The 57,671-nt window shown below is 34.9% G+C and carries 59 protein-coding genes, 3 tRNA genes, 1 other RNA gene and 2 pseudogenes (2 of these 65 running past the window's edge); 22 read left to right on the top strand and 43 right to left on the bottom strand.

Going from position 1 to position 57,671, the window contains the following annotated elements; all coding sequences use genetic code 11:
* Together ABWU50_RS06185 and ABWU50_RS06190 are read right to left on the bottom strand one after the other, a co-directional pair.
* A protein-coding gene (locus ABWU50_RS06185) for a cytochrome b (protein ID WP_353275799.1) crosses the window boundary here: on the bottom strand, positions 1-61 show its 5' portion. The gene continues 1,163 nt to the left of window position 1, outside the view; only the first 61 of its 1,224 coding nucleotides appear in the window; it begins with the start codon at positions 59-61; the stop codon falls past the left edge of the window.
* Between the two features lie 88 nt (positions 62-149).
* Positions 150-320: a DnaJ domain-containing protein gene (locus ABWU50_RS06190; protein ID WP_353275800.1), complete on the bottom strand. Its 171-nt coding sequence runs from the start codon at positions 318-320 to the stop codon at positions 150-152.
* Positions 321-388: 68 nt separating this feature from the next.
* On the opposite strand from ABWU50_RS06190, the gene ABWU50_RS06195 reads away from it, so the two are divergent.
* Positions 389-1,918: an N-acetylmuramoyl-L-alanine amidase gene (locus ABWU50_RS06195; protein WP_264731222.1), complete on the top strand. Its 1,530-nt coding sequence runs from the start codon at positions 389-391 to the stop codon at positions 1,916-1,918.
* A gap of 19 nt (positions 1,919-1,937) precedes the next feature.
* Here the strand turns inward: ABWU50_RS06195 and ABWU50_RS06200 are convergent, their stop codons facing one another.
* Positions 1,938-2,189 (bottom strand): J domain-containing protein, encoded by a 252-nt coding sequence (locus ABWU50_RS06200; RefSeq protein WP_259245427.1) that lies wholly within the window; start codon positions 2,187-2,189, stop codon positions 1,938-1,940.
* 169 nt (positions 2,190-2,358) lie between these two features.
* On the opposite strand from ABWU50_RS06200, the gene ABWU50_RS06205 reads away from it, so the two are divergent.
* Positions 2,359-2,931, top strand: a complete 573-nt coding sequence (locus tag ABWU50_RS06205; protein WP_253309984.1) for a NifU family protein — start codon at positions 2,359-2,361, stop codon at positions 2,929-2,931.
* Positions 2,928-4,154 (top strand): histidine--tRNA ligase, encoded by a 1,227-nt coding sequence (gene hisS, locus ABWU50_RS06210; RefSeq protein WP_353275801.1) that lies wholly within the window; start codon positions 2,928-2,930, stop codon positions 4,152-4,154. The genes ABWU50_RS06205 and hisS overlap by 4 nt, the downstream gene beginning before the upstream one ends.
* Before the next feature lie 20 nt (positions 4,155-4,174).
* On the opposite strand, the gene surE is transcribed toward hisS, so the two are convergent.
* The 8 genes from surE to rseP form a co-directional block, all read right to left on the bottom strand.
* Positions 4,175-4,927, bottom strand: a complete 753-nt coding sequence (surE, locus tag ABWU50_RS06215) for a 5'/3'-nucleotidase SurE (RefSeq protein WP_353275802.1) — start codon at positions 4,925-4,927, stop codon at positions 4,175-4,177.
* A gap of 204 nt (positions 4,928-5,131) precedes the next feature.
* Positions 5,132-6,475: a signal recognition particle protein gene (ffh, locus tag ABWU50_RS06220; protein ID WP_353275803.1), complete on the bottom strand. Its 1,344-nt coding sequence runs from the start codon at positions 6,473-6,475 to the stop codon at positions 5,132-5,134.
* The gene (locus ABWU50_RS06225) at positions 6,460-8,019 is read right to left on the bottom strand and encodes a proton-conducting transporter membrane subunit (protein ID WP_353275804.1); all 1,560 of its coding nucleotides are present in this window, start codon (positions 8,017-8,019) and stop codon (positions 6,460-6,462) included. Before ABWU50_RS06225 ends, ffh begins: the two co-directional genes overlap by 16 nt.
* Positions 8,020-8,322: 303 nt before the next feature.
* Positions 8,323-11,292: a WPE palindromic element domain-containing protein gene (locus tag ABWU50_RS06230; RefSeq protein WP_353275805.1), complete on the bottom strand. Its 2,970-nt coding sequence runs from the start codon at positions 11,290-11,292 to the stop codon at positions 8,323-8,325.
* A gap of 29 nt (positions 11,293-11,321) precedes the next feature.
* Complete coding sequence (fabZ, locus tag ABWU50_RS06235; RefSeq protein WP_253309601.1) at positions 11,322-11,762, bottom strand: 3-hydroxyacyl-ACP dehydratase FabZ; 441 nt, start codon at positions 11,760-11,762, stop codon at positions 11,322-11,324.
* A 4-nt stretch (positions 11,763-11,766) separates the two neighbouring features.
* Positions 11,767-12,318, bottom strand: a complete 552-nt coding sequence (locus ABWU50_RS06240; protein ID WP_353275806.1) for an OmpH family outer membrane protein — start codon at positions 12,316-12,318, stop codon at positions 11,767-11,769.
* Positions 12,319-14,655 (bottom strand): outer membrane protein assembly factor BamA, encoded by a 2,337-nt coding sequence (gene bamA / locus ABWU50_RS06245; protein ID WP_353275807.1) that lies wholly within the window; start codon positions 14,653-14,655, stop codon positions 12,319-12,321.
* 7 nt (positions 14,656-14,662) lie between these two features.
* Positions 14,663-15,781 (bottom strand): RIP metalloprotease RseP, encoded by a 1,119-nt coding sequence (gene rseP, locus ABWU50_RS06250; protein WP_353275808.1) that lies wholly within the window; start codon positions 15,779-15,781, stop codon positions 14,663-14,665.
* A gap of 100 nt (positions 15,782-15,881) precedes the next feature.
* Between rseP and ABWU50_RS06255 the strand changes: the two genes are divergently transcribed.
* Positions 15,882-16,160, top strand: a complete 279-nt coding sequence (locus tag ABWU50_RS06255) for a succinate dehydrogenase assembly factor 2 (RefSeq protein WP_182158663.1) — start codon at positions 15,882-15,884, stop codon at positions 16,158-16,160.
* Here ABWU50_RS06255 and ABWU50_RS06260 read toward each other — a convergent pair.
* From ABWU50_RS06260 to ABWU50_RS06270, 3 genes are all read right to left on the bottom strand, one after another.
* Entirely contained in the window at positions 16,135-16,461 is a 327-nt protein-coding gene (locus tag ABWU50_RS06260; RefSeq protein ID WP_182183710.1) for a cell division protein ZapA, read from the bottom strand. The genes ABWU50_RS06255 and ABWU50_RS06260 overlap by 26 nt on opposite strands.
* Before the next feature lie 72 nt (positions 16,462-16,533).
* On the bottom strand, positions 16,534-16,812 hold the full coding sequence (locus ABWU50_RS06265; RefSeq protein ID WP_010963035.1) for an HU family DNA-binding protein: 279 nt from the start codon (positions 16,810-16,812) through the stop codon (positions 16,534-16,536).
* A 29-nt stretch (positions 16,813-16,841) separates the two neighbouring features.
* On the bottom strand, positions 16,842-18,494 hold the full coding sequence (locus ABWU50_RS06270) for a 30S ribosomal protein S1 (RefSeq protein WP_353275809.1): 1,653 nt from the start codon (positions 18,492-18,494) through the stop codon (positions 16,842-16,844).
* A 147-nt stretch (positions 18,495-18,641) separates the two neighbouring features.
* Here ABWU50_RS06270 and trmB point away from each other — a divergent pair, with 147 nt between their 5' ends.
* On the top strand, positions 18,642-19,307 hold the full coding sequence (trmB, locus tag ABWU50_RS06275) for a tRNA (guanosine(46)-N7)-methyltransferase TrmB (RefSeq protein WP_353275810.1): 666 nt from the start codon (positions 18,642-18,644) through the stop codon (positions 19,305-19,307).
* An 80-nt stretch (positions 19,308-19,387) separates the two neighbouring features.
* Here the strand turns inward: trmB and ABWU50_RS06280 are convergent, their stop codons facing one another.
* The 8 genes from ABWU50_RS06280 to ABWU50_RS06315 form a co-directional block, all read right to left on the bottom strand.
* Positions 19,388-20,152, bottom strand: coding sequence for a putative folate metabolism gamma-glutamate ligase (locus tag ABWU50_RS06280; protein ID WP_353275811.1), 765 nt, complete (start codon positions 20,150-20,152; stop codon positions 19,388-19,390).
* 1 nt (position 20,153) lies between these two features.
* Positions 20,154-20,633, bottom strand: a complete 480-nt coding sequence (locus ABWU50_RS06285; protein WP_353275812.1) for a dihydrofolate reductase — start codon at positions 20,631-20,633, stop codon at positions 20,154-20,156.
* Entirely contained in the window at positions 20,630-21,910 is a 1,281-nt protein-coding gene (folP, locus tag ABWU50_RS06290; RefSeq protein ID WP_353275813.1) for a dihydropteroate synthase, read from the bottom strand. The genes ABWU50_RS06285 and folP overlap by 4 nt, the downstream gene beginning before the upstream one ends.
* Positions 21,910-22,305 carry a dihydroneopterin aldolase gene (locus tag ABWU50_RS06295; RefSeq protein ID WP_264329200.1) on the bottom strand — a complete coding sequence of 132 codons (396 nt, stop codon included), beginning with the start codon at positions 22,303-22,305 and terminating at the stop codon, positions 21,910-21,912. The genes folP and ABWU50_RS06295 overlap by 1 nt, the downstream gene beginning before the upstream one ends.
* Positions 22,306-22,336: 31 nt before the next feature.
* A complete protein-coding gene (locus tag ABWU50_RS06300; RefSeq protein ID WP_353275814.1) occupies positions 22,337-22,996 on the bottom strand; it encodes a CADD family putative folate metabolism protein in 660 nt (219 codons plus the stop codon).
* A 78-nt stretch (positions 22,997-23,074) separates the two neighbouring features.
* Positions 23,075-23,151, bottom strand: a tRNA-Ile gene (locus tag ABWU50_RS06305).
* 42 nt (positions 23,152-23,193) lie between these two features.
* Entirely contained in the window at positions 23,194-23,517 is a 324-nt protein-coding gene (gene trxA, locus ABWU50_RS06310) for a thioredoxin (protein ID WP_253309585.1), read from the bottom strand.
* A 125-nt stretch (positions 23,518-23,642) separates the two neighbouring features.
* Positions 23,643-24,263: a ribonuclease D gene (locus ABWU50_RS06315; RefSeq protein WP_353275815.1), complete on the bottom strand. Its 621-nt coding sequence runs from the start codon at positions 24,261-24,263 to the stop codon at positions 23,643-23,645.
* 180 nt (positions 24,264-24,443) lie between these two features.
* On the opposite strand from ABWU50_RS06315, the gene ABWU50_RS06320 reads away from it, so the two are divergent.
* From ABWU50_RS06320 to ABWU50_RS06335, 4 genes and pseudogenes are all read left to right on the top strand, one after another.
* Positions 24,444-24,516: transfer RNA gene (locus ABWU50_RS06320), tRNA-Gly, on the top strand.
* A 324-nt stretch (positions 24,517-24,840) separates the two neighbouring features.
* Complete coding sequence (locus tag ABWU50_RS06325; protein ID WP_264736007.1) at positions 24,841-24,981, top strand: hypothetical protein; 141 nt, start codon at positions 24,841-24,843, stop codon at positions 24,979-24,981.
* A 289-nt stretch (positions 24,982-25,270) separates the two neighbouring features.
* Positions 25,271-26,155, top strand: a complete 885-nt coding sequence (gene era, locus ABWU50_RS06330) for a GTPase Era (protein WP_353275816.1) — start codon at positions 25,271-25,273, stop codon at positions 26,153-26,155.
* Positions 26,148-26,967 (top strand): annotated as a pseudogene (locus ABWU50_RS06335) (3'-5' exonuclease). The gene era and the pseudogene ABWU50_RS06335 overlap by 8 nt, the downstream one beginning before the upstream one ends.
* A 43-nt stretch (positions 26,968-27,010) precedes the next feature.
* Here ABWU50_RS06335 and ABWU50_RS06340 read toward each other — a convergent pair.
* Entirely contained in the window at positions 27,011-28,249 is a 1,239-nt protein-coding gene (locus ABWU50_RS06340) for a lipase family protein (protein ID WP_353275817.1), read from the bottom strand.
* A gap of 460 nt (positions 28,250-28,709) precedes the next feature.
* Here ABWU50_RS06340 and ABWU50_RS06345 point away from each other — a divergent pair, with 460 nt between their 5' ends.
* The 4 genes from ABWU50_RS06345 to ABWU50_RS06360 all read left to right on the top strand — a co-directional run bounded on the left by ABWU50_RS06345 (position 28,710) and on the right by ABWU50_RS06360 (position 32,238).
* A complete protein-coding gene (locus ABWU50_RS06345; RefSeq protein ID WP_353275818.1) occupies positions 28,710-30,722 on the top strand; it encodes a porin in 2,013 nt (670 codons plus the stop codon).
* 127 nt (positions 30,723-30,849) lie between these two features.
* The gene (locus ABWU50_RS06350; RefSeq protein ID WP_253309591.1) at positions 30,850-31,140 is read left to right on the top strand and encodes a GIY-YIG nuclease family protein; all 291 of its coding nucleotides are present in this window, start codon (positions 30,850-30,852) and stop codon (positions 31,138-31,140) included.
* Positions 31,141-31,313: 173 nt separating this feature from the next.
* On the top strand, positions 31,314-32,120 hold the full coding sequence (locus ABWU50_RS06355; protein WP_353275819.1) for a DUF2163 domain-containing protein: 807 nt from the start codon (positions 31,314-31,316) through the stop codon (positions 32,118-32,120).
* Between the two features lie 31 nt (positions 32,121-32,151).
* Positions 32,152-32,238: transfer RNA gene (locus ABWU50_RS06360), tRNA-Ser, on the top strand.
* 108 nt (positions 32,239-32,346) lie between these two features.
* Here the strand turns inward: ABWU50_RS06360 and ABWU50_RS06365 are convergent.
* On the bottom strand, positions 32,347-33,402 hold the full coding sequence (locus tag ABWU50_RS06365) for a class I SAM-dependent methyltransferase (RefSeq protein WP_353275820.1): 1,056 nt from the start codon (positions 33,400-33,402) through the stop codon (positions 32,347-32,349).
* 101 nt (positions 33,403-33,503) lie between these two features.
* On the opposite strand from ABWU50_RS06365, the gene ABWU50_RS06370 reads away from it, so the two are divergent.
* Both ABWU50_RS06370 and ABWU50_RS06375 read left to right on the top strand, forming a co-directional pair.
* Positions 33,504-33,875, top strand: a complete 372-nt coding sequence (locus tag ABWU50_RS06370; RefSeq protein ID WP_353273101.1) for a hypothetical protein — start codon at positions 33,504-33,506, stop codon at positions 33,873-33,875.
* Positions 33,876-34,160 carry a DUF2610 domain-containing protein gene (locus ABWU50_RS06375; protein WP_007549418.1) on the top strand — a complete coding sequence of 95 codons (285 nt, stop codon included), beginning with the start codon at positions 33,876-33,878 and terminating at the stop codon, positions 34,158-34,160.
* 6 nt (positions 34,161-34,166) lie between these two features.
* Here ABWU50_RS06375 and dapD read toward each other — a convergent pair whose 3' ends face one another.
* Positions 34,167-34,997: a 2,3,4,5-tetrahydropyridine-2,6-dicarboxylate N-succinyltransferase gene (gene dapD, locus ABWU50_RS06380; RefSeq protein ID WP_353275821.1), complete on the bottom strand. Its 831-nt coding sequence runs from the start codon at positions 34,995-34,997 to the stop codon at positions 34,167-34,169.
* 73 nt (positions 34,998-35,070) lie between these two features.
* Between dapD and ABWU50_RS06385 the strand changes: the two genes are divergently transcribed.
* Positions 35,071-35,499, top strand: a complete 429-nt coding sequence (locus ABWU50_RS06385; RefSeq protein ID WP_353275822.1) for a zinc-ribbon domain-containing protein — start codon at positions 35,071-35,073, stop codon at positions 35,497-35,499.
* 117 nt (positions 35,500-35,616) lie between these two features.
* Positions 35,617-36,297, top strand: coding sequence for a ribulose-phosphate 3-epimerase (gene rpe / locus ABWU50_RS06390; protein ID WP_253309921.1), 681 nt, complete (start codon positions 35,617-35,619; stop codon positions 36,295-36,297).
* 202 nt (positions 36,298-36,499) lie between these two features.
* Here rpe and pnp read toward each other — a convergent pair whose 3' ends face one another.
* From pnp to truB, 3 genes are read right to left on the bottom strand one after another with little or no spacing between them, the layout of a single operon-like run.
* Positions 36,500-38,773, bottom strand: coding sequence for a polyribonucleotide nucleotidyltransferase (pnp, locus tag ABWU50_RS06395; RefSeq protein ID WP_353275823.1), 2,274 nt, complete (start codon positions 38,771-38,773; stop codon positions 36,500-36,502).
* 14 nt (positions 38,774-38,787) lie between these two features.
* Complete coding sequence (gene rpsO / locus ABWU50_RS06400; RefSeq protein WP_006279944.1) at positions 38,788-39,060, bottom strand: 30S ribosomal protein S15; 273 nt, start codon at positions 39,058-39,060, stop codon at positions 38,788-38,790.
* 12 nt (positions 39,061-39,072) lie between these two features.
* Positions 39,073-40,008: a tRNA pseudouridine(55) synthase TruB gene (gene truB / locus ABWU50_RS06405; protein ID WP_353276389.1), complete on the bottom strand. Its 936-nt coding sequence runs from the start codon at positions 40,006-40,008 to the stop codon at positions 39,073-39,075.
* 133 nt (positions 40,009-40,141) lie between these two features.
* Between truB and ABWU50_RS06410 the strand changes: the two genes are divergently transcribed.
* The gene (locus ABWU50_RS06410; protein WP_353275824.1) at positions 40,142-40,870 is read left to right on the top strand and encodes a hypothetical protein; all 729 of its coding nucleotides are present in this window, start codon (positions 40,142-40,144) and stop codon (positions 40,868-40,870) included.
* A gap of 57 nt (positions 40,871-40,927) precedes the next feature.
* Here the strand turns inward: ABWU50_RS06410 and ribD are convergent, their stop codons facing one another.
* Together ribD and ABWU50_RS06420 are read right to left on the bottom strand one after the other, a co-directional pair.
* Entirely contained in the window at positions 40,928-42,145 is a 1,218-nt protein-coding gene (ribD, locus tag ABWU50_RS06415; protein WP_353275825.1) for a bifunctional diaminohydroxyphosphoribosylaminopyrimidine deaminase/5-amino-6-(5-phosphoribosylamino)uracil reductase RibD, read from the bottom strand.
* The gene (locus tag ABWU50_RS06420; protein ID WP_353275826.1) at positions 42,145-43,326 is read right to left on the bottom strand and encodes a deoxyguanosinetriphosphate triphosphohydrolase; all 1,182 of its coding nucleotides are present in this window, start codon (positions 43,324-43,326) and stop codon (positions 42,145-42,147) included. Before ABWU50_RS06420 ends, ribD begins: the two co-directional genes overlap by 1 nt.
* 47 nt (positions 43,327-43,373) lie before the next feature.
* Here ABWU50_RS06420 and ABWU50_RS06425 point away from each other — a divergent pair, with 47 nt between their 5' ends.
* Positions 43,374-43,835 (top strand): HesB/IscA family protein, encoded by a 462-nt coding sequence (locus tag ABWU50_RS06425; RefSeq protein WP_253309915.1) that lies wholly within the window; start codon positions 43,374-43,376, stop codon positions 43,833-43,835.
* Between the two features lie 39 nt (positions 43,836-43,874).
* Positions 43,875-44,549, top strand: a complete 675-nt coding sequence (locus tag ABWU50_RS06430; protein ID WP_253309781.1) for an ABC transporter ATP-binding protein — start codon at positions 43,875-43,877, stop codon at positions 44,547-44,549.
* A 246-nt stretch (positions 44,550-44,795) separates the two neighbouring features.
* Here the strand turns inward: ABWU50_RS06430 and ABWU50_RS06440 are convergent, their stop codons facing one another.
* Positions 44,796-45,494: an alpha/beta hydrolase gene (locus ABWU50_RS06440; RefSeq protein ID WP_353275827.1), complete on the bottom strand. Its 699-nt coding sequence runs from the start codon at positions 45,492-45,494 to the stop codon at positions 44,796-44,798.
* A gap of 155 nt (positions 45,495-45,649) precedes the next feature.
* On the opposite strand from ABWU50_RS06440, the gene ABWU50_RS06445 reads away from it, so the two are divergent.
* Together ABWU50_RS06445 and ABWU50_RS06450 are read left to right on the top strand one after the other, a co-directional pair.
* Entirely contained in the window at positions 45,650-46,786 is a 1,137-nt protein-coding gene (locus ABWU50_RS06445) for a cysteine desulfurase family protein (RefSeq protein ID WP_353275828.1), read from the top strand.
* Between the two features lie 697 nt (positions 46,787-47,483).
* A pseudogene (locus tag ABWU50_RS06450) lies at positions 47,484-47,776 on the top strand (IS4 family transposase); the annotation flags it as partial.
* A gap of 81 nt (positions 47,777-47,857) precedes the next feature.
* Here the strand turns inward: ABWU50_RS06450 and fumC are convergent.
* The 12 genes from fumC to ABWU50_RS06510 all read right to left on the bottom strand — a co-directional run.
* Entirely contained in the window at positions 47,858-49,252 is a 1,395-nt protein-coding gene (gene fumC / locus ABWU50_RS06455; RefSeq protein ID WP_264731291.1) for a class II fumarate hydratase, read from the bottom strand.
* Between the two features lie 342 nt (positions 49,253-49,594).
* Positions 49,595-49,951 carry a hypothetical protein gene (locus ABWU50_RS06460; RefSeq protein ID WP_264731293.1) on the bottom strand — a complete coding sequence of 119 codons (357 nt, stop codon included), beginning with the start codon at positions 49,949-49,951 and terminating at the stop codon, positions 49,595-49,597.
* Positions 49,952-50,062: 111 nt separating this feature from the next.
* Positions 50,063-51,343: a flavodoxin-dependent (E)-4-hydroxy-3-methylbut-2-enyl-diphosphate synthase gene (gene ispG / locus ABWU50_RS06465; protein ID WP_353275829.1), complete on the bottom strand. Its 1,281-nt coding sequence runs from the start codon at positions 51,341-51,343 to the stop codon at positions 50,063-50,065.
* A gap of 25 nt (positions 51,344-51,368) precedes the next feature.
* Entirely contained in the window at positions 51,369-51,989 is a 621-nt protein-coding gene (locus ABWU50_RS06470) for a TRP75-related protein (RefSeq protein ID WP_341822948.1), read from the bottom strand.
* Positions 51,990-52,194: 205 nt separating this feature from the next.
* The gene (locus tag ABWU50_RS06475; RefSeq protein ID WP_353275830.1) at positions 52,195-52,731 is read right to left on the bottom strand and encodes a hypothetical protein; all 537 of its coding nucleotides are present in this window, start codon (positions 52,729-52,731) and stop codon (positions 52,195-52,197) included.
* Between the two features lie 154 nt (positions 52,732-52,885).
* Positions 52,886-55,009 carry an FtsK/SpoIIIE family DNA translocase gene (locus tag ABWU50_RS06480; protein ID WP_353275831.1) on the bottom strand — a complete coding sequence of 708 codons (2,124 nt, stop codon included), beginning with the start codon at positions 55,007-55,009 and terminating at the stop codon, positions 52,886-52,888.
* Positions 55,010-55,288 (bottom strand): YggT family protein, encoded by a 279-nt coding sequence (locus ABWU50_RS06485; RefSeq protein WP_253309879.1) that lies wholly within the window; start codon positions 55,286-55,288, stop codon positions 55,010-55,012.
* 142 nt (positions 55,289-55,430) lie between these two features.
* Entirely contained in the window at positions 55,431-55,742 is a 312-nt protein-coding gene (locus ABWU50_RS06490) for a type II toxin-antitoxin system RelE family toxin (RefSeq protein ID WP_353275832.1), read from the bottom strand.
* Positions 55,723-55,944 (bottom strand): hypothetical protein, encoded by a 222-nt coding sequence (locus tag ABWU50_RS06495; RefSeq protein ID WP_253309905.1) that lies wholly within the window; start codon positions 55,942-55,944, stop codon positions 55,723-55,725. Before ABWU50_RS06495 ends, ABWU50_RS06490 begins: the two co-directional genes overlap by 20 nt.
* 209 nt (positions 55,945-56,153) lie before the next feature.
* Entirely contained in the window at positions 56,154-56,591 is a 438-nt protein-coding gene (locus tag ABWU50_RS06500) for a ClpXP protease specificity-enhancing factor SspB (protein WP_264736028.1), read from the bottom strand.
* A gap of 22 nt (positions 56,592-56,613) precedes the next feature.
* Positions 56,614-56,949, bottom strand: a transfer-messenger RNA (tmRNA) gene (gene ssrA / locus ABWU50_RS06505).
* A gap of 632 nt (positions 56,950-57,581) precedes the next feature.
* Positions 57,582-57,671, bottom strand: partial view of a hypothetical protein gene (locus ABWU50_RS06510; RefSeq protein ID WP_264687874.1) — the final stretch only. 552 nt of this gene lie beyond the right edge of the window; 90 of the gene's 642 nt are visible here — the last part of the coding sequence; its start codon lies beyond the right edge, outside the window; its stop codon occupies positions 57,582-57,584.

Raw genomic sequence — 57,671 nt, forward strand, 5'->3', positions numbered from 1 at the left:
TATATTCTATCCACCCTAATATGCCTTTTTCTTCTTCTATCGTTGTTTTTTTTTTCTGCATAACTTAAAGCCTTCTCTACCTTTAACTCGTTTTATTGTAGCAACTTATCCTTTACACACAAATAAAAAGTTTAAAGCGATATTAATTACTACCTCTTCAGCAACCTATCACGTGCCGCATTTAATTTCTGTGCAAAATACTCTGAGCCTCCCTTATCTGGGTGAACTAATTTCATTAAATTTTGATATGCTTTATTAATTTCATTTTGACTTGCCTCAGGATCCAGCCCCAGTATCTTTAATGCTTCATCTTTGGACATGTTACTACTACCGAACTAGTATGATTTTGTCTTGTAAATTTATTCAACAACCCTATTCTAACTATATAATGAAAAATTATCTACAAAGTGTTTATAAAGATGGTATGAAAATCCAACTATCTAAAGTCAACAAATATTTATTAGTTTTACTGATTACTGTCTCAGCATTTCTCATATCTGGGCAAGTATCCAGTTCAAGCAGTATCGAGAATGATTTTCAAGATTTACAAGAAAAATTACCATTATTGAAAGATCAGGACTTGTTATTTTTAAGTCCAGCTTCAGCTTTAAATTATGGTGATAGGGCAGGTGAAAAAGTGTTAATGGTTATAGTTCACCATACTGAAACATCAACATTAAAAGATACAAAAGATACGCTGAATGCTAGAGGATTGTCAGTTCATTTTATTGTCGATAGGGATGGCAGCATCACCTTAATGGTTCCATTAGAGAAAGAAGCATGGCATGCTGGTATTAGTTATGCAAGAGTTAAGATAGATAGCAAGCTTGAAGAGCTACGGAAGCTTAACAACTATTCTGTAGGTATTGAAATTGTAAACACAGGACTTGAGCCTTTTCCGGAAGAGCAAATGAGGTCCGTTAAAGAGCTGATTTTATACCTTATGGAGCGTTTTAAAATTAAAAGGGATATGATATTTAGTCATTCTGAAATAGGAACCATAGTTTACAATCAAGAACTTGGCTATACAATGCGTAAACCAGATCCACACAAATTGTTTGATTGGGAGTTATTAGAGAAAAATGGAATTGGATTGCACATAAGTGACAGAATAAACCCTAAAGATGCTAAACAGCAAATGGGCGAAATATTGTATAAAGCAGGTGATAGAAATGAAGGTATTTTGAAATTAAAACAAAGGCTGAACAGATTTTTCTATAAGATATTACCTTGGAATAATAAGAAAGGTAATGTAATTTTTCCTGATAATAATGCTGATTACTCAGATGAGTTTGATGAGAATTTTGTATGGGTTATTTATCAGTTTTCAATACATAGTTTACCAAGAGAAATTAGAAAAGATTTACCTCTTAAATTAGAACAAGCAGATATATTTCCTGAATTCTTTAGTAAATATAGTCATGGCATTTCTTCTAGTTATCTAACCTTTAGTGAAAAAATTAAATCGACTCTACAATCATGTTTAAGCAAAGTAGATTATGAGAATTTATTATCTTCTCTTGCACAATATGAGAATAACATTTCTCCTGATGCATCTACCACTTTAATGTACAAAATTAAGTTATACTATGATTCTTATTTAAGATATCGCATATGGTCTTCACTCTATAAACCATTTAAGCTTAATTTATTGGAAGAGTTAGACATTTTAAAGAGTGGAGTGTTATCTTTAAAATCACTAGATAGCTCTGAGGCTGCAGAAGTCTCCAGTTTAATTGATAGCTTTAAAGCAGATATTTCTTTAGAATTTCAGGATTTTGAGGAGCAATGGCTTCAGGAATTTAAGAATGCCTGGGAGAAAGAATTTATACCCTCTTTGAAAGAGAAGATAACATGGACTGCACTACATGAAGCAATATTGGATTATTTAGAAAAAGCAAAGGAAGAAATTCGTTAAACGAAAACTTTTTTTAAGATCACTTTTTTAACAATTTATCACGTGCCGCATTTAATTTCTGTGCAAAATACTCTGAGCCTCCCTTATCTGGGTGAACTAATTTCATTAAATTTTGATATGCTTTATTAATTTCATTTTGACTTGCCTCAGGATTCAGCCCCAGTATCTTTAATGCTTCATCTTTGGACATGTTATCACCAGTGTAATTTTCAGTATAACTTCTACTGCTATTAAATTCGTTCAAAAACTTACTCAATATAGAGTTCATCATGAAACTTATGTTATTTTTTTTTGTCAGGAAAAGAAAAAATACAACAACGCTAGGCAAGACAAATGTAATTACTATGAATACTAAAAAAAGAAAAAAGATGAATGACATGTATATTTTTTTATCATTTTATGATTAAATAGTAACAATTATAATTGTCATGGTAAATAACATGTTCATCCAGATTGAAGAAACACCAAATCCAAACACACTGAAATTTCTCCCTGGATTTGCAATTCTAAACGAAGGAGAAACGGCTGATTTTTCAAATGCAGATGAAATAAAAAACTCCAAGCTAGCAGCAAATCTTTTTCAAATAGAACATGTGGTAAGAGTGTTTTTTGGTCATGATTTTATTTCAGTAACAAAATTGGGTGGAATTAATTGGGATACATTAAAAGTAGAAATTCTAACTACAATCATGGATCACTTTACTTCAGGTGGAAGAGCACTAGATAAAGAAGGAGTAAATGATAATAATATACCGGATGAAGAATTTTTTGATAAAAATGATATAGAAATTGTAAATAGAATAAAAGAATTGATGGAAAGTTATATCAAACCTGCAGTTGCTCAAGATGGTGGCGATATCAAATTTCGTGGCTATAAAGACGGGATAGTTTATGTTGAGTTACAAGGAGCTTGCTCTGGATGCCCAAGTGCTGCAATTACTTTAAAGCAAGGAGTGCAGAATATGCTGAGCTACCACATACCAGAGGTTGCAGGTATAGAGACCACACTATGACTAATCAAACGGTTAGAGGAACAAAAGATCTCCTGTTTGATGAATGGTACAAGTCTAAACACATAGAGCAAACAGCAAGCAGAATCTCAAGTCTATATGGCTTTTTGCCTGCTCAAACTCCGATATTTGAATATACGGAAGTTTTCACAAAGACTTTAGGTGATAGCTCAGACATCATCACTAAAGAGATGTACACCTTTAATGATAAAGGGGGAAAGAGCATAACTTTACGTCCTGAGTTCACTGCAGCGGTTGTTAGGCTATTAATTGAAAAAAAACTGCAAACGCCGATAAAATTATTTTCAACAGGGCCTGCATTTCGTTACGAAAGACCGCAAAAGGGAAGACAGAGGCAATTTCATCAGATAAATTTTGAGGTTTTTGGTGTAGAAGATTCAAAAGCCGATGTTGAATTGATATCACTCGCTCAGCACTTACTAACTGAATTTAGCATCAATAAAAATGTAAAGCTGGAAATCAACTCTTTAGGTGATAGTGAAACAATAACTAAGTATAGAGAAGCTTTGATCTTATACTTTACAAAGTATCAAAACGATCTATCAGAAGATAGCAAAAATAGGTTGATCAAAAATCCACTCAGAATACTGGATTCTAAGGATGAGAAAGATAAATCAATAATTTCTTATGCGCCTAAAATCAGTGATCACTATACAAAAGAATCTTCATATTTCTTTGACCAGGTGTTAAATGGACTGCAAGCTCTTGGCATACCTTACACTGTAAATAGCAAATTAGTTCGAGGTCTAGACTATTATTGTCACACAGTATTTGAATTTGTCACAGAAGATTTAGGTGCACAAGGGGCAGTTTTTGCCGGTGGAAGATACGATAATCTAGTATCTTCAGTAGGTGGAAAACACACTCCAGCGATAGGATTTGCAGGAGGTATTGAACGCATAATGGAGTTAATCAATTATTCTCCGAAAGAAGAGCGACCTATTTACCTAATTCCGATCGGCAGAGAGGCTGATGAACATGCTCTAACACTTGCGAATGAATTGCGCAGAAATGGTTTATATGTAGTCTACGAATATAGCGGAGCACTTAAAAACCGAATGAAAAAAGCAAATCAAGCAAATGCTAAAGCTGCTTTAATCTTTGGCGATGAAGAATTGAGTAGTAAAACTTTAAAGATTAAAAACATGGATACAGGTGAAGAAAAAATAATTGCTCGCGATAACACAATAGAAAACATCAATTAGGAGCAATGCAAATGTTTTTCTTAGTCAGCTATAGAAGAAAATTCGTCTGCACAAGAATTTTTCATAGCATTCAATGTATCATAATCTGTAAAATCTAATTTTACTGGTGTGATAGTAATAAATCCTTCTTTTATTTTATTTACACTACCACTGCCTGAGTGCTCTCGAGACCAATTTAAGCTAAAAAAGCCATTCGAATTTTCAGTAAAAGTTAAATCCCCATCAATGTTATATTCACCTTGTTCAGCAAATTCTACTCCTTTTACTTTTTCCGTAGCAGGAAAATTTACACTTATCACTATGTTTTTGGGCCAACCAACCTTAACTAGCTTGGCAATAACCTTTGGTGCAAAAACCTTTGTATTGTGCCAGTCTATTTTATCATGATAAACTTGGCTCAGCGCAATAGAAGGTATAGACCTTGCAGCACCTTCCATTACAGCACCAATTGTTCCTGAATAACAAATATCGTCCCCGACATTTGATCCAATATTTACTCCGGACAATATTAAGTCTGGTTTTTTATTCATAACTTTATTTAGCGCAATAATGACACAATCTGCAGGAGTACCAGACACACTAAATTCCCTTTCACTATGTTGGTTTATTCCAATAGATTGTTTCACTGGATAATCAAGAGATCTTGCAGCCCCGCTTCTATCAGTATCTGGTGCCACTATCCATATTTCTGACGCAAAATTCCGTGCAATCTCTTTGAGTAATTTTATTCCTTCACTTCCAAAGCCATCATCGTTTGTTATCAATATTATCATATACAATACTCAGCTATACAGTTCCAAATTATGTAAATCACTGACTGTAAATAAACTCATAAGGCTTTAGGTTTCTTTGCATAACTACAAACTGTAACAAAGAACCTGCTGTAAATCAATAAGAAAAGATTAGGAGTGAAAACAGGTTGGAAAGTATATAGCTAAAGGTTTACTGACAATCGTCTCATTCCACTACCTGCTGACTTACTTTCTGCTTAGCATATCCATCAAATCAGATTCTTTGAGTTTACTATGGTCAACTTTACTGAACTTATTTACCACAGAGCTCATTTGATTATACTGCTTAATCAGAAGATTAACTTCAGTTACACTTGTTCCGGACCCCTTAGAAATTCTAAGTCTTCTTTTGCCATTTAAAATATCTGGATTTTGCCTTTCTTTTTCAGTCATTGAGTTTATGATAGCTATATATTTTTTCACTTTATTGTCATCTGGCACACTGCTACTTAGCTTTTTTGTGAATGAACTAGGAATGAATTTCATTATGTTGCTAATACCATCCATTTTATTGAGAGTTTTTAACATTCCCACTAGGTCGTTTAGGTCGAATTTACCCTTTTTTACTTTCTTTTGTAACTTATCAATTTCTTCCTGACCAACAATCTCAGCAGCTTTTTCAACCAATGAGACAACATCACCCATGCTAAGTATCCTTTTTGCAATTCTATCGGGGTAAAAATCATCGAGGTCACTTAATTTTTCACCACAAGCAATAAATTTAATTGGACAATCGGCGATTATTTTCATAGAAAGAGCAGCACCACCACGTGCATCACCATCAACACGGGTAAGAATAATGCCGGTTACACCTATTGCCTCATTGAATGATTTGGCAATGTTGACCGCATCCTGGCCTATCATTGCGTCGGCTACTAAAATAACTTCTGCAGGTGAAGCTATTTCCTTTACGGCTTTCAACTCATTCATCATATTATTGTCAATATGAAGCCTGCCTGCGGTATCTAGTATTAATACATCACAATTATCGCTCTTTGCTGTTGCCAGTGCCCTTTTTGTAATTGCAATAGGCCCCTCATTTATTACTATAGATAAAGTTTGTACGTCTATTTGTTTACCCAGCACCTCAAGTTGTTTCTGGGCAGCCGGCCTATAAATGTCTAAAGAGGCAAGCATCACTTTTTTCTTTTGCTTTTTTAGCTTTAAAGCAAGCTTTCCTGAGGTAGTTGTTTTACCTGCACCTTGTAAGCCCACCATCATAATCACAGCAGGGGGTTTAACTGCTAGATTTAAGTCACTTTTCTCTGATCCGAGAACTGCAACTAAATTATCCTGCACAATTTTAATTATCATTTGTGCTGGAGAAACACTTTTTATGACTTTTTCCCCAATCACTTTATCTTTAATGTCATTGATGAATTTTTTCGCAACTTCAAGTGAAACGTCAGCTTCAATTAAAGCTATACGTATTTCACGCATGGCAAGATTAAAATCATCTTCAGAAATGATCGACTTTCCTCTCAGTTTACTAAATACAGAATTTAAACTTTCAGTTAACGATTTAAACATAATAGCGTTAGTAGAATACTCATTAAAAAGAGAGAAGAAGCTGAAACAAAACTCACTGAGTTATAATCCAGCACTTCTTTAAGTTTAGTAATATTATTAAAGTATAAACCAGCAAGTGAATTAGTCAAGTTTTGCACTATGCTGGCAAACATTTCTCTAGTTTTAGAGACTAACTGATTGAACAGCAAGATAATATAGGATATGAAAGCTCTCAAAATCCAATCAACATCCATTTTAAAATTTACTCTCGGGTAAAATAACTTGCGTAAAGGAATAAACAATAAAGTGGTACATAGTAACAAATTAAATTGCGACAAAATATTTTTTGTGTTGTACACAAAATCGAAAATCGAAGGTTTATTGTAAATAGGTAAGTAAGGATTGCCAGCGATTACGCATATAAATGCTAAAATGATCATAGTCATTTTGCCCCCCCTCTCTGCTAACGGTTTTGACTTACTTTTTGCAATAAATAAGTAATAAAGAAACTTTAGCCCCACGCTTAAATGAAGCAGCAAATTTAGAACCTTATATAAATTTTTATACCCTTTTAAGGCAACAGTGTTCATTTCAATTTCAGCTGTGATATATGATTTACTGATAAATCCAGCAGTTCCAGGAAATGCAGCCATTGTAAGTATTGCGATTATAGCACACATGCCTTCCACTGACATCAGTTTACCTACTCCATTAAAACTAATTGTTTTTGTTCGTGAAATAATCGAATTGCTGACCACAAACAATAATGATTGATAAACAAGAGAGAAGATTATATGCAGTATCAAAATTGGTATTGCCTTTTCCGAAGGGCTGAGTAAACCTCCTGCAATAATCAGCAAGCCCATTTGTCCTACAATATTATAGCATAAAAATCTACGAATATTTTGCTCAAGAGAAGCAAATATAATGCTGTAAATTGCAGTGATGGCGCCTACAAGCGCTAATATTTCAGTACAATCTTGCCATAGGTTATAAGTGTGTAAAAGCATTACTAAAAAAGAGACTTTAGTGGTAAATAAAGAGAGATATGTAGTGCCATGTAGCGATGCAGCAGGATATGCATCAACAACCCAAAACGAAAAAGGGAAACAAGCGCAGTTTATCAATAAACCTAAAATTATCAGGTTAGTACTTTGCAGTGCCAATCCTGCTGTTAATATAACTCCAACGAAAAAGTGTACACAAGCGTACCTTATTGTAGGTCCACTATCTCTACAGCCAGCTGCGATAGTAAAAAATGCACTGACGGTCATTAATTCACAGAATATTATAACCAATATCATATGTTCAGATAAAACTGCATAAAGTGAACTAATAGTGTAAGCAGCAAAAGATAGCATCTCTGAAAAAGTCAAATTTTGTGCTGGTAGAACAGCTAAAAATGCAACTGATAAAAAAGATATTAGTATGATACGAAAAGATAAATCAAAATCCAGAATTGGGAGAGACCAATTTACTGCAATGCTCAAATTTTCAGGTAATTTTAGGACTATAACTATTAATACAGTCAGTAGAAGTAACAGTGACGATTTATAAAGTTGCACAATAATTTAAACCAATATGGTTTATGCTATCTCAATATATGAATAAAATCAATTTGCATATTAACCACTAATTAAACTAATTATCATATAATTATATCAGAGTTTAGAGGGTTATAGAGAAACCGGTCAGATTAGGTTTTTAATCTAATCTGACCGATAGCTTTAATAGTGAGGTAAGCTTTAATATAGCATTCTTAATTCACAATGCTACACTCGTGCATAATTTATTTTTAATTTGTGCACGAGCGTTAGTAAATTATTTACTTTTTGAAATAAAATTTGGCATCACTTTAATATCCAGACTTAGTAAACCTCAGTAGGGCTGCCAGTTGGACCCATAAGAATTACTTGTTCACCTTCTTTAAAACATTTACATAAATTAGTGGAACCGCCAGTTTCAAGCACAATAGTGGAAATAATTCCTTTTTTTTTGTCTACTTCAGTGCCGGTTACGGCTATACCTTCCATAGCAAGGTTTGTATTATTGGCTTTTCTGCTATTGGTTTCAAAATTTTGCAACCTAAAGAATTGTCCAGGTTTAAAATTCTTTGCCGCAAGTGGTGCTTTGATCACTATTTCCACAACTTTGTCTGTTAAATATTGAACTTTTATAACCTTTGCAGTGAATTGCTCTTTGATTTTATTGAAAAATTCTTTGTTAGCCAGGTGTTCTGATATTATTCCAGCGCGTGACGCTTTAGTGTACAAATGCTGCAATTTGTAGGTAATTCGCATAGCAGGTGGTGTCATGCAAGTAGCCGACACTGGAATCCAGTTCTGACTATACAACCATCTGGTGTACTCATTCAAAATTAAGTTTTCTGGATCCCAGTGTCTGGGAACTGGAATGACATCTTTTTTGGTGAAAGTTACTCTTACATTACAACATTCATACAATTGTGCATATGACTCCGAGATTCTAGCTGGAGTGGCAGAAATGAAGCTATTAACTCTATTCAAAAGCTGAGAAATGACAGGGTAACCATTCTTAGCGCTTGCCATAGCTTTCACGACGCTGCCGCTATACGAAGGATGAAGATCACCAAAAAAGCTAATTGTTTTATTGCCTTGCTTATATACTAATATTCTGTCTTTATTCTGCATCTTAGGAGAAAATATTGGATCTATTTCTTTTCCTGATGAATTCAAATGAGTAAAATACCCATTGCTTAATTTAAAATGCTTTTTATCTTCTGTTGCAATAACTGTATTTGGCTCAGTACCTGCTGCTATAAAAATAGAACGTGCTTTCATGCATTTGATTTCGCCGGATTTTGTGTCTATTAGTTTTATTGATTCAGCATGATTATATTTATCCGTCACAACTTCAACTGGCTCTAAGTTTTCAATAAAGTAAATCCCTTCTGACAGTGCATTTTGCACCTCTTCGCTATTTAATCGATAACTTGGCGAATCTTTTAGCTCTTTTCTATATACAACTTTCACTCCCCCCAAACTCTGCATTAACTCTAATATTTTTATTTCTCTACTCTCTTTTTTTGCTAACTTTTGCTTTTCTCGGATCAATTGTGCGTGCGATATAAACTCATTCGCAATTTCGCGCTCTTCCTCTGTCCAATCCTTTTCAACACAGTCCTTTCCATACTTATCAACTAATATCTCATAACGAAGAAGAAATTTTTCTGCTTGAATTGGATAATACGCTAAAGCTTCAGTGGCAGTGTCAATCGCAGTAAGCCCCGCACCTATGACAACTATCGGCATACGAACTTGCAGATTTGCTATAGAATCAAATTTAAGAGCGCCAGTCAGTTGTAACGACATAAGAAAGTCAGATGCCATACGCACTCCACGAGCTAGTATATTCTTTATTTTGATCATTCGTTGCTTGCCAGAGCCAAGTGCTAGTGCGATGTGATCAAAACCCAAGTTGAAAGCATCATCAACATTAATCGTGCCACCAAAACGAATGCCCCCATAAAGTGCGAAATTCTCACGTCTTTCCAGCAGTAATCTAATAATCTTTAAGTAATTTTTATCCCACCTAGAAGTAATGCCATATTCTGCCACTCCACCAAACCCACCTGCCGTGCGTTCACTCAATTTTTCGTGTTCAAAATCTTTAATTAGCTGGAAATTATCGATTAAAGGTTCAATCTTTAGTCCATCAATGGCGATAACGTTATGCCCATCATTCAACAAATGATGAGCTAAATTAAAACCAGCAGGACCAAGGCCTACAACTAGAACGTTTTTTCCGGTGTTTTCTCTTGGCAATGAACGCTGAAAATTTAAAGGATTCCAACGGCTGAGCAGAGAATATATTTCAAATCCGTACGGTAAATTAAGCACATCATCCAAAATCCTTGTTTCAATCATTGGCACATTTACGGGTTCTTGTTTCTGATATATGCACGAGTTCATGCAGTCATTGCATATTCTGTGCCCAGTAGCCGCACATAATGGGTTATCTATCATCACAATTGCAAGGCTTGCTATGCTGTAACCTTCGCTTTTCACCAGATTCATTTCTGATATTTTCTGTTCTAGTGGACAGCCATGCAGCTCAACTTTTAGTGGGGACTGTTTAAAAGTATTGTCGTTATTAATTAGCCCCTTTGAGCAGCTGTCCTTATTTTGCTTATGACAGAATATGCAGTAGTGAGCGTTATCTAATGCTTTGTTCAAACTCACCTTTTTGCTTGTTAGATCAAAACCATATCGTCTTTTTACTTCATTTGAATACAGCACTTCAACTTTGTCCACTTCTTTTTTAGAAAATGGTATGAGATTTTCATGGTCAATTTTCCTATGGATACTAAAGAGTATACTCCGTTTATTTTTTACTCTCCACACTGCATATTGTGCCGCAAGTTCTATTTCTTCTTTGTGATTTTCTTTATCTTCAAACCAATGCATCACCTGCTCGGCAAAATTTTTTTCTGTTGTTGGCAAAGTGAGAAAATGACTTAGTTTGTTAGTAATATCTATATTCGCCACATTAATGTATTTCTTCAATGCGTAGCGTTGGACAAATAACCTTTTGCATTTATATATCACAGCAAAGTCATTGTGTTTTTTCTTTAGCTCTTCTATTTCTTTTTCAATGTTGAAAAGTTTTGCAATGAACTCGTCAAATAAATATGAGAGGTCTATTATTAACTGGCTATCACCAATCTGATTTTCCCTTGCTTCAATTAATGAACAAAACAAGCTTTCATCACATGATTTAATATAATTCAAAAATGTCTCATCCAATTTTATTAATCCACTGCAAGTATATAAATTTGAAAATGAGATATTAAGCTGCATTATACAGTATGCACACTGTCTTTTGTATATTACGTATTTTGTAGCATAGCTAAAATCGTTGCTTCTGCAACCTTTTCTTCACCAACACACGCAATACACTCAAATTTACATGCACTTAAACGTGCGTTTTTAACATTAGCTTGCAGAATCAGTGTGTCCCCTGGAGTGACTGGCTTTCTGAATTTTGCATTTTCAATAGACATAAAGTAAATAGCTTTGTTTTCTATTGTACCTTGACTTTCTTTACCAAGAACACATATAGCAGATGCTTGAGCTAGAGATTCAATTATCAAGACTCCTGGCATTATTGGATGACCAGGGAAATGACCAATAAAAAATGGCTCATTAAAAGTCACATTTTTGATTGCTTTTATACTTTTACCAGGATCACACTCTATAACCCTATCTACTAAGAGAAACGGATAAGAATGTGGTAGTATTTTTATAATATCACTGATATTAAATTGCATAAGCCTACTCAATGCCTTTTAAAGCAAATTCAGTTATTTCCTTGTTTATATTGTTTAATACCATATCCGATAAATCAACTTCATCCATAGAGTATAAAACTTGGTTCTTTTTTGAAATAAATAGTACTAAATCTATGTTGTTTTTTTCTGCCGTTTTTTTAGCAACTTCTTTTATCTTGTTAAAAACACTCTCTACTGCATCTCTATAACTTTCTTCTAAATACAACATTTTTTCAGCGTAAGCATCTCTAGCATTTACAGTATGCTTATTAAACTGTTCTGTCTTTTCCTTTTTTGCTTCTTCTGACAAAAGTTCAAATTCTTCTTTTGATGGCTTAAGTTTTTCTAACTCACTTTCAAATTCTTGTTGTAATCTAGAATTCTGCTCCTTTATTTGTTGTTGTATGTTTCGCAGAGCAAGAGATTCATTGATAACTTTATCACTATCAATAATGGCAGCCTTTGTGTTCTGAGGTTGATATCCTGCAAACTTATACCCCACAAATAAGGAAATAATTAAGGCAATAACTGATATAAATAACTGTATATATTTCATTCAAATCCCCGCTTCAATAGAAAATTTAACATTTGGTGATGGTATTATATCATAAGATTCCTTTACTAAAGGAAACCCAAAATCTAATCTAAGTCTACCAAAAGGAGAAGGCATTGAAAAGCCAAAACCTGGTGACACTCTTATAAGCTTACTATCATTATATGGATCTTTATATTTCTCATTTTTATCATCTAAGCCAAAAAGTGTTGCATAGTCAACAAATAATGAGCCTTTGATACCAGCATAGTCATATAGTTTTGGTAGTGGGAAATCTACTTGCTGTGTTAAATTAAAATAAGTTTTGCCTCCCAATGAGCTTTTATTTTTTTCTTCTGCTCTTGGTCCAATGCCGGAAAGGTCAAACCCTCTAATCTCATTACCCCCTTTAAAAAAGTGCTGGCCAATGTTTAGATCTTCATCGGTATAAGAAAAAATATGACCTGCTGCCATCTTAAAGCGTAGTATTATGCTATCGTCAATTTTACTTAATATAGGATGCGTGTAAAAAGACAAGAACTCAGATTTTAGGAAGTTTACATTCCCTCCCAATCCTGAAATATCCTGACTTAAGCGCAGTAAATACCCTTCTTTTGGAGTATAGAGGTTATCCAGTTTATTATACGCTAATGTGTATCCTACTGATGAAATCTGATGTTCACCTTCTTGCCCCTTTATTATATCAGAGATGTCATTGTCTTTTCCATCCTTATTATCCATATGTATACGGTTATACTTGTAAGAGTAGCGAATGGAATTAGTTAAGTTTTCTATAACTTTGTATGATAATTTTGTTGAAAATCCCATGTCACAACTGTCGAAGCTAGTGTGTGGTTTATCTTGTTTTTCATAAAATACGCCCACACCTAGTGATGTATCAGAATCGTTAAAATTATTTTCAACAACCTCTACATTAGTAGAAAGTGAATATTGATTTTTCTCAAGAGCAAAAGAGAGCTCTTTACCACTACCAAATAAATTAAGATCTGTGAAATCAGTTTTTACAAATGCTCCACCAGGAAAGGACATACCTCCTGCTAAAGATAATGAAGCAGTTCTTTTTTCTTTAACATTTAAGTCAAGATTTACTGCATTGTCATTAACTGCGTAACTATTTACTTTCACTGTTTCAAAAAAATCACTACTAATTAGTTTTTTACGTGATTTTTGAATCTCAGATATATTGTATGCATCACCTTCTGCTACACTTAGCTTACTTCTGATCACTTTATCTAAAGTGCGATCGTTACCATCAATTGTAATTTGATTTATATAAATCTTTTTACCCGGCAGCACTCTGTAGGTCACATCTACAACATTGTCACGTTGTGCATACTCTGGATTAACTTTTGCAAATATATATCCTTTCTCATTTAAATACTTGTTTATTTTTTCTACTGTATTATTAATTTTAACTCTATTAAATATCTTATCGTTTTCCTCTGTTATAAAGTCCAATATTTCTTCTTTTAGGCTTAAATCCTGAATTTCAGTTTCAATATTAACCTCATTATTTCCAAACAAATATTGCTGTCCTTCGTCAATAAAAAAAGTCAATTCTATCTGATTGTTATTATCAATCTCAACAATCGGTTGAATATTATTTTGAATATATCCCTTAGACGAATAAAAACGATCGAGCAATTCTGTGTTAATCAATAAATATTGTGGTGAATAACGAGTTCCGCCCTTAAACATGGCTCTAAATAACTTACTAAATATGTCATTACTATGCACTTTAATAGCTTGCTCTAGCTCGTTTTCAGAAAAGTTTTTGTTACCTACAAATCTTATATCCTTAATTTTAGAGGTTTTACCTTCTTTTATTTTAAAAATTAGATTGACCCTATTACTATCAAGCTTATTCAGCTCATATGCAACGTTAACACCAACCTTACCGTTATTCCTATAAGTAGTGATTAAATTCATTAAATCGTTTTGCAATTTTGTTTCAGTGAAAATAGTTAGCGATTTTGATTGAATTACATTATTTAGCAGCTCTTTGCTGTTAAATAATTTATTACCCTTTAATATTATCTTGTTAATTAGTGGATTTTCTTGAATTTTTACTACTAAATTTTTTTTATCATCGATATAAGCGTTAACACTAGCAAACAACTTTGTTTTATATAAACCTTTTATAATCAAATCTATATCATCGTCGTCTACATAGCTACCAGGTTCTAACTTTATATAAAACCCTATTGTTTGATTGCTTACTCGCTCATTGCCAATGCATTTGATATCTTTTATCTGTACTTTTTCCTTATTTTCTAAAGCAACAAGTAGAGCGGGAAAGGAGATAAAAATTACTATTAGTATGTAAAATAGCTTTTTCATATTTATTTTAAAAAAGACTCCTAATATCATTCGAAATTGCAATTGCCATCAGCAAGAACAAAATGAAAGCACCAAAGTTAGCCTCATATTTTTGATATTTCAAACTTAAATCTCTACGTATAACTGCTTCTATAATATAACGAAATAAATGCCCACCATCCAGTAGCGGAATTGGTAGCAAGTTAATCGCAGCTAAATTAGCTGAAATAATTGCCATGAGATACACAACCATAATAAATCCTTTTTTGGCTGATTGCCCTGAATATTTTGCAATTTTTATTGGTCCACCTATTTCACTTGCACTTCTATTACCAACGATAATTTGAAAGATAGCTTTGATCGTTAAGCACATAGTGTGGTAAGTTTCACTTACTGATAAGCTCACAGCCCCAAGAAAAGATGACTGCTTTAATGTATTGACTGAAATAATCCCTATAGTTTCTCTTTCTATTATGTTGCCAAAAACATCTCTACTCTCAATTGTCAATGGAGTGAGGCTAGTTCTACGCTCCTCATTATTTCTGCTATATTTAATTTCCATTCTCGTCTTGGGGTTCGACATTATCACACGTGAAATATCTTCAAAGTATTTTATTTTATGTTCATTGATTTGTGTAATAGTGTCACCTGGTAATAGGCCAGCTTGTTTGGCTGCACTTCCTTCAATTACATCCCTAATCACCGGTGGAGTGCGGTAATAACCTGCCGTGCTAAAAAATATTGTAAAAGCTATAACAGCAAGTATCATATTTGCAAAAGGTCCTGCAAAAACCACTGCTGCTTTTTTATACCGCGGTTTTGTATGAAATGAATACAACTTTTCTTCTTCAGTTAATTCTTTTTGATCAGCTGGGACACTCGCTGCATTAGTATCCCCTAACATTTTAACATAACCACCCAATGGAACAGCGCTTAGTTTCCATCTAGTTCCAGACTTATCGTTAAAACCAAAAATTTCAGGACCAAAACCTATAGAAAAAGATTCAACTTTAACTTTGCATGCTTTGGCAACAACATAATGCCCATATTCATGCACAAACACTATAACAGAAATGATTAAGGCAAATGACAAAAAACAATATATTCCATCGCTAAATTGATGAATAAGATTAGAAATTAATTCCACCTGTATATTTAGATCTTAACCAAATCTTAAGTATATTAAAATACGCCTCGCTTGACAAGTATTTAGTTTAACTTTTAAATTAAAAAAAAGTTTAATTGTAATGACAGATACCTCACTACTCAGAAGAAAATTGATGTATAGAAGCTGGCATAGGGGTTGCAAAGAAACCGATATACTTTTAGGGCATTTCGCATTGAAATATCTTGATAAATTTTCCTTGAGCGAACTAATCGAATACGAAAAAATAGTTGATCTTGATGATTACGAATTATATTGTTACATAACTCGTAAGACAAACCTCCCTCCTGGCTTAAATAGTCAGATAGTCAATTTAATTGCTTGCTTTATTGAAGCTAATCCTTTATGCACTCAAGATTAGTGATAATCTTATTTACCTTATCTAGTACCTCAATATATTCTATCCTTTTCTCGTTTCTATACTTTTCGCGCTCTTGATTTGCTTCATCCAACCGCTTTGTTAATTCTAAAATTTTATCCTCAAGAATTAGCGCTGCAAGTAAGAAATTTAATGCATCCGAACCCTTACCTCCAGTTTTTTGAGATACAGAACCAACTAGCTTGTCAAAACTATTAGCAAGACGTAATAAATGGCTCTTTTTCCCACTTTCGCAAGATATTTTGTATGTGTTATTACGTATAACTATTTCTACTACTTGCATATGGTGCTAAAAATTTCTATCGTACAGTATAAACTCAAACCCCTACTTTCATCTTATTTATGGTATAAATTTTTATTCATTTATCAAATCAGATAATTTTTTACTGCTACGAAAATATGTTTTAAAGTATTGATTCTTTGTAAACTTCTGTAACATTAAATGGCTTGTTTCTTTCAAGTTATAACTTCTAACTGAAAAAGAACCAAATCCCCTAATTTCAACTCTATTATGATGCTTCAATGTGCTTGAAAGTATCCCAAAAAATCTATCAACTATAGCTGCTATAACAATCTTATCTAAAAAAGGATGTCTTTTTGCTACCCTCGCTATTATATCAGACTTTGTTGCCATTTATATGAAGCCAAAATAAGTAAACCTTATCACTTAGCAGATAATACTATGTTATATTCTTCAACACCCAATACTTCAACTTCTATTTTTTCTGATATAGAGAACTTTTTATTTTCCGGTAAATGCTCTTGATCTATTAGAAGGGTTACATCGTTCTCAACTTCAACGACTAGTCCATTATCTTCTCTCTTACCTACAATAACCTGTATTTTATCGCCTACCTTAACTTTCTTTATCAGTTCTTCAAGAGGATCATACTCTATTTGTTTTATTCCAAGATAAATTCTTTCCCGATTCACGTTAGCCCTTATTACTTTTGCTTCTATTTTATCACCTACATTATACTTCTTTATCTCATCTGAGCTATTTTTAGACCAACTTAAATCTTTCACATATATTGTCCCTTCTACGTTCTCATCTATTTCAGAATCATTGAAAGCAACAGATACATATGAGCCGGTATTATTCTTCACTTCACCAGAAACAATAGAACCAGGAGGATATTTCTTGATAAATACTTGCCAAGGGTTGTCTACACACCTTTTCATGCTTAAACTCATCCTACTCTTAGCAATGTCAATACTGAGAATTTTTACATATACTTCTTGTCCCCTTGTTACGAGACTACTAACTTGTAAATTACTCTTAACCCAAGTTATTTCTGACGAGTGCACTAAACCTTCAATTCCAGGTCTAAGCTCAACAAACAATCCATAATCTTCTATGCTTGTTACATAACCCTTATGCACACTATCAACTGGATATTTTGACTCTGCATCTTGCCAAGGGCTATCTTCTAGCTGCTTCACACCCAAGGAAATTTTAGCATTTTCCTTATCTATTTTTATAATTTTAACTTTTATAGTCTGGCCACAAGCAAAAACTGCAGATGGATGACTCACTCTACTCCAAGAGATATCTGTAATATGTAGCAATCCATCTATAACTCCCACTACATCTGATTCATGAATACCGACAAATACACCGTAATGAGTGATGCTTTTTATTTTTCCTTCTATTATATCGCCTTCATTTAAAGATTCTAAAAATTTAATTTTTTCACCAGCGTGCAATTTTTCTAACACCAGCTTTCTTGATACTACAATATTACCTTGCTTCTTATCCATTTTAAGCACGATGAACTTTTGTTCAGTTTCAATAAGGTGCTTCGCGTCTTTTACTTGCTTCAAATCCACATGACTCAGCGGTAAAAAAGCGCTTATTCCGTCACCAAGATCAACAATAAAACCACATTTAATTGAGCGTTTAATAACTCCGCTTACTTCAGCTCTTGTAACTGTATCTTCTTCCAACTTATTCCATTTCTCGTCTCTAATTGCTTTTTCACGGCTAAGAACAACATTACCATGATAATCTTCAATTCTTTCCACATAAACTCTAATTTTCGAGCCAATAATGATCTCATCATTACAACCGAGTTCCTTGATCAGAATTCTCCCGTCAGACTTTAAACCAATATCAACCACAACGTCGTTAGGGTTTATTCTTGTAATTACACCTTCTACCACATCTCCTTCTTTAATTTTGTTAACAAAATAATCTTCAAACAAGGCATTATCTTGATCCTCAAATTGGCCTTGACATATCTCTTCTATAAACTTGTTTGATGATAGCTTTCTGATAGTAACCGGTAGATTTACAACTGGATCATTATTATTCATGCAATGTGACCTTTAATTTAAACTTTATTAGAACTCATATATTATATAATATTAATAATTATTGACAAGTAATTTTTCGTTAATTCATTTCGAGAATTGTTTAAGCTATATAAAATATAGTGAGAAAATTATATATGTATCAAGAATATGCTATTTAAGAATAGCAAGTGGATTAGATCGTTCTCCAGAAGGTCCAGGTTAAAACCGGATGTTGATGAAATATTGGAAAAATATTCTATTCAAAACAGCAAGGAATCTATAGAGAAGATTGTAAATTCACGAAAAAGAATATGGGTAGAAATAGGCTTTGGCAACGGTGAAAATATGCTTTACCAGGTGCTCAATGAACCTGATCTATTATTTATAGGATGTGAGCCCTACTTAAAGGGGGTTTCTCGCTTGCTAACAAACATAGAAATACAAAACATAAAAAACATTTTAATATGGACAGAAGATGCAAGAGAATTGATTGCAAATTTTTCTGACAACAGTGTTGAAAGATTCTTTATCCTCTTTCCAGATCCATGGCCAAAAAGAAGTCACAATAAAAGACGATTAATTAATACGGAATTTTTAAATTTATTAGCAAAAAAAATACTTATAACAGGGGAAATATTCATTGCAACCGATCATCAGGACTATGCAGAGTGGATAGCATCACATATAAAGCAGTGTAACTCTTTAATCTATAGGGAAGACGATTTCACAAGTTATACTCTTACAAAATACCACAAAAGAGCGCTCAAAGATCAGCGTAAAGTAAGGTTCTTTAAAGTAAGTGTTATTAATAATTTGCAGACTATGGATCAATAGAGTTTTTGAATATCTCTTTTACGTTAACTATAGATTAAAAATAATAAAAAAAGAGGGAGAAATAGAGTAAATTCTTTTAACTACTTTTCCTTATGAAGAAATAGCAAATTTTTTAAGTTTCTCTTTAACCAACGGGCTCCCATGAGGAGAGGAGAGTAAAGATCTTTTTTCATAGATATCTTAACACTTTTTTCTTCTTTTGTAGTTGGCGGACGAGTAAGAAAGCGAACCTTTGGTGCACCACTAATTATTGCCATTGGTGTTTGCTCTGCCCCTTCTCCCATAACTAAAACAGCAGATGTTGCCAGTGCATCAAGAAGATTGACTTGTGTTACTTGCAGTGATTGATTATAAAGATCTGGCTTGCCTATATAGGAATAAAGTGGTTCAAATCCACACCAACCAAGAGCAACGCCCGTAACCCCACGACGCATAGGTGTTACATTACTATCTGTAATCAAAATACCAAGATGTTTTATGCAGTGTTTTGTCTTGAGATAGTTCCATATTGATAGAGCTGTTTTCTGAACATCTTTTGGATATAGAATATACACCTCATTACCATTTGATTCATCAATACCAGCAGATGGAATTAAGATATTATCTTTAATCGTTAAACAGATACTGTGAGCCATATCAACAATTGCATCAGCTTCTCTTTTGATTAGCTCTTCTTTAGAACAAGCAGTTTTGCAAACTACTTGTTTTTGACAAACGGAAATGATTTTTGATGTGATAGCAAGAACAACTTCCTCTCTTAGCAACTCTGAAACATAGCGATCAAGAACCTGCTCTAATACTTCTCCACATTCAATGCGGTGGGTATAAATTGCTTCAATATGCATATTAACGTGTTAACCTACATATAGTATAATCTTTTGTTTTAGCAAGAGCGGTTTTATACCATCCATCAAGAAGTGTTAAGTTGAAATATACATCACCTTTATAAAGTCTGTGAATTTCTGTTATGATAAACTCTGAAATTAGATCATACTCCAAAAAAAGGTGCGCTATTTGTGCTCCACCAATCATGAAGATTTGAGGGTAACTCCAATTACCTTGGATTGACAAGAACTCTTGCATAGAAGAAACAATAGTGCATTCTATGCCTTTATTAAAACAAGGACTTAATTTGTTACGAGAAAAAACAATAGGCTTTAATATGTTTTGTGGTATTGTTTCAAATGTTTTTCTTCCCATAACAATAACTTGTTTGTCAGTCACCTGACGAAAATGATCTAACTCACTTGGATAATGCCAGGGCAATCCATTATTTATTCCAATCACCCCCTTGGGATCAACAGCCATAATTCCGATAATCTTCATTCCTGTAAAGCAGCTTGAGCTACAAAAAATCGCATGTGATCACGCACATTATGCACTCGAAGGAAATCAACCTTGTTGTGCAATGCAGATGATAAAGCAATTGTTTCTAAATCTCGGTTAAAGACAGGTTCTGTAGAAAAAGAAGAAATAAACGACTTTCTAGAATGACCAACCAGAACTTTGCAGCCAAAACTTTGCAATGCTTCTATATTGCGTAAAAGCCAGATATTCTGATATAGAGATTTTCCAAAACCAATACCAGGATCAATAATTATCGAGCTTTGATCAAAACCTAGGGTAAGTAACCTGCTAATGCTCTTCTCTGCCCAATTATTTATGATATCAATTGGGTCAGTGTCGTCTGGAATAATGTTGTCTCTATGTGGTGGTATTGAAAGTGAATGCATAATAACGATGCTGCAACCATTACTAGCAATTGCTTTTAAGGTATTATTATCTAGAGCTTCCTTCTGATCGTTTACCCAGGCAATGTTGTAGTGTTCCAAAACATTTAAAATAACGTCTGGCCAGAAGCTATCAATGCTGACTTTAATATCACCAACTTTCATATACTGATTGAGATTATCAAGTACTGGCTTTAGACGTGCATACTCTTCCTCTGGGATCTGCATTAAAGATCCAGGTCTTGTTGATTGAGCACCAAGTTCAACTATGCTTGCACCATCTGATAACAGCCGCAGTGCCTGCTTGGTTGCTTGATCTGAATCATAATAAAGACCACCATCTGAAAATGAATCAGGAGTAATATTGACAATACCTACAAGCTCTGGTGAAAGCGTAAAACTCCTTAAAAAGCAATCCTTAATGTTAGGGTTAACAGTACCAAACGTTTTGTTAACTACTGCCATGGGGCTCAGCATTGCCATCAAGTGAAGCAAAAATGGTCTGTTTATCAATTCTGGGTGAGGAATTCTAAGGTAGGGTGTATCGAGCGTTAGATCATCCCATAACAAAATATCCAAATCAATAACGCGAGGTGCCCACTTTTCATAGACCTGCAGGCGGCCAATATCACACTCAATTTGTTTTAGACCTTTTAATAGCTCTTCGGGAGAAGAAGAACAACTTCCATAGACAATCATGTTGAGAAATGGCTTATCCCACTCAGGTGGAGCACCGTTTGGTAAAATGGCCTTAGTTTCTAGAATGATCGAAGACTTTAAATCTTTAAAATAGCGTTCCTTTAGTAACTGAGCAGCCCTTTGTAAATGGGAAAAGCGATTTCCTATATTTGAGCCAATAGAAATATAGATCATTAGTTACCTTCCTGTTCTTGTAATGTATTACAATAAGTAAAGAGAACACCTCCATGCACACCGGGAACGGGTGGTGCAACTTTGTGAGCAGTCACTCTTATGGAAGAAATAATATGTTTTTTTTGCACCAAAAGATTATTAATGGCTCTGTATATATCATGGGTTAAGTGCTCGATTAAATTGAATTGCTTGCTTTGAACGAGAGATTGAATACTCTGAACTACCTCCAAGTAGCATATAGTATCCTCAAGCCGGTCAGTTGTAAGTCCTAAAGGGGGGGATTTAAAGGTAAAATCAATATTAACACTAACTAATTGAGAATGAAACTTCTCTTCTGCACTACATCCTAAATGAACCCAAAGCCGCAGGTCAGATATAAGAAGATTACATTGCATTTTAATATCACTGAGTTTAATCTACTTACAATTAATGACACACACTAGCGTTCATCATCCCGTCAAGAAAACCCCACAAGAGTTTTGCTCCTTTTTTAGCGCCTTGCATGGCTTTCTCTTGCTCTTCTTCGCTTAAGTCTGCAATAAGATTTGCACATTCCTCAGAATGCCATTCATCAGCATGCATATGAACCGTAAAAAATTGAAGAGAACGCTCATCACTTATTGAATAGTGTTTTTTTAAACCTTCAATTTTAGACTTAGAAACCTCTGGAGTTTGACGTTCATAAGCATAAAGTGCACCCAAACCGGAAGCAAAGTCTGATCGTACAATATCAAAGTAACCATCAACTAACTCCTGTGTCTCTTTAATCTTTGCATCCTTATGGAGATCAGACCGTGTTACACCAAGCCCTTCAGCAAAACGTTTCCATAACTCTGGGTGATTTTCATCACCTTGTTCTTCTTCTATCAAATTACCAAGCAAAACCTGTCGCATTTTTAGATCTGGGCACAAAAAATGTATACCACTGATATAACAAGGAAACGCAGCAACGTGGTGATAATATTCTTTAGCATAGGTTTGTAAAGCTTGCAAGCTTAAGCTTCCTGTATTCCATGATTGGTAGAATGGATGATTTAGTAAGTGCAACTCATCTAACTTATTATTCAAAGATTTAGTAAATTCCATTATTTCCTCTATTATATCAACATATAATTCATATACTATAGTTTTCTCATTGTTACGATCATGCTAAGATCAACACAATGGTGGGATTGGTAGGACTCGAACCTACGACCAATTCGTTATGAGCGAACTGCTCTAACCGACTGAGCTACAATCCCTTTTATCAATATTTATAATACACACAAAAGCAAATTTGTCTATTAGCTTATTTCACTATCAACCCAACTTAGCAAATCATTTGTTGCACCAATTTTGCGTGCAATTTCCTTACCATCTTGAAATATGATTAAAGTGGGTATAGATTGCACTCCATACTTACTTGGCACTTCAGTCCCTTCATCTATGTCGAACTTGCAGATCTTAATCTTGCCTTTTCTGTCTTTAGCCAACTGTTCAATACGCGGCATTAGACTTTTACATGGCCCACACCATTCTGCCCAAAAGTCTATCAGAACAAACCCTTTATAGTCAGTGACTTCAGATTTGAAATTTTGATCATTTACTGATATAATGTCATCACTCATAAAATACCTAAACTTAGAACGATTGCTTGTAAAATATAGCGCATCAATCAACAGTTAATCAACTAAATTCTTCTGAAAAATTGCCCTAAAGTGTCTTGCACAAAGAAAAAACTTCTCACAAATGGTTATATCTGATGATTAAAGATATCCACGTTTTCCCAACCCATTAAGTCTAACTCAATGCGAGTAGGAAGAAATTCAAAGCACTTTTGGGCCAATTCTTTTCTATTTTCACGTTCCAACATTAAATCTAGCTTTTCCTTTATCTTATGGAGATACAAAACATCAGATGCAGCATAATTTTTTTGTTTATCTGTCAAATTTTCATTTCCCCAATCAGAAGATTGCTGTTGCTTATTTAATTTGGTATCAAGTAGTTCTAAGCACAGTTCTTTTAAGCTATGATTATCTGTGTAAGTGCGAACTAAACGTGAAGCTATTTTTGTGCAATAGCACGGAAGTGCCCAAATTTCCAAGTAATAACGTATTATGCTCAGATCAAATCGCGCGAAGTGAAATATTTTAGTTATATTTTTATCCTCTAATATTTTTCTCAAATTTGGCGCTGTGTAATCGTTCTTGAGTTGAACTAAGTGAACGTTGCCATCATTAAAAGAGAGCTGCACAAGGCATAATCTATCTCTGCTATGAAGTAGCCCCATTGCCTCGGTATCAACAGCTATAGACCTTATATCATCTGGTATTGAACTAGCTGGCAAGTCGTCTTTATATAAAAATATTCCCATAAAATTAATACATTTTTTGGCACAATTGAAAACCTATGATAATCAAAAATGAGCCTTAAGTATACGAAAAGATCATAGAAGGAACCACGCAAATTTATGGGCTCTCACATTTTTCGTGTACACGGGGTTTACAAATCGCTGTATATGCCTATAATTAAGTAAATTTAGGTTAATTTAATTGCGGGAGTAGCTCAGTTGGTAGAGCGCAACCTTGCCAAGGTTGAGGTCAAGGGTTCGAACCCCTTCTCCCGCTCTTTACTTTCAAAATCATTTCGTCAAAAATCCCTTGACATATTTCGCCAGCGCCCTTATTATGACAATAAGGGTATTTATGACTCAAAACTTGTTTTTGACCTGCAGGCTCAATGACAAAATTCAGTAAAAAACTTAGGGTATTTATTGGCGGATTACATAAAATTATAGCGGCTGCATGTCTTTTAAATTTTTTCTACATTCAGCCAAACCGCGCTTAAACTAAGCGTCAGCACATTATTACAGCGCCACTTACAGTAATATAGAGTCAAAACTCGCTACTCGGGGCTTCTTTTGCCTTTTTTTTCGTTTGGTAAATTTCTTAATGTTTATAGCTCAAAGAGAGGTGTCATTCCAGCACTTGATGCTGGAATCCAGGAATTTTATCAAGTATAAAAGTTATGTTAAAATGCACCATTTATGGAAAACTAGATCCCAGTGTCTGGGCACTGGGATGACATCATAGGGGCGCTGGGATGACACCCTGACAATCGTCATCCCGCTACGTGTTAGCGGGATCTATGCTAAGAGATACCGCGGCGGTATGACGTAGGATTGCTGTCATCCCGCTGCTTGTTAGCGGATGAGATACCGTGACGGTATGACGGTTCGCGGCGGTATGACGTAGGATTGCTGTCATTCCGCTACGTGTTAGCGGGATCTAGAGATACCGTGACGGTATGACGTAGGGGTTGCCGAGAACTTGTCATTCCAGTGCTTGACACTGGCATCCAGTTTTCTTTATAATTTCCTTTGTGAAAGAACAAAAGTGCTTATTTGTAACCATAGCTGGCTTACCAAATGCTGGGAAGTCTACATTAATTAACAGCATCATAGGCAAGAAAATTGCAATTGTTACACCCAAAGTGCAAACAACAAGGACGCAAATAAGGGGTATTGCAACATGCAACAACACACAAATTGTCTTTACTGACTCCCCAGGAATTTTCTCAGCAGAAACAAAACTTGAAAAAGCTTTAGTCAAATCTGCATGGTCAGCAATCAAGGGTGATGACATCACTTTGTTACTTGTTGATGTAAGCAATTATTTGAAAAATATAGAAAGAATTAAGACTATATTTACGCGGCTGCAGCGCACAAAAGGCAGATGCATTTTGGTTATCAATAAAACTGATTTGGTAAAAAGGCCAGAACTCAAGATGGCGCATGAGCATCTGAATTTGCTTTATAAATTTGAAAAAGTTTTTACGATATCAGCATTAAAAAATGATGGACTTTCTGATTTGATGAATTACTTGTCTGAAGTTGCACCGGTGAGCCCTTGGTTTTATGAAGAAGATCAAATAACCGATTCCTCGACAAATTTTTTATCAGCAGAAATTACAAGAGAAAAATTATTCTTGAACTTGCGTGAAGAATTGCCATACTCTACAGCTGTTATAATTGAACAATTTGAGGAAAAAAAAGATAAGAGTTTAGTCATCAAACAGATTGTATTCGTGTTGAAAGATAGTCATAAAAAAATAGTGCTAGGGAAAGGTGGCAGTAATATTAAAAAAATTAATATCGAAGCACGTGCTGAACTAGAAAAATTATTTGAGTGCAAGGTACACCTCTTTTTATTTGTGAAAGTGCGACCTTGGATCGACCGTCCTGAGGAGTATATAGGAAATGCTTAATTCTTTATTGGTATTTGATATTGAAACTATACCAGATGTAAATTCCTGCAAAAATTTACTCAATATTAGTGATGATAGTAGTGTAGAAGAGAAGAGGGATGCATTAACAAAATATCATCTCGAAATAACAAACGGGCAAAACTCTTTTCTGCGCCAGCCTTTTCACCAAATTGTAGTTATTAGTTTTTTACTTTGTAATATAAGCTATCAGAGCGGTTACGAAGTGTTTACACTGCAAGAAATAAGATCTGGAGGCACACTAAATTCCAGTGAAAAAGAGCTAGTAAAAGGATTTTTTAACTACATATCAGAGAAAAAGCCAAGATTAGTTTCGTTCAACGGACGCACTTTTGATATACCAGTGCTGAAGTATCGTGCTATGGTTCATGGCATTCAAGCAGAATATTTTCATAAAGCTGGCGATAAGTGGAATAGCTATAATCAAAGATATAGTAGTGATTGGCATTGTGATTTGCTTGAATCTCTCTCTGATTTTGGAGCCTCTGCAAGAGTAAAAATGAACGAAGTTTGTGCAGCATTTAATCTTCCTGGTAAGATTGGAGTTGATGGGTCACAAGTTATGGGCTTATATGATAGCGGCAAGATACAAGAGATTCGAGATTATTGTGAAACAGATGTGATTAACACTTATTTGATTTACTTGAGGTTCATGCATCATCAGGGAAGGATTACTACTGAAAGCTACAACAAAAGCGTGGAAGAGCTGCTTTTAGAGTGCGAAAAAAAAGAACATCTAAAAAAATTTAAAGAGGAATGGTTGTGGTGGAAACTTTTATATTGAATTTAAATGAATAGATATTATGGAGCAATCTAATAATTGCTCCATAGTAATAGTTATAAACTCCTTGCAGTAGACAAGTAATTCTCATATGCTATCTTGCTTTGCACAACTTCTACTTGTTCAACCTGAGAAGAATTTTTTAATTTATTATCTTGATATTCCTTTTTTACTTCGTCAAAAAAATTTGTTCCACCGAGAATATAACTTCCTAATTTTGCAGCATAATGTTGAGCATCACCTAAAACTGCAGAGTTAATTCGATTTAATATCCTAACAGGATAGTAAAAGAGAGATACGTTATTATTTGATCGAAAATCACTTTCATCCATCCTATAAACGGCCTCATGATAACCATCTATTCCATGCAAATAACTTACTAGACTAGAATATCTTTCTGGTGTCGATACTCTTAATTGTGCACCTACGTGAGCATAACCAAACGAACCAGGGCACAATGCTGGCACTGGATCTCGCTGATGGTGAGTGACCCTTATGGTTTTTTCCTGAAGAGCGTCATTATAAATTTCACTGGCAGTCAGGTCAAAAACCCTTGGATCAGCAAAAGTTGCAACATGAACATCTTCAGCGCCTTCTGTTTTGTTGAGGCATAAAGCAGCTATCTCAGCAATAGCTCCTCCCATACTGTGACCTGTGAGATTGATTTTAAAATCTTTGATTTCTGATCCTTGTTTTTCAGCATGAGATTTCAAAATGCCATAAAGATTAGGCCATGAATCCGTAAATGAGTTATAAAAACCACGATGAATTCTTCCACCGTCAGGTAAAAGTTCTGAAGTAGTAAAAGATGCATTTAGATCAGTGATTGCATCATTTAAGCCACGAGTACCGTGGTAAGCTATTGTTATTTCTTCACCTTTTATGAAAACATACCCAGCATCTTCTTCGAAACTATTACCAAATGGAATGATTTTATAACCTTCGCTAAAAAGTTCAGCTCTAGTTTTATACATTTTTTTAAATTCAAAAATAATATCCTCAGAAGGATTAGTTTCTTTGTGCATTCTCCCATCTGCTTCAATAACTATAAAATCTTCCTCACTTACATTTTTACAAGTTAATATATGATGTTTTTTTTCATCTAACTTATCGTCACTATCACCATAGCTTATTTTACAGAAATTACTCATTTCCAATAATTTCTCCTTATCAAACCCTGCAATTTCTGCGATACTTTCATCTATCTGGTAAGCAGAAGGTAAAGAATGTGGTTCATTTGGGTCAGCAGGATTTATAAATTCATAATCTTCAATGATCTCAAACTCATCATCCACCTTATATTTGCCGTTATCTGCTAAGATGGAGCTTGATTGTTCAACATCACCTAATTGTGAATCTATACTACTTGCACTAGTACCTGTGGTGCTAAATCAATTGCGTAAAAAACTAAAATCCATAACTACCTCAATCTACTATCAGCTAAACAATTTATTTAACTATAATGTAGATTGATATTATTGTCAATAGTATTTTCTATAATCTTTCTATTGCTAGAATAAAAAAATTTTACTTCCATAGAATAAATAGTAGAGTTATAATGCACTAGCAAGCAAAAAATATTAACCTTTGTGCTAAATTTTGGTTAATATAAACGTTAGGCATATTAAAAAAGTTGTTTTTAAGGTGTTGCACTTTACTTCTGTTTTCGCTATAAGATTGCTTTAAGTTGAATTTTCAACATTTTTATATATTTACATTTAAGACAATGATTTCGAAATTTTTTGGGGGCACTTCATGAAAAAATCTATTTATACTAGAACTGCTCTAGTTTCTTTATTAACTTTATGTTCTTTCAGCAGTTTTGCAGCTGACTTTCCTGATGAGAGTATGAAGGAAATAAAAAAGCAAGAGAGCACAAAAACTTCTGGAAAAACAGAAGTTATGAAAACATCAAATAAAAAACTGAAAGAAAAGATGGACAGAATATGTAATGCTGATCCAAGAAAAAAAGCTGAAGAGCTTAAGAAAAAAGAGGAGCTAAGATTAGCAGCCGAGCAGAAGAAAAAAGAGGAGATCAGGCTAGCAAATGAGAAAAAAGCAAAGCTTATAGAGGATTCAAAAGCGAAAGCTCTAAATGCTAAGAATTCTAATATAGAAAAAGGTAAAGTTTCAAAAACTAAGGCTTCTAAAACTAAGAATGCTAAAATTAAAGCTAAAGATGTAAAGAAGGATGTAAAAGTTGTTAACAAAAATACAGAGGAAAAAGGTAAGGCAAGTCCTGTTGTTTCAGTTGGTGGAGTTGATATTATCGACACCAATCAAGGGCAAAGTAATTTAAGAATAACTTTTGGTGGTGTTGTTGATGCTCAAGGTTATGGTAAAGCAGGGCCAAGTGGCACAGATTATAAACGTTATCACGTTATGCCAGACAAATCTATAGATTATCATCATTTTACTGAGGATACAGCAAAAGGAGCAAATCCAATATTCCCTGAAATAGGAAATATCGGTGACTATAGCAATGATATGGGTATGATTGCTGATGCAATATTGCACTTAAGAGCTGAAAACAAAAATGAAGATTTAGGTCTTCTCTATGGTGCTGATGTGCAGTTTCATGTTCCAGTGACCGAAGGTAAGGGAGCCTCACAGGGTGTTTATGCTGCGAAAGGCAGAAGTGCGCATGTGTTTGTTAACTCAAAATATGGTAACGTGAAGCTTGGTTACCAATTTGGTCCTGAGGCTCTGATGAGACTTGATGCAACAAGAATTGCAACTGTTGACGGAGCTGCAGATAGTGACTGGTTCAGAAAAGTGAACTTAGAAGGAAGCGCTGCAAGCTTTCCATTTTATGTAACACCACGTCTTTACACTGAAAGTTTTTCGAGTGAAAGTGAAAGATTCTCTTTCCGCATGGCAGGGAAATATAACAAAGGCGTTATGACTACACTGCCATTTAGAGTTGCTTACTACTCACCAAATTATATGGGCGCAAGATTTGGTATCAGCTACTCACCTCGTTATGATAGTAGTTTGTTTACTGTAAAAGAAACAATTCCTTTTGAGGAGGATAAAAATGGTACTAAGGTGCTAAAGCATAAAGAAGAGATAAAGCATGTCGGTCCAGACTATGAGCACATAATAAGTGCTGGTGCATCATATGAATATGACTTTGATAAATATAAGGTGAAAGTTAAAACTTCTGCAGTTGGTGAGTATGGTCAAGCGAAAAAACCAAGTAAAGATAAGCATCTTTATAAGGAATTTGTAGAGTACAATGACCTTATGGGTGTTAATTTGGGTGTAAGCGCTGATTATAAGATTAATGAGGATCAAGGCATAAAATTTGCTGCCTCTTTTGCATATCTGGGCAAATCTGGTCAACCAAAAGGTATTGAAATACTGACAAAAGATACTAATAATAAAATTGAAAAACATGAACTGCTTCCTGATGCTGACAAAAGAATGGAAGGGCTGAAAGCTCAATTTGGTAAAGATAGTATAGATACCATGTATTGGACCGTAGGAGCTGGTTATCAACATGAGAATGTTTACACAAGTTTAACATACTTTGGTAGCAGAATGAATGATGGAGATATGCTTCACGATGGCGCACTTGGCGCTCAATATGATCTATCTCCTGCATGCAGTAAGAGCAAATTTGTTCCTTACGCAGCTCTCCATTATTTTATGACTAACGAGAAACAAAACGCAAATCATAAGATTACAAAAGCAGGTAATACCACAGAAGAGGCACCTTCTAACCAAGGAATTCTCCTTCTTACTGGTGTGAAGTTTTCTTTCTAACCAGCTAGTACACACCACAATTTAATGTGGTGTGTATCTTATTTGTTAGTGTTTATTTGTCAATCAAATAAACATATAGTGTCCTCTCTCCTGTCATCCCAGTGCGTGACACTGGGATCTAAGTTATATGCAAAATTATTACGTTTACATACTTGCAAGCAAGAATAATCGAACTTTATATACAGGTATAACATCAAATCTGATTAAACGAATCTGGGAACATAAGAGTAAAGTTATTTCTGGCTTTACATCAAAATACAATGTACATAAATTAGTTCATTTTGAAGAATTTCAAGATATAAATTCAGCTCTTAATAGAGAAAGACTGTTAAAAAGTTGGAAAAGAAAATGGAAGACTGATTTGATCGAAAAAGAAAATCCAAATTGGGTAGATTTATATGATAACATAGTCAGGTAAAATTAGATCCCAGTGTCACGCACTGGGATGACACCCTATGGTTGCTGGAATGACACCCTATGGTTACTGGGATGACACTCTATAGCTACTCAGATGACGGGAAAAGAACACACTGGCTTATCTACTAGCCGTATAGCTACTTTCAAATTCAATCAATTAAACAGGAGGCCCCTATGCAAACCACACTAAAAAATCATTTAGCTGGAGAATTACTTACCACCGCTACGTGCTGGAAATTAAAGCTCGCAGGTGGAGAAGTAATGGGATTCACTGACTATGATGAAGATTTAAATATTAATAATATACTCTATAAATCTTCAAGTGGATTTACAGCCAGTAGTATAATATTAAACAGCGATTTAAAAACTGATAATCTAGAAATTGAAGGGATATTAAATAGTGGTGATATTAAAGAAGAAGATATTTTATCAGGAAAGTACGACTTTGCAAATATTGAAATATTTCTTGTGAATTATAAAGACTTGACCCAGGGAACAATGAATCTACATTCAGGAACTTTTGGTAAAGTGACATTAAGTAGTGGAAGATTTATTGTTGAAATTAGAGGTCTCTCAGCAAAGCTTGAGAGAAGCATAGCAGAATTATACTCTCCTGCATGCAGAGCACAATTTTGCGATGATAAATGCAAAGCCGATACTAAAAAATTTAGTAAAATAAGTACAATCACTAAAGTAATAGACGAAAGAAGATTTGAAGACACGAATTTAACGGAGAGTGATGAATATTATAAGCACGGAGTAGTGAAATTCTTTGGCTCAACAGCATTTGAAGGTATAGTAAAAGAATATAAAAATAAAGTAGTTACATTGTTTACTTCGCCTTCATACCAAATTTTTGCTGGAGATAAATATTCAATACTCGCAGGTTGCGATAAAACATTTCCAACTTGCAGAAGCAAGTTTAACAATACTGTAAATTTTCGTGGTGAACCCTATATACCAGGTTTTTATATTGTTTAGCAGCACAATTTTCAATATTATGAATATGCATGGAAAGGTGGCTGAGTGGTCTAAAGCACACGCTTGGAAAGCGTGCACATATGAAAATATGTCGGGGGTTCGAATCCCCCCTTTTCCGCATATCACTTCTAGAATAGTATAAAACCCGCTATGTCAGCCTCCTTTTACCCCACTTAGGTATGTACCAATATACCTAATTTTGTTACAACATTCCCAACAACATAAATTATTTTAGCAATGCTATCAATAGCATTGCTTTAAAAAGAGTGCCCATATTTTCAGTCAACCTTAAGAATTCACTAAAGATCCTATTCTTTTGTTCATCACTTGCACTTTTCATTAAAGCCTGGGTTCTTTCTTTTATGCCAAAAAGATATAAAAATTCTCTTTGAGTTAAAATCTCGCAATCTACGTGTTTTAATGAATCTTTTAATGCTTGAAAGTTCACAAGTGCAGTAATATCACTATTACCAACATTCTCAAGAAAATTAGCATACTTATGTTGTTTTATCGATTGCAAAGTGCTCTTATATGCGGGGTATACATAACCGTAATCTATAATCAAAGCAGCTCCTTTATTATTATGTATCTTCTTCTCAAGTTTTTTTAATATTTCAACCCCAGTTGAACATATTTCCACCACTGCACCATCGAAACCCCCTGTCATGCAAGTAGCTGACACTGGAATCCATGATTCTTTTTTTCTGGATTCCAGTGTCACGCACTGGCATGACACCAAGAGACTGCCATCATCTTGTTTTGTCACCATATTTTCATACCACCCCTCATCACGATATACAAACTGATCTATCGGAAGAGCGTCAAAGAACTCATTTGCTAAAAAAATGGTTGGTTGTTCTGGTAGGTTGTCAATATCTTTGTGCCAATTAACACCTAAGCCTTTTAATTTTTCCTTTTGTATCTTCCGTAAAGTAGGGCTTATTTCAACTAAGTGGATCAACATTGAATTAAAAAAGCTGCTGTATTTTTTAGTGACTCTTATTATATCGTGAATGAGTGTTCCTTTGCCTGGCCCAAGTTCAACTAGAGAAAATTTTGATGGCTTTCCTAATTTTTCCCATGTATGCATTATCCAAACTGCAATTACTTCACCAAATAATTGGCTGATCTCAGGTGCAGTAGTAAAATCACCATCCTTACCAAGTGGTAATCTACTCGTATAATAGCCGTATTTTTCATGGTACAAAACGGCATTCATGAAATCACTGATGGATATTGATCCTTGACTTTTGTCAATTAATTCGTGTATATAAGTGAGCATGTTATTAATAAATGTTTAACTATAGCGTGCCATAATATAAAATAGTAGAGTATTTATATATATAGTATAAACTTAAGTTTGTGAGTAATAGTGCTTCAGTTATGGACGACAAAAACACCGATTATGTTGCCCTTATACCTCAAGATGATAGTATTGAATACAAATTTGAAGAAGCTGTCAATTTTATAGAAAACAAGGTTATAAATGCTGATGGACTAACTTTAGCGGAAGTGTTTCAAGTGCTAGTTCAAATGCTAGATGGTGATCTAGAATTGGTAAAAAAAGTACTAGCATATGCTAATATTATGGCAAAGCATGGAATGAAGGTAGCAAAAGAGTCGCAATTAAGCAGAGCTGATGTTCGCCGAGCTTTGGAAGGTAAAGAAAGTGTTGTCAATAGACAAGATTTTATAAAGAAACCACCTCTTCCACCTGCTATAAAATCGACCAAAAAGAAAAGTAGAGGTCTTTAGATGGCTGAATCTATAAAAAAATTTACTGTACAATGTGACTTCAAAGGACAAAGTTCACCCTTTGCAATATATATAGGAAATCCAAAAAGTGATGCTCATCCAATTCATCATCAAGATTCCTGGCTTGTAAAAGAACGTGGAGGGAATATCCCTAATAAAGTAAAAGAAAGTCTACAAAAATTATATAAACTATCTCAAGAAAATGGAGTCTCTTTCTCAGAGTTATGTGCGTATGCCATTACTGTGGTTAGTAATAATGATAAAAAAAGTGACGACAAGCAGTGAGATAGTTTAATCCCTCAATATTTCATTTATAGAGGTTTTCGATCTCGTCTTTTCATCCACTTTTTTTACTATAACTGCACAATAGGTTGAAATGTTATTTTTAGATGGAATAGACCCTGGTACCACTACAGAATAAGGTGGCACTTCGCCATAAAATATCTCGCTAGTTTCTCTATCAATAATCTTTGTTGATGCTCCAATGAACACACCCATGCCAAGGACTGATCCTTCTCTCACTACCACACCCTCGGCTACCTCGCTACGTGCTCCAATAAAGCAATTATCTTCTATAATGACAGGTGAAGCTTGAATAGGCTCAAGGACTCCACCTATTCCCACTCCACCGGAAATATGGCAGTTTTTTCCTATTTGCGCACAGCTACCAATCGTTGACCAGGTATCTATCATTGTTCCTGAATCAACATATGCACCAACGTTGATAAAACTTGGCATTAGAACAACATTTGTACCTATATAAGCAGATCGGCGGACAAAACACCCAGGAACTGCTCTAATTTTTAACTGGCGAAATTTCTCCTCATTCCATTCACTAAATTTGTTACCGATCTTGTCAAACCAGCAATTGGTATTGTCTATTATTTTGTTTTCTTCAGTGAGAAAATGTAATAATATTGCCTGCTTTATCCACTTATGTACTACCCATTCTCCACTTGATAGCTTTTCTGCTACTCTAATTTTGCCACTATCAAGGAGCTCAATTACCTCTTTAATTGCTATTCTTGCTGTTTCCTTTAGGTTACAGTCATTAAATTTTTCTCTATTTTTCCAAATATTTTCTATCTCACTTTGTGTTTTTTTTAGTTGCAAACCTTCCATTTGTTATATATATTAATATTAAATTTATAGCTCTGTATCATTTGAGCTTGTTACCACTTTATATGTAAGTGCTATGAAAATACAATGTAATAGTTGTACTAAAACTTACTTAGTATCTTCTGAGCAAATTGGTGCATTTGGAAGAAAGGTAAAGTGTACGAACTGCAATCATATATGGCATGAACATCTAGAAGAAGCGTCAAACAAATCGCACTCTGCTAATATACAGGAAAAAAAAATTAGTGGAAGGAATTTTTTACAAAATCTAGCATTTACCACTCTAGTTTTTGCAACAGCTACAGGGTTATGCGTCGTAATTGCTAATGGCATCTTTCCTAGAGAGATGAACAAAGCATACAAAACGATCAGTTCATATAAGGATTCAATAAGCTATAAATTAGGGTACAAAAAAGAACAAACAGAAAATCCAAATGTAAAAAAACTTGTTGTAAATAAGTTTTATCAAGACTACCTTTTTTTATCTAATTTAAGATCTAGTTAAATAGGCATAAACCATCGCCGATATCGGTATCCAGTTCCTATAGCTACTCAGATGATGCAAATAGTATTAGGGTGACAGAGTCTTAAAAATAAGTTATTTTTTAGTAAAAAACAGCTCATGAGTATTAAAATTGCACCTTCTATACTTTCAGCAGACTTTGCAAAATTAGGAGAAGAAGTAAGAAAAATTAGCGATTTAGGTGTAGATTACATACACATAGACGTTATGGATGGGAATTTCGTTCCAAATATTACAATTGGTCCTAGCGTTGTCTCTGCAATACGTAAATATAGCAATCTTCCTTTTGATGTGCATTTAATGGTCAAATCTCCTGGTAACCACATTGAAAGCTTTATAAATGCTGGTGCTGATATTATCACTGTACATGCAGAAGCAGAGATACACCTTGAGAGGTTGATAAGAAAGATAAAGTCATACAAAAATGTAAACGACGCAAAAAAAACGATTCAAGCTGGAGTCTCAATTGTTCCTTCAACTTCCCCAAGTGTGCTTGAATACATAATACATGAGCTAGATATTGTGCTGATTATGACAGTCAACCCTGGCTTTGGAGGGCAGGAATTTATTCATTCACAGTTGAACAAGATATCTACTATAAAAAAAATGATACAGGAGCGTAATCTTAAAACACAAATTTCAGTAGATGGTGGAATTAACTTTTCTAACGCAACTGATATAATAAAAGCAGGTGCTGATATTTTAGTTGCGGGATCGGCGATATTCAAGGCTGAAGATATTAAGAAGGCCGTAAATGATCTTAAAAATCCATCGTGGTAATCCTATATAGCTAGTGCAGCCCTACGTCATACCGCAATTCATTCGTGGTATCTTAGCCGCTAACACGTAGCGGAATGTTGGCAAACCTAAGATCTTTAGCTAGTTAACACAAATTATTTCTATTATCTACCAATTTGAAAAAGTCTCTGGTCCAAGTAGTCAAGCTACTTGGATGACAAGAGGTAACGCAAGAAGTTTACTTTTAATAAAAGCCTGATGATGAATCATTATTACCAAATTTCGGCTTATTTCTGTTGCTGAAACCAGAACGAGGACGAGAAGGCTTCTTATGGTAACTTCCTCCAGGTTTTCTATTAAATGAATTATTGTAATAATTATCCCTGTCATTTGGACCATCTTTCCTTTCCTCGTTGTAAAGCTCACCTTCAAAAAACTCTCCCGTCTCTTGATCAACTCGACGTCTTGACAACTTTGGACATCCACCTTTTTCGAAGTCAATTACTAGTGCTTTGAAAGTATCATCTTGTTTAAGTATGCTCTCTATAGAATCTATGTGTTCATTAGCTACTTCACTTATGTGCATTTTTCCTTTTCTGCCATTAAGAAATTCAAGCTCTACAATAGACTTCTCTATTTTTACAACTTTGACATCAACTATAGAACCTTGTTCTAGTTCTATTATTGAATCAATCATCATACTCTTTGCAATTTCAGCTTCAGTGCCACTCGTGGCAAAAACAGAAACTTTACCATCATCTCCTATTTCAATTTTTGCATTACTTCTTTCACACACACTGCGTATATTTTTTCCTTTAGCACCAATAGCTGCAGAAATTTTGTCTTTATCTATGTAAAATGATAACATCCTTGGTGCATGGTCTTTGACGTCATCACTGTGTTCTGAAATCACTGCATTCATTTTTTCTAAAATATGTAATCTTCCAGCTTTTGCCTGTTCTAAAGATTTTTCAACAATTTCAAAGCTTATACCAGAAATTTTCATATCCATTTGTAGTGCCGTAACCCCTTCACTAGTTCCTGCTACTTTAAAGTCCATATCACCAAGATAATCTTCATCACCCAATATATCGGAAAGTATCACATACTCGTCTTTATCTTTAATAAGGCCCATAGCAACTCCAGCAACAGGGGCCTTTATTGGCACACCCGTATCCATTAAAGCAAGAGAAGTCCCACAAACTGTTGCCATAGAAGAAGAACCATCAGACTCCAAAATTTCGGATACTACTCTTATTGTATAAGGAAATTCAGATTTATCGGGTAAAACAGGATGAATTGCTTTCCAAGCAAGTTTGCCATGACCGATTTCTCTTCTTCCTGGTGCACGTGCAGCAGAAGTTTCTCCAACAGCAAATGAGGGAAAGTTATAATGCAACATGAAATGCTCACGTCTATCCCCTTCAATATCATCCACAATTTGCTCATCTTGAGTAGTACCAAGAGCAGTAGCAACCAATGCCTGAGTGTTGCCTCTTGTAAACAGCGCAGAACCGTGAGTTCTGGACAGAATATCAACTTCAACTTCTATCTGACGTATCTCATCATGCTTACGACCGTCTATCCTTACACCTTTCTTCCTAATTATTTCACGTACTAAAGATCTTTCAAAGTTTTTTACTGCATATGTAATTAACTTTTCATCTTTTCCAGTCTCTTTAAGAGTATTCAATATATTCTCTCTGACCGCTTCTAGAGCTTGAACTCGCTCTTGTTTTACTGTTTGCGAATATGCTTTTTCAAAATCTTTACCGTATTTTTCGAGCTCTTGTGTTATATCTGATGTATCAACAGGAGCAAAGCTTTCAGGCTTATTGCCAACTGTATCAGCAAACTCTTTTATGAGCTTAATGACAGGTTTAAGGTGTTCATGGCCAAATTTTATTGCATTAAAAACATTTTCTTCAGAGAGCTCTTTCACTTCTGACTCAACCATTAAAATCGAATTTTCATCACCAGACAAAAACAGATCCAAGCTGCTTGCTTTCATCTCTTGAACAGAAGGGTTGAGTATATAGTTATTATTTTCATCACAACCAACTATCACTCCAGCTATAGTAAAGTGAAAAGGAACACCAGAAACCGCAAGAGCTGCAACAGCACCAATCAATGCTGGCACTTCAGGAGGATTGACTGTATCATAAGTTAATAGATTACACACCACACTAATTTCATCATGAAATCCTTCTGGAAAGAGTGGCCTTACACTCCTATCTATTACTCTTGAGATTAAAGTTTCTCTATCAGATGGCTTGCCTTCTCTTTTAAAAAAACCACCAGGGATCTTACCCATGGCATAGCTTTTTGCGATAAACTGCACATTTAAAGGTAGGAAATCAACGCTTTCTTCCTTCTTTTTACGTACAACAGTTACTAAAACAGAAGTATCACCGTAATTTACAACTACTGAACCATGAGCTTGGCGTGCTATTTTTCCTGTTTCTAAAGATAAGGGACGACCACCCCACTCTATAGATTTTTTTATAATTTTAAACATACTAAATTCCTCGATTATTTTCTAATGCCTAACTTCTCTATTAATTCCTGGTAGGCTTCATTACCAAATTTACGCTTTATATAATTTAAGTGCTTGCGTCTTCTACCTATCAATATAAGTAAACCACGCTTAGAGTGATGGTCATGCTTGTGCACTTTAAAATGCTCAGTTAAGTTACTGATCCTCTCGGTCAAAATTGCACATTGTACAAAAGATGAACCTGTATCATCCTCTTTAATCGCATATATATTTATCAAACTCTTTTTCTTTTCGGATGTTATCGACATCTAAACCTCATTTTAAATATTAAAAACACGAATAGGTTTCACACAACCATAAATAAAACTGCAGATTGCAATAGGTACACTACCCACTATCGTACAACAAATATCATAATTCTTTAAATTATGCAAGTTATTTAATACAACTTCCTGACCTTTTCTGATTTTCCCCGCATCTTCTGGGGAAATTTCAATTTTGAACATCGATTTTAAAGCCGATTCAATGGGAATGATGAAACTTTCTGCATTACTCCCTGTACCTTCTATTACTCCAGTATCACCTTTTGTTATCGGAGAGTAAGTTATTGTGTTTCTTTCAGCGAGCTGTTCAATTGTCACTGATTCGTTTTCTCTAAAGTCACCTACCATAGTTCTTCTTAATTTCGTAATGTGTCCAAAACAATTTAATGCAATGCCAAGATCCCGAGCAATTGATCTCACATATACACCACTACCGCACATCATAGAAAAATTTGCACTATTATTTATGGTGTCCACAGATATCAATTTCAGCTCATGTATTTTGACTTGTCGGGGTTTTATATTTACCTTTTGCCCACTTCTTGCCAATTTATATGCCCTTGCTCCTTTGATTTTTATTGCTGAAAATTGAGGAGGAGTCTGCTTGATCTCACCAATAAAATTTTTAATTGCACAATTTATTTGATTATATTCGGGTTTTATATCACTAGTTCTAATGATATCACCACCCAAATCATCCGTTGTTCTTTGTTCGCCCCATTTTATTGTAAAATCGTATGCCTTTAAGTCACAAGATAAATACGGTATAGTTTTTGTTGCCTCGCCAAGAGCAATTGGCAACACACCTGAAGCTAAAGGATCAAGTGTTCCCAGATGACCAGCTTTCTTAATTCCAAAGATCTTTTTAACTTGGGTTACAGCTTGTGCAGAACTAATTCCTATTGGTTTATCGAGATTCAGCCAGCCGTGTATCATATGTGAATTATATACAGCTGATGACAGTTTAGGAAGCAGCTTGAAATATATACTTTAAATAATAATGTAAAAAATAGCTTGACTAACATGCATCTATTAACACATACTTAACCCTTTTAAGGGGACTATTATGACTGTAAATACAAATAAAAGCATATTGAAGTGGGAAAACACTGCACATATAACAAAAATGAGTATTGAAGGTTTAGTTGCACTTGCATCTTTAGCGGGAGCAATAACGGCAATATTAATTGCTACTAAAGTAATTGCTGGACCTGCATCTTTAGCACTTGTTGCTAGCCCTGCTGGAATTGCAGTTCTATTTATTGCCGCTGTATATTTTGCCGCAGCAGCTTATGCTTCATATCAGCAAATGCAGAAGAATGAAGAAATAGGAGTGAACGGTAAGGATGGTAAGGATGGTAAGGATGGTAAAGATGCAAATTTTGCTACTCTTGTCAAAGATGTGGTAAAGAGTGGTACGATTGTTGAAGAAACAGTTAAAAAAGACAACGGGAACGATGTTCAGCAATTATTCCTGACACTTCCAATTGCTGATTACAAAGAACTAACAAAAAGTAAAAAAACAGTTCACATATTATTAGCAGATGGAAAAGTTGTTGAACTTGATCACAAAGTTCCTGATGTTGGTGCTACCGAATATAAAGTACAATTAACTAGCGTAAGTGGTAAAGATCAGCTTGCTGAAATGAAAGCAGAGTTAGGTATGGATGGTGGTTCTAAGTTATCAAAAGTTGCGGTGAGTAATGAAGCTTTGGAAGATTTAAAAGGTAGAATAGCAACTAACTTAGGAGATGTTGCATTAGAAAATGCTATATCAAACGCTAAAAAAGTTTAAAGTTAATGAAAGAAGAGGTAGAGGTGGTTCTGCCTCTTTTTTTTCATTTGAGAAGAGTTACGGTAATCTATCCCACATCTCAACTACATCCTTATTAAACTCTATTATCTCTACTTTTTTAAATTGGTAACAGTTGTTGATGGATTGAATTCCTAAATTCCCTATAAAGGGGATGGCATCATTACCTAAAATTTTACCACTGCGGCAGATTATCAGCCTGTCGATTAAACTATGCTTCAGTAGCTCTGTGATTAACACTCCTCCACCTTCAACTAATAACCTTGTTATGCCAATTTCTGAAACAAGTTTTGATGCCATGTCTTTTAGGCAGACTTTTCCAGCATTGTTTGAATTAACTACTAAGTAGTTAATATTTTTTATTTTTTTCTTTGCTTTATCGTTTGTAATCACCCAAGTTGCCGCCAAGCCTCTTGATGTCATCCAAGTAGCTGACACTGGGATCCATTCTTCTTCTTTTTTTCTAGATTCCAGCGTCACGCGCTGGAATGACACCGAAGAGTGAGCTGTTGGCTCTTTGCTTAAATCATAGCTATACAAGGGACCTGCAGTCTTTGCAATATTATGCTCTTCCTGCAATTTTTCCTGGCTATCAATAATTAGCCTTATTGGCGATCTATTTTCAAGTCCTGGTAATCTGCAAGTTAAGAGTGGATTATCGTTAATAAGAGTATTGCTGCCAATCATAATTGCATCATATTTTGCTCTGAGCTCATGCACCCAATTTCTCGTATCTTCACTTGTTATCCATTTGCTATCGCCTGTAAATGTTGCGATTTTTCCGTCAAGAGTTGTTGCAATTTTGCAAGCTATAAATGGTCTATGAAATTCTTTAGTGGTGAAAAAACCGACATTCAGTTCTTCTGCCTCTTTTTGCATAATACCTTGCTCAACTTCAATTCCTGCTTCTTTCAGAGCTTTAATGCCTCCACCTGAAACTCTGCTATCTGGGTCAATAGTTGCAATTACTACCCTTTTTATTCCAGCTCTTATGATTTCCGCAGTACATGGTCCTGTAACTCCAAAGTGGCAACATGGCTCGAGCGTGATATACATAGTTGCACCATGGGTTAAACCTTCTGCACTTTGCAAAGCAACCACTTCTGCATGTGGGCGCCCACCTACTCCTGTATATCCCTCACCAATGATTATACCATCTTTTACAATAACACACCCGACAGTAGGATTTGACGCAACATTCCCAAGATTTTTTTCTGCAAGCCTTAATGCAATTGACATGAAATGATCATCAGTCATTAGAAAGAAGTCATTTCATATGAAGTGTCGAATATTCTCCTGTGCTCATGTATAGCAAATCTATCTGTCATTCCCGAGATATAGTCGCATATTACTATTGAACGCTGGGATTCACAAGCAAGTTTGCTCCACTCTGTAGGAAGTAATCTTGGATTTTCATAAAAACATTGAAAAAGTTCCTGTATTATGCGTTTCGCTTTGTTCATCGTTCTACTCAGTTTATAGCTTCTGTATATTTTCTCCATGTTGAATCTTTTCATTTCTTTTGTAGCATTCGCAACTTCTGGTGAAAATGTGACTAGCATTTTATTTAGACTTCTTACGTCTTCTACGCTTTTTATTTTGTGATTTTCAATATTTCTTTCAGTCTGAGAAACAACATCACTTATCATAGTTCCTATAGTTCCACTCAGTGATTCATGTATGAGTTTGCTCTGAGGCAATTCTGAATATCCGCTCCTTACGTCTTTAAACATTTTTCCAATTAAAGGGACATTCAGCAAATCTTCGATGGTTACTAAATTTGCTCTGAGTGCATCATCAAGATCGTGAACACTGTAAGCAATATCATCGGCAATTGAAGCAACTTGCGCTTCAATGCTTGAAAATTCCTCAAGTTTTAGATCATATTTTTCATTATATTCTAATAACAGCTGATTATTTGTAGAAGACTCCGCGTTTTGACCAAGCAAGGGACCATTATGTTTTGCAACCCCTTCAATCACCTCCCAACTTAGATTCATACCATCAAAATCAGCATGTTTTTGTTCAAGATAAGTTAAAATCCTTATAGCTTGAACATTATGATCAAACTCATACTTCTCACTATCAACTTGAACTAGAGCATCCTCACCTGTGTGACCAAATGGGGGATGACCAAGGTCATGTGCAAGCGCTATGCATTCAGTGATGTCCCCATCTAAGCTGAGCCTGCGTGCGATGGATCTTGCAATTTGTGCAACTTCAAGGCTATGAGTCAGCCGAGTGCGATAGTAATCGTGCTCGTAATTGATAAAAACTTGTGTTTTGTACCCCAATTTCCTAAACGCATTAGAGTGAACAATGCGATCCCTATCACGCTGAAAGCAGCTGCGATTCTCATCTTCTGGCTCTTTGAAGTATCTCCCTTTTGTTTTGCTTGGAAAGCATGCATAACTTAATAGAAAATTATTGTTTGACATGTAAAATTTCTACTATAATAAATTATCAATAATAAACGGTGGTTACTATGTCAACAAATTACAACATCAACTTAACTGATAATGCACTAAAAAAAATCCACTTTCTTGCAGAGCAGGAAGGGGATAAGAGTTCCGTTTTGCGGGTTGCAGTTTCAGGCGGTGGATGTTCTGGCTTCAAATACAATTTTCTTATGGATCAAATGAATAAAAATCTATCTTTGGATGATGAAGATGATGATTACGATGATGAGTTTGATGACGAAGACGAAGATGATGACTATGAAGAAAGCGAGGACTATAGAAGCCACTCCAATTTTAGCGAAAAAGGTAAAGATATAGTAATTAATGATGAAAATGGCAATCCTGTATTAATGGTTGATAATTGTTCAGCAAAATTTTTAAATAACTCAGTTATAGATTATACTGAGGATCTCAGTGGTTCTGGTTTTCAAATAAAGAATACCCTTGCTAAGTCTCAATGTGGTTGTGGTAACAGTTTTTCGGTTTAATTATTACCAAAATTTAGATGCCTTCTGGGTCTTTTAAACATGGGTGATAATGTAGCTCTAGAACTAACTTCTGTAGATAAAAGCTTCAAGGACAATTCTGCTGTTGTAAAAGACATCAACCTAAGTGTCACAAGAGGGCAAGTAGTAGCGCTGATTGGCAATTCAGGTGCAGGAAAAACAACTATATTGCAAATCGCAGGCTTGTTGGACAAGCCAACTTCAGGTATAGTTACGATAGATGGAATAAATTGCACACAAGCCAATAATAAGCATAAAACCCATGTAAGAAGAAATTTTCTTAGTTTTGTTTATCAATTTCACTATTTGTTACAAGAGTTATCGGTGTTGGAAAATATTATGCTTCCTCAACTTATTGCAGGAAAAAGCAAAGCTGAAGCAAAAAAAAATTCGCAAGCAATGTTGGAAAAATTTGGTCTGGAAAACAAAGCAAGTAGCATGGTATCTGAAGTTTCGGGTGGGGAAAGGCAGAGAGTTGCAATTGCAAGAAGCATTGTAAATTCTCCAAAGCTTTTACTTGCAGATGAGCCAACAGGAAATTTAGATCCAACAAATTCTTTTAACGTGTTTTTACTGCTACATTCATACGTAAAGGAAAATAACAGCTCTATGCTTATAGTAACGCACAATCATCTCCTTGCAGAAAAGGCAGACTGCATTTTCCAATTGAGAGATCGATCATTAGTGAAGTTGTGAATAGGAAAAATAGCACAATTTAAAACTACCTATGCCTTATACTTATCTAACCAATGATCATTAACAGAGTACAACTCGCATGAAACGCTTTCATTGCTTTTTATACACGGACTTTTTAACTTACGCTGTTTACTTAGGGAACACCCCGATAACATAAACACAGCTAAAACAAAAAATAATAGCTTTTTAAACATAACAAAACCTTTTCATTTATATTACTACACTCATTTCTCTTGTTTGTAAAGGTTAGGCATATTCTTTTACCCTTACCTCTTTTTTGACCTTTTGAGAAGAAATAGCTGCACTGTTTAAGCGCAGTTTTATATAACCATCTACGATTTGAGTCACTTCCTCTTCTTTATCCCTTAGAAAGTGATTAGTATCGTCTATTATATGGTATTTCATGTGATCACTTTTTACTGAATTTATTAACCTTTTTGCTAATTCTGTTACATCGCTTTCTTCTGAGATTGTATCGTTACTGCTTTGTATTATAAGCCCAGAAACTGGACAGGGAGAAAGAAAAGAAAAATCGTACTTAGTTGCCGGAAGAGAAAGAGCAATAAAATCCACTATCTCAGGGCGACGCATTGTTAGCTGCATAGCCACCCATGCTCCAAAAGAAAAACCAGCGATCCAAATTGGAACGTTGCTAGGATTATGTTCCTGAAGCCAATCAATAGCTACCGCAGCGTCAGTTAATTCTCCTATACCCTTATCAAAAGTTCCGGTAGATTTTCCCACACCACGAAAGTTAATTTTCAATGCAGAAAAATTGTTATCGATAAAAGACGTATATATACCATGTACAATTTTACTACCCATATTACCACCATATTGAGGGTGATGATGTAAAACCAGCACAACCGGCGCGTTGGCATCTTTGCTTTGGTGGTATTCACCTTCTATCTTTCTTGTTGCATTATTCAAAAAAACTTCTACCACGGTAACTCCTAATAAAAACCTGCTTGACAGGTATTGATGACATGAATTATTAATTATGTATTAATTTCGCTGTTTTTGCAATAAATTTTTTATCGTGTTAAAGCTAACGTACATAGTTATGGCTATAGTTGATGGTAAACTTATTTAAGTGACAGATGAGTCCATTCTCTTTAGAAAATAGTGGTTACGTATATGCTGATTACAATGCAACTGCTCCAATTAGTGAGAATGTAAAAAAAAGTATATTTGAGGTCTTGTTAAAACAAACGCTCAATCCATCATCACTACATAAAAGAGGACAAGAAGCGAGGAAGATTCTTCAGGATGCAAGAGATAACATACGTGATGCTCTTGGTGTTCCAAGTGATAAAGAAATAGTTTTTACGTCTGGTGCGACTGAAGCGAATAACCTTGTTATGAGAGGAATAGCAGGCTATCTGCATGTAATTTCAGCTATAGAGCATCCTTCAATTCTTAATTCTGCATGTAATCCATATATAATACCCGTTAATCTGGAGGGCATTGTTGACTTTTTAGAGCTAGAAAAAATTCTAAGCAAACTTAAAGGAAACAAAGCAATAGTTTCAGTTATGATGGCAAATAACGAAACCGGAGTTATTCAGCCTGTTAAGGAAATAGCTGAAATAGCACACAAATTTGGAGCAATTTGCCACACTGACACTGCTCAAAGTGTTGGGAAAATTAAAGTTAATATGGAAGATTTAGGAGTGGATTTACTCACTTTATCCGCCCATAAATTTGGCGGTGTAGCAGGCAGTGGAGTTTTAATATTCAATAAAGAACTTGCGATAGAACCTATTATAATAGGTGGTGGACAAGAGAAGGGATTTCGTGGTGGTACGGAAAATATTGTTGCGATTGCAGGCCTTTCTGCTGCACTGCAAAATACTCCAGACCTTCTATCAAAAATGGATGAAGTAAAGGAGCTACGTGATCAATTAGAGTGTGAATTATTAAATCTTGCCAGTGATATAAGAATCTTCGGTAAAAACTCTAAGAGGCTGCCAAACACAAGTTTTATTTATATGCCAGGAGTAAAGAGTGATGTGCAGCTCATGCATTTTGACTTGAATCATATTGCAGTTAGTAATGGTTCTGCATGTTCTTCTGGAAAAGTTGAGCCTTCCCATGTTTTGCTTGCAATGGGGGCAACAAAAGAGCAAGCAGAGTGTTCAATTAGAATCAGTATAGGTCCAGAAACTAAACCACAAGACATAAAAAAAATAGTGGATTGTTGGTATAATATCTACAAGAAGAACACCTTGGTATAGATAATACGTGGTATCATGCAGGGAGCTATAAATTAGATGTAAAAACTTACTTGACACCCTTCGCCAGCCCCCTTATCATAACAGTGAAGCTATTTATTTATCTTCGCAATCTCTGCAGTGGATTAATGACAAAAAACTTAATGTATTTGGCGTAAATCATGCTTAATTTTTGCACTATGTCCACCTCATGTCTTTATAAAACTTCTAGGTTTCTACCTATATAAGCTGAAACGTGCTTATAAAGCGTTTAAGACAGTAAAAGACGTCAAATAGACAAGGGAGAATTTGAATACTAGCTACCCTGGGGTTTTTTTGCCTTTTTTTCCGCTCAGTAAATTTCTTAACGTTTATAATTTAGGTTAATCGCATTTAAAAGCGGCTGAATCGTAGCGTTTAGAATAAAAAACGCCAATATTTTGAAGTACATATAAATAACTAGTCACCAACGGGGCTTCTTTTGCCTTTTTTTTCGTTTGGTAAATTTCTTAATATTTATGGCTTAGGTTAGTTACAAATTAAGAGCAATATTCACGGAAATGGTGTCATTCCAGTGCTTGACACTGGGCACTTTAGACAATGTTACAAAAATAATATCATAGAATTCAATAGGATAATTCCTGGTGTACAGTCCCAGAGTGTGATGGTATGATAAAATATGAGAAAACAATACCATCAAAGGAGGAATTATGGGACCATACACCTAGAGGCTGTATTACAAGAATTTTGGGCGAACTTAGTTATGTGTAATATATTATCGCTTCATATGTGTGATGCACAAGGGCCTTGGAACCCAGATCAAATTACTGAGTATCGTTTAAATTTTTCAGTTTTATTTGGTGTAATGAGGCAGAAACTTTATCAAGTACTTATTGCGCCAAAAAACTTTCAAGCCCTTTTTAAGCATGCGTGCTAAAGTTAAAATTCGACCAGGGCAGCCACAATAAGGTAGATAAGCCCAAACGCCATCATGTTTTTAGGAGAGTTTGCTAATGGAGGCTCTTAAGTTGACGCCATTGGCTGAACGGATACCTCTTAACTTGACGCGTATGGTTTATTTAACACTCCCAACGGTTACAAATAATTCACCATTTCTTCTGGTTTCACTATCCTTTCAAACTCCTCCTCAGTGAGCAGTTGAAGTTTTGCTGCTGCTTCTTTTAGAGTGATATTTTCTTTATAAGCAAGCTTCGCTATTTTTGCTGCATTGTCATACCCTATATGCGTATTTAATATAGTGACCAACATTAACGACTGATTCAGTAAATCTTTTATCCTCTCTTCATTTGCCTTAATACCAACTACACATTTTTCTGTAAAATTTAAACTTGCATCAGCTAAAAGTCTTATAGACTGCAAAACATTGTAAATTATCACTGGCTTAAACACATTCAATTCAAAATGACCGTTTGAACCACTAATGGTCACAGCAACATGATTTCCCATAACTTGAGTGCACACCATAGTTACTGCTTCACACTGAGTTGGATTCACTTTACCTGGCATAATTGAAGAACCAGGCTCATTTTCCGGTAACATTATTTCCCCAATTCCACATCTTGGACCAGAACCAAGCAACCTTATATCATTTGCAATTTTCATTAAACTGACTGCTACTGTATTGAGTGTTCCACTGAGCTCAACTAAAGCATCGTTTGCTGCTAGCGCTTCAAATTTATTGCCTGCTGAAGTAAATGGAAGATTAGTAATTTCTGCAACTTTGCTTGAAAAATCTTCAGCAAAACCCTTTTTAGTATTGAGTCCTGTACCAACCGCAGTGCCACCTTGTGCAAGCTCGTATATACCACTTAAAGTTAATTTTACTCTCTCTATCCCCTTTTTAATCTGGGCTGCATAGCCAGAAAACTCCTGTCCCAGTGTTAGGGGCGTTGCATCTTGTAAGTGAGTGCGTCCTACTTTTATTATATTTTTAAATTCCTGAACCTTATTATCCAGCACCTTATGCAATTTTTCAAGATTTGGAATAAGCAAGCAGTTTATTTGCTCTGCTGCTGCTATATGCATTGCTGTTGGAAAGGTGTCATTTGATGACTGACCATAATTCACATGGTCGTTTGGATGTATCGGAGATTTACTACCCAAATTACCACCTAAAATCTCTATTGCGCGATTGCTGATCACTTCATTCATATTCATATTAGTCTGCGTTCCGGATCCGGTTTGCCAAACAACAAGCGGAAATTCATTATTAAATTTGCCATCTATTACTTCCCTTGCGGCTGCGCAGATTGCGTCCCCTACCTTATTATCTATGCTACCCTGCTTCATGTTAACACGTGCTGCTGCAAGTTTTACTATTGCTAATGCTTTAATCAGAGGCTCTGGCATTTTTTCTGTGCCAATCTTAAAATTTTCTAAAGAACGTTGAGTCTGCGCTCCCCAGTAATGTTCACTTGGTACTTTTACTTCCCCTAAGCTGTCTGATTCTATTCTCGTTTTTCTATCCATATTTTCCTTCTTAGCGTCATGCAAACTGGTTCACTACATAATTTTTTCATGTCTACTTCTTGGTTAATTAAATCATACTAGATCCAAGTAGTCAAGTGTGACCTTACCCAGAAAAAGTAGAGAGAAAGTTAAGACGTTTTTGGAGTAAAATAAAACGTTTTTTCAAAATATGGCAAATAGTTTATTCTCTTTGTAAAAAACATTCCAAACTTTCTCTCCACTTTTTCTGGGTAAGGTCAGTTCAGCTATAGGCAGCAATTTTCTGTATTTACTTTAAATTGAAGAAAGCTCAAATGAAAGATCGTGTTTTGCTAAAAATCACAGAATGCAGTCTGGTTACAATTATTTATCACTAGTGCCTAAAGTGATCTCCTTTATCCTCTCATCTGCTAGTATTTTTAATTCCTCACCGTATCTATAATAATTTCGCTTTATAACGTGTAACTCATCAGCAGAAGAAGAATCTAATTTAGGGTAATATTCGTAATCGCAATTTTCTTCGATGTCCTCAATGCTTATAGATGATGCTAAAAGTGGAAATAGAATTAATAGTAAAGTTAGTAGGATTCTTGTACAACTATTACACCACGTCCTGGGTGTCATTCCAGCGCGTGACCAGAGAAAAAAAGATATGGATCCCAGTGTCAAGCACTGGGATGACAGAAGATAGTGCAAGAAATTTCGTAAAAAGCTTTTCATACCAATTATTTAAACTCAATTGTGTTATAAATATATTAATAGCGAAAAAAGAAAAACAAGGTTTAATTTTCTTTTTTATTTGCGATTTATCTATTAATTAACCGTGAAAGGTTACGTGTAATGCTCCTTCACATAATTATCAATAATTGCCTTAAATTCTTCAGAGACATTATCACCTTGTAAAGTTTTGAAATACTTGCCGTCTTTGTAGACTGCTGAAACAGGTTTTTCTCCATATCCAGGCAAGCTGATTCCCAAATTTGCGTGTTTGCTTTCTCCAGGACCATTTACTATGCATCCCATAACAGCAATGTTCATATGCTCTACACCTGGATTTTTTTTCTTCCACATCGGCATATGAGTTTTTATATAGCCATTCACTTCTTCAGTTAATATACGAAAACGATCGCTACTCGTGCGCCCACAACCAGGACATGAATTAACCTGAGGGTTAAAGTGTCGCAAGCCTATAGATTGCAATATTTCCTGACACACCACCACTTCATTAGTACGCAATTCACCAGGACGTTGAGTCAAAGAAGCCCGTATTGTATCTCCAATGCCATTTTGCAATAAATAAGTAAGCCCTGCTGCGGTATTTACCACACCTTTATTGCCCATACCAGCCTCAGTTAAACCCAAATGCAGCGCATAATTGGAAGATTTTGCAAGTGCCATATAAACTAAAATTAAATCTTGTACTTTGCTAACTTTACATGAAATGATTATTTTGTTTGAATTTAGACCAATTTCTTCAGCTTTTTTTGCACTATCAAGAGCAGACATTACAAGTGCTTTGCGCAGTATAACATCAGAAGGCCTTGCATTACTAAGCAAAGAGTTTTCATCCATCAGTTTTTGTAAAAGGTATTTATCAAGACTACCCCAATTTACCCCAATTCTAACAGGAAGATCGTGCATTATTGCATACTCTATCACCCTTTCAAATTTCTCATCACGTTTGTCGCCAAAGCCTATATTGCCTGGATTGATTCTAATTTTACCCAGCATTTTGATGTTGTCTGGATAATCTTGAACTAATTTATCTAGCTCATATTGACCGCAGCCTACCAATATTTTACCGTCAAAACCTTCTTTATTTATCTCTTCTACTATATAAGGTATTGCCCTTGCTACTTCCTCTGAATTCAAAGCAATCCGTACTAACTCTGAACCTGCGCGCGCTAGTTCTGTTATTTCTTTTGCATAATGTTTTGCGCTACTTTTTATATCATCAGAATCTATATGCACACCAAGCGCCATAGATTGTACGACTATAGGATTATTTCCACCTATCTTTACTTTTCCAACTTCTACAACATGAGTTTTGTGCCTGGAAATTGGCGATAATTCATATGCATCGTCATTCAATATCAGGTCTTTATCTAGCATATTATTAATGGCCAATATTGTGATACTATTTTACTGTGTCAGCTACGCTGCCAAATGAACTTGAACCATTCAAACTATAAGCATCTACGTTATCCAAATTAGCAATAGAATCATGTGAGCACGTTTTTCTTGATGGATTTTCTTTTATAGTGACATTTATAGGAGAAACTTTTTTTTCTCGTGTTGAAGTAACTTTCTTCCCTTCTTGTTGTTCACTTTCATGCTGCTCGCTTTCATACTGGGAAACTGGCTCTTGATCTATAAATACAGCACCCTTTAAACGTGCGATATTAATACCATGCTGATTTATCATAGCGCTCTCTTCATCGTCGACTATGCACGCTTCCATGTCATTTGGCTCATTATCAAGACTAGCAATTTTTTTCTCTTTTAATTTTTTGATTAGATCTTCTTTATTTATAGCTCGATCTTGTAACTTTTTTTTCTTGAGGAGCTCCCTACGCTTCTCATACAGTTTATATGACTCAGCAAAATCCTCATCTGTATGAAAGTTTGCACCACCAGGGTTACCAGGAGGTATGTATCTCTTACTGAGCTTAGATTTAGCTTCAGCACTATGCACAGTAAAAAAGCTAGAAACCAAAAACATTAATATAAATAAAACTTTAGAAAAAACCCTAAGCATATGGTGCTATAGTAAATATCGTGTTTTAAAAGATAGCAATTAACGAACTTTAAGTAAACCAGAATCTTTACTAACTTTACAATAATATGTTACAAATATTTTTCTAAAAAGTGATATGTTTGCTATCAAAAAAACCTACATAGGCTAAGAGAAGAGTAAGGTGTTACAAGCTATGTAACACCTTCTTAAGAAGAGTGTTATGCAGCTATATAGTTTGCACTTTTAAGTTATTCTGTAGTTTTTCAGTACCATCGGTAGTATCTACATTACTAAGTTTTGCTTTTGGTGTATCTTGATCAAGCGAGTTCTTTTCTTTCTCCCTCTCAAGCTTAACTCCCTGATAGATGCAGAATGCAACAAAAGAAGTTATCGCTATTGCGGCAACAGCACTGACTATGGCACAAATTAGTAGTGTTTTTTCTTGATCTGCTACTGCTTCTGTGAGTGTTTCCACTTTTTCTTCTAAACCTGTGAAGTTTTCTTGCAAGCCTGTAAACTTTTCTTGCAAACCATTGAATTTATCTGATAGATCTGTTGACAAACCGTCAAATTTACCTGACAACTCTGTAAATCTTTCTGATAAACCACCGAATTTATCTGACAGTTCTGTTACTTGTTCTGGCAAACCTTTGAAGTTTCCTAATAGCTTCTCTAGTTCTTCTACTTGTTCCTGCAATTTTGTTATGTCTGTTATGTCATTGCCAGACAAACTATACCAAGCATTACTCAAAATATTTGACATTTTTACCCCCTAATTAATTAATATATTACTATTGTACGTTCTTAGTACTTAAATTAGCATTAAATCAACTGTCATTATGTATTGACCTTTTAATAATTTTGTTTGACTTGCTTTTTGAAAGTGCAAAAACTTAAGTTAATGTATTACAAGGTTGCTATTCAACCAATATCTCTCTCTTTCCTGAGTAATTTGGAGAGCTGACAATTCCTTCTTTTTCCATTCTTTCAACAATATTTGCAGCTCTGTTATAGCCTATTCTAAGTTGTCGCTGAATGTAACTGGTTGAAACTTTTTGATCTCTTTGAATGATGGCCACTGCTTGGTTGTAAAGGTCGTTTTCTTCATCCTCTGTTTCACCTTCTGATTCCACAGAAGAATTTTCATCTTCTTTGGTAATTTCCTCCATGTAATTTGGCTCACCTTGCATTTTCAGATGATTAACTATATCTTGCACCTCATCATCGCTCACAAATGGACCGTGAACTCGAACGATCTTACCACCAGAGGCCATATAGAGCATATCACCCATACCGAGCAATTGTTCAGCTCCTTGTTCGCCAAGTATTGTACGGCTATCTATCTTAGAAGTAACAGCAAAACTGATTCTCGTTGGAAAGTTCGCCTTTATCACACCTGTGATCACATCCACAGATGGGCGTTGTGTTGCCATTATGATGTGTATTCCTGCAGCACGAGCCATCTGAGCTAAACGTTGAATAGAGCACTCTATCTCTTTGCCAGCAACAAGCATCAAATCTGCCATTTCATCCACGATCACTACAATATACGGAAATGTCTCCATCTTGATTGGTATTTTTTCAAACAAAGGTTTGCCTGTTGTTGAGTTAAAGCCAATCTGCACAACGCGCTCCAATTCTATTCCACTATTCATCGCTTCTGTGATTTTTTGGTTATAGTTTATTACATTGCGTACATTTAAATACGACATCATGCGATAGCGATTTTCCATTTCTTTCACTATCCACTTAAGAGCAATAACAGCCTTTTTTGGCTCTGTTACTACTGGCGCCATTAGGTGCGGTATTGCATCATATATTGAAAGCTCAAGCATTTTTGGGTCGATCATTATCATCTTACATTCATCAGGACTTAATCGATAAACGAGCGAAAGAATCATAGTGTTAATCGCAACTGATTTACCCGACCCTGTGGTTCCAGCAACGAGCAAGTGGGGCATTTTAGTCAGATCTGCAATAACTGGTTTTCCACTTATTTCTTTGCCAAGGGCAATTGGGAGATTTAAGTTTGCATTCTGGTATTCTGGTGATTCAAGCAAATCACGCAGCATTACAATTTCTCGTTCCTTGTTCGGCAACTCTATTCCCATAGCATTTTGCCCACGAATTATTGAAATACGTGCAGAGAGTGCACTCATCGAACGTGCAATGTCATCTGCAAGGCCAATTACTCTTGCAGATTTCGTACCAGCTTGTGGTTCAAGTTTGTATAAAGTCACAACCGGCCCATAGCATACACTGATAATTTTTCCTTGCACGCCAAAATCACTCAGGACTTGTTCCAGCAGAGATAAATTTTTATTGCTCTCCATTTCATTCAGCTGCTTTCTCTGCAAAGACTCCTCTGCTTTAGAAAGTAAATGAATGCTTGGAAACTCGAACTCACTGGAAGGTTTAAAAATTTCTTCGGTAGCTTTTTTCTGTCTTTCTTTTGGTTGTTGTTTAGTAGTGATTTTAGTTCTATGTTTTTCTTCTACTACTAATGGTGCAACTGAATATTCAGCAGTTTTATGTGATCTGAAGAATGGAACATTTACAAATAAGCAAGCTATTTTTTTACATAAGAAGAATAGAGAGTAAATTGCTCTCTTCCAACCAACCGATCCTACAAGACCTATTGATGTTACTATCACAAATACATAAAATGGGCAGTTATTAACGAGTGCATTCCCTATTATTCCACTGTGTCTGTACCTTGCAGTGATGCCTAGCGAAAGTTGTGGTAATATAGCACATACCCCTAAATCGATTAATATTAAATAGAGAATTTTCAGCAGTATTTTTGCTGGCCTGAAGATCAACAAGTAAACTATGGTTGTAGCTATTGTAACACTAGTTAATCCAAGAAATTGAACCAATATATCAGCTAAATATGAACCTACTATTCCACCTAAATTTGTCACTTCCTTATTTGTAGCCGTGTTTAAGGAAGGATCTTTATAGTTGTAGCTAAAAACTGATATATATACATATATTAAAAGGGATAGATATATTGCTGATTTTAGATATTTTTTTAACATCTACCTAAAGTAGTAAGCTACTGTATATTTTACAAAGTGAATTGTTATTAGCAATATCATTATAGATAAATCTAATCCGTTGAATGGTGGTATATACCTTCTGATAATTTTCAATGGTGGGTAAGTCAGCTGATTCAAGGTGCGCATTATGCGATTGACAGTATCATTATACACGTTCACTATATTAAGCCTAATCAGTAAATCTAGGACAATCCAACATATTAGAATGAAGCTATAAAGATCAAGTAACGTGTTGAGTAGATATATAATTGGATGCATGCATATCTATTACACGAAAGTTATAATAAAGACAAGTATTTAGCCTTTTCAAACTCAAAATGTTGTTTTTGCTGAACCAAAAAAAACTTCATTTTTTGAGCTGCACCTAAGGTAGGAGGAAGGAGGGCTGTATAAAATATATTTAATGTTTCAGTAGGTCCAATATTGCCTGCTTGTAAATATTGTCCCTGTGTCCTATTGAAACAATAATTACTATACGTTTTGCAGTATTTACACGATAGACAATACGGTAATCATCAGCAACTTTTATTCTTCTATATCCCTTTAATCTCTTGTGTAGCAACACACCGTTACCAATAGGATCAATCTCAAGATACTTTTTTATTGCGTCTTTAATACTTGGCTTTACATCTTTCGGCAAGAAAGGCAAATTTCTTTTAAGAACATGCTTTAGATATTTAATGGTGTATCGCTTATTTCCAGATGTCTTCACTATCCTCTACTTCTTCTGCATCATCAGCATTTAACTCCCTAATAATTTTGGAAAATGCAATATCTTCCGCTTCAAGTTCGATTGCTTCCTTGACTAGCTTTTCTGTTAATTTTTGAACAGACTGCTTAGTGGCTCTAGCTAGTTCAACAAGATGCTGCGAAGTTTTTGGGTCAAAAGTTATACTAATTCCTGAATCTGCCATATGTTTTACCAAATTCTACTGACAATTATACAACATTTTTCTGAATTTTTCAATAAAGAAAGTTGATGATATGTAAGAAAAATTTTGCCACCTGCGTTAATAAACAATTAAAGATTTAGCATATTTGTCTACGATAGTATTCCTCTATTCTATTACTTAAGTTAGACCACTTTTTTCTATTAATATTTTTTGTTTACAAAGATGAGCAATTACTCATCACGCAGTTGATCTATGGATATAATACTACCGTTTGATAATTTTTCAGTACATTTTTCACTTTTGTATTCTTTATCAGAATCGATACTGATTTTGTCAAATATTAAAATATCTCCTGAAATTTTATCACGAAACTCACTAATAGCAAAAAACGGTATAGTAATTCGCTCTTGTTTTCCTTGAAAACTCAAACTGACGCTAAATTTATCCTCAGAAACTTTTAAATCATAGAATTGATGCTGTAATATAATAAGCATTTGAGTGGGGTATGACTTTTTCAAACGATCTGGCATGGTCACACCATTAAAATATGTGAAAAATAATATTTCTAAATGAGGGATAAAACCATTACCTGATATAACATCTAAAGTCTTTTTGATAACTTGAAACTTGGCAGAATTAAGCAATTTTTTGTAATCTGTTTGCTCCATATAACTTCCACATACGTAAATTTTTGGGGAACTTCTGTTACCCGGCGTTCCCTGAACCGTGCTTATAGCAATGAAGTTATAGTGCTTAAATTAAGCAGCTATTGCATCATTGTCTTCAGCAGCAAAATTATCGTTTGCATTTAAATTATGAACTCTTAGCGGTGGTGTCTAACCGAGCAAAACTACCATCTTTACTATGCATGTCGATCCTTATTCGCCCCCATATAAATTAAAAATATGGTGGAGGCGCCGAGTACTGCCCTCGGGTCCAATACACCTATTACAGGGTGATTTTATTGCTATAGTACACAAAATGTACATAGCTGTTATATAGCAACATTAAATAAATGTCAAGATATTATGACCTTAAGTTGATTTATTGCTAAGACAAAATTAAGATTTCCAGTAAAAAATTCTGTGACCTTACCCAGAAAAAGTGGAGAGAAAGTTAAGAAAATTTTTTACAAAAAGAATGATGAATCACAATGTTCAGGAATGCAATAATTAATAGCAGAATGCCTACGCTGTTTTTTGTAAAAATTTCTATGTATTCAAATATAGCAGTTCTAGCTTGTTGAACAGAGTGCTTAGGTGTACAGTTCCAAAGTGTGATGGTATGATATATAAGAAATTGCCATCGAAGGAGGAATTATGGTTACACCTTTACAACTTTGTTATATTACGCAAAAAGACTCAAAACTCTCAAAACCTTATGAATTTATATGTAACCAGTGGACACAAGCATCCTGAATTATTTATACTAAATCAATACCATCACACTTTGGACCTACTTCCTTATTCATTCTCACAATCCGTGAACGGTTACAAATACTGGAGTTTACCCTTTTTCTTGTTATTTTTTTAATCTATAGTTAGCATTCAAAACCATATTCGAAAAGTATCTCATATATTTCCAGATTTTTTCAATGCTGTTTATTTCATCCTCAACATTGTCTCTACCTTTATGAACTAAGTTACAATTTAGCAGCATTAAAAATTATAACGTATTCCTACCTCCAGAGTTGCATCTGGTATTTGTAATGCTTTTATACCACTTAGTTGCCCGCCTGCAGCAATACC

Source organism: Wolbachia endosymbiont (group A) of Pipizella viduata, from assembly GCF_964028555.1.
In the GTDB taxonomy this organism is placed as follows: domain Bacteria; phylum Pseudomonadota; class Alphaproteobacteria; order Rickettsiales; family Anaplasmataceae; genus Wolbachia.

Excerpts from the sequence above, each read along its gene's own strand:
- ABWU50_RS06190 (WP_353275800.1), bottom strand. The coding sequence starts at position 320 with ATGTCCAAAGATGAAGCATTAAAGATACTGGGGCTGGATCCTGAGGCA.
- ABWU50_RS06195 (WP_264731222.1), top strand. The coding sequence starts at position 389 with ATGAAAAATTATCTACAAAGTGTTTATAAAGATGGTATGAAAATCCAA.
- ABWU50_RS06200 (WP_259245427.1), bottom strand. The coding sequence starts at position 2,189 with ATGATGAACTCTATATTGAGTAAGTTTTTGAACGAATTTAATAGCAGT.
- ABWU50_RS06205 (WP_253309984.1), top strand. The coding sequence starts at position 2,359 with ATGTTCATCCAGATTGAAGAAACACCAAATCCAAACACACTGAAATTT.
- hisS (WP_353275801.1), top strand. The coding sequence starts at position 2,928 with ATGACTAATCAAACGGTTAGAGGAACAAAAGATCTCCTGTTTGATGAA.
- surE (WP_353275802.1), bottom strand. The coding sequence starts at position 4,927 with ATGATAATATTGATAACAAACGATGATGGCTTTGGAAGTGAAGGAATA.
- ffh (WP_353275803.1), bottom strand. The coding sequence starts at position 6,475 with ATGTTTAAATCGTTAACTGAAAGTTTAAATTCTGTATTTAGTAAACTG.
- ABWU50_RS06230 (WP_353275805.1), bottom strand. The coding sequence starts at position 11,292 with ATGCAGCTTAATATCTCATTTTCAAATTTATATACTTGCAGTGGATTA.
- fabZ (WP_253309601.1), bottom strand. The coding sequence starts at position 11,762 with ATGCAATTTAATATCAGTGATATTATAAAAATACTACCACATTCTTAT.
- ABWU50_RS06240 (WP_353275806.1), bottom strand. The coding sequence starts at position 12,318 with ATGAAATATATACAGTTATTTATATCAGTTATTGCCTTAATTATTTCC.
- bamA (WP_353275807.1), bottom strand. The coding sequence starts at position 14,655 with ATGAAAAAGCTATTTTACATACTAATAGTAATTTTTATCTCCTTTCCC.
- ABWU50_RS06255 (WP_182158663.1), top strand. The coding sequence starts at position 15,882 with ATGACAGATACCTCACTACTCAGAAGAAAATTGATGTATAGAAGCTGG.
- ABWU50_RS06260 (WP_182183710.1), bottom strand. The coding sequence starts at position 16,461 with ATGCAAGTAGTAGAAATAGTTATACGTAATAACACATACAAAATATCT.
- ABWU50_RS06265 (WP_010963035.1), bottom strand. The coding sequence starts at position 16,812 with ATGGCAACAAAGTCTGATATAATAGCGAGGGTAGCAAAAAGACATCCT.
- ABWU50_RS06270 (WP_353275809.1), bottom strand. The coding sequence starts at position 18,494 with ATGAATAATAATGATCCAGTTGTAAATCTACCGGTTACTATCAGAAAG.
- trmB (WP_353275810.1), top strand. The coding sequence starts at position 18,642 with ATGCTATTTAAGAATAGCAAGTGGATTAGATCGTTCTCCAGAAGGTCC.
- ABWU50_RS06280 (WP_353275811.1), bottom strand. The coding sequence starts at position 20,152 with ATGCATATTGAAGCAATTTATACCCACCGCATTGAATGTGGAGAAGTA.
- ABWU50_RS06285 (WP_353275812.1), bottom strand. The coding sequence starts at position 20,633 with ATGAAGATTATCGGAATTATGGCTGTTGATCCCAAGGGGGTGATTGGA.
- folP (WP_353275813.1), bottom strand. The coding sequence starts at position 21,910 with ATGATCTATATTTCTATTGGCTCAAATATAGGAAATCGCTTTTCCCAT.
- ABWU50_RS06295 (WP_264329200.1), bottom strand. The coding sequence starts at position 22,305 with ATGCAATGTAATCTTCTTATATCTGACCTGCGGCTTTGGGTTCATTTA.
- ABWU50_RS06300 (WP_353275814.1), bottom strand. The coding sequence starts at position 22,996 with ATGGAATTTACTAAATCTTTGAATAATAAGTTAGATGAGTTGCACTTA.
- trxA (WP_253309585.1), bottom strand. The coding sequence starts at position 23,517 with ATGAGTGATGACATTATATCAGTAAATGATCAAAATTTCAAATCTGAA.
- ABWU50_RS06315 (WP_353275815.1), bottom strand. The coding sequence starts at position 24,263 with ATGGGAATATTTTTATATAAAGACGACTTGCCAGCTAGTTCAATACCA.
- ABWU50_RS06325 (WP_264736007.1), top strand. The coding sequence starts at position 24,841 with ATGTTTATAGCTCAAAGAGAGGTGTCATTCCAGCACTTGATGCTGGAA.
- ABWU50_RS06345 (WP_353275818.1), top strand. The coding sequence starts at position 28,710 with ATGAAAAAATCTATTTATACTAGAACTGCTCTAGTTTCTTTATTAACT.
- ABWU50_RS06350 (WP_253309591.1), top strand. The coding sequence starts at position 30,850 with ATGCAAAATTATTACGTTTACATACTTGCAAGCAAGAATAATCGAACT.
- ABWU50_RS06355 (WP_353275819.1), top strand. The coding sequence starts at position 31,314 with ATGCAAACCACACTAAAAAATCATTTAGCTGGAGAATTACTTACCACC.
- ABWU50_RS06365 (WP_353275820.1), bottom strand. The coding sequence starts at position 33,402 with ATGCTCACTTATATACACGAATTAATTGACAAAAGTCAAGGATCAATA.
- ABWU50_RS06370 (WP_353273101.1), top strand. The coding sequence starts at position 33,504 with ATGGACGACAAAAACACCGATTATGTTGCCCTTATACCTCAAGATGAT.
- ABWU50_RS06375 (WP_007549418.1), top strand. The coding sequence starts at position 33,876 with ATGGCTGAATCTATAAAAAAATTTACTGTACAATGTGACTTCAAAGGA.
- dapD (WP_353275821.1), bottom strand. The coding sequence starts at position 34,997 with ATGGAAGGTTTGCAACTAAAAAAAACACAAAGTGAGATAGAAAATATT.
- ABWU50_RS06385 (WP_353275822.1), top strand. The coding sequence starts at position 35,071 with ATGAAAATACAATGTAATAGTTGTACTAAAACTTACTTAGTATCTTCT.
- rpe (WP_253309921.1), top strand. The coding sequence starts at position 35,617 with ATGAGTATTAAAATTGCACCTTCTATACTTTCAGCAGACTTTGCAAAA.
- pnp (WP_353275823.1), bottom strand. The coding sequence starts at position 38,773 with ATGTTTAAAATTATAAAAAAATCTATAGAGTGGGGTGGTCGTCCCTTA.
- rpsO (WP_006279944.1), bottom strand. The coding sequence starts at position 39,060 with ATGTCGATAACATCCGAAAAGAAAAAGAGTTTGATAAATATATATGCG.
- ABWU50_RS06410 (WP_353275824.1), top strand. The coding sequence starts at position 40,142 with ATGACTGTAAATACAAATAAAAGCATATTGAAGTGGGAAAACACTGCA.
- ribD (WP_353275825.1), bottom strand. The coding sequence starts at position 42,145 with ATGACTGATGATCATTTCATGTCAATTGCATTAAGGCTTGCAGAAAAA.
- ABWU50_RS06420 (WP_353275826.1), bottom strand. The coding sequence starts at position 43,326 with ATGTCAAACAATAATTTTCTATTAAGTTATGCATGCTTTCCAAGCAAA.
- ABWU50_RS06425 (WP_253309915.1), top strand. The coding sequence starts at position 43,374 with ATGTCAACAAATTACAACATCAACTTAACTGATAATGCACTAAAAAAA.
- ABWU50_RS06430 (WP_253309781.1), top strand. The coding sequence starts at position 43,875 with ATGGGTGATAATGTAGCTCTAGAACTAACTTCTGTAGATAAAAGCTTC.
- ABWU50_RS06445 (WP_353275828.1), top strand. The coding sequence starts at position 45,650 with ATGAGTCCATTCTCTTTAGAAAATAGTGGTTACGTATATGCTGATTAC.
- fumC (WP_264731291.1), bottom strand. The coding sequence starts at position 49,252 with ATGGATAGAAAAACGAGAATAGAATCAGACAGCTTAGGGGAAGTAAAA.
- ABWU50_RS06460 (WP_264731293.1), bottom strand. The coding sequence starts at position 49,951 with ATGAAAAGCTTTTTACGAAATTTCTTGCACTATCTTCTGTCATCCCAG.
- ispG (WP_353275829.1), bottom strand. The coding sequence starts at position 51,343 with ATGCTAGATAAAGACCTGATATTGAATGACGATGCATATGAATTATCG.
- ABWU50_RS06470 (WP_341822948.1), bottom strand. The coding sequence starts at position 51,989 with ATGCTTAGGGTTTTTTCTAAAGTTTTATTTATATTAATGTTTTTGGTT.
- ABWU50_RS06475 (WP_353275830.1), bottom strand. The coding sequence starts at position 52,731 with ATGTCAAATATTTTGAGTAATGCTTGGTATAGTTTGTCTGGCAATGAC.
- ABWU50_RS06480 (WP_353275831.1), bottom strand. The coding sequence starts at position 55,009 with ATGTTAAAAAAATATCTAAAATCAGCAATATATCTATCCCTTTTAATA.
- ABWU50_RS06485 (WP_253309879.1), bottom strand. The coding sequence starts at position 55,288 with ATGCATCCAATTATATATCTACTCAACACGTTACTTGATCTTTATAGC.
- ABWU50_RS06495 (WP_253309905.1), bottom strand. The coding sequence starts at position 55,944 with ATGGCAGATTCAGGAATTAGTATAACTTTTGACCCAAAAACTTCGCAG.
- ABWU50_RS06500 (WP_264736028.1), bottom strand. The coding sequence starts at position 56,591 with ATGGAGCAAACAGATTACAAAAAATTGCTTAATTCTGCCAAGTTTCAA.